The organism is Youngiibacter fragilis 232.1 (genome assembly GCF_000495435.3).
Taxonomy (GTDB): Bacteria; Bacillota; Clostridia; order Clostridiales; family Clostridiaceae; genus Youngiibacter; species Youngiibacter fragilis.
On record NZ_AXUN02000181.1, the window covers coordinates 57672 to 115342 of the forward strand.

At 42.2% G+C, this 57671-nt stretch carries 60 protein-coding genes and 1 pseudogene (2 of these 61 cut by a window edge); 58 read left to right on the forward strand and 3 right to left on the reverse strand.

Going from position 1 to position 57671, the window contains the following annotated elements; genetic code table 11:
* From brxC to T472_RS11290, 8 genes are all read left to right on the forward strand, one after another.
* A protein-coding gene (gene brxC, locus T472_RS11260; protein ID WP_023388008.1) for a BREX system P-loop protein BrxC crosses the window boundary here: on the forward strand, positions 1-720 show its 3' portion. It extends 2781 nt beyond the left edge of the window; 720 of the gene's 3501 nt are visible here — the last part of the coding sequence; the start codon falls outside the window, past its left edge; it ends in the stop codon at positions 718-720.
* A gap of 14 nt (positions 721-734) precedes the next feature.
* The gene (pglX, locus tag T472_RS11265; protein WP_023388009.1) at positions 735-4103 is read left to right on the forward strand and encodes a BREX-1 system adenine-specific DNA-methyltransferase PglX; all 3369 of its coding nucleotides are present in this window, start codon (positions 735-737) and stop codon (positions 4101-4103) included.
* A 9-nt stretch (positions 4104-4112) separates the two neighbouring features.
* Positions 4113-6704 carry a BREX-1 system phosphatase PglZ type A gene (pglZ, locus tag T472_RS11270; RefSeq protein WP_023388010.1) on the forward strand — a complete coding sequence of 864 codons (2592 nt, stop codon included), beginning with the start codon at positions 4113-4115 and terminating at the stop codon, positions 6702-6704.
* Positions 6705-6722: 18 nt separating this feature from the next.
* On the forward strand, positions 6723-8798 hold the full coding sequence (brxL, locus tag T472_RS11275; RefSeq protein ID WP_023388011.1) for a protease Lon-related BREX system protein BrxL: 2076 nt from the start codon (positions 6723-6725) through the stop codon (positions 8796-8798).
* Positions 8799-8810: 12 nt separating this feature from the next.
* Positions 8811-9632, forward strand: a complete 822-nt coding sequence (locus T472_RS11280) for an SMODS domain-containing nucleotidyltransferase (RefSeq protein WP_023388012.1) — start codon at positions 8811-8813, stop codon at positions 9630-9632.
* A 25-nt stretch (positions 9633-9657) separates the two neighbouring features.
* The gene (locus T472_RS20335) at positions 9658-10128 is read left to right on the forward strand and encodes an SMODS domain-containing nucleotidyltransferase (protein WP_242864798.1); all 471 of its coding nucleotides are present in this window, start codon (positions 9658-9660) and stop codon (positions 10126-10128) included.
* Positions 10129-10373: 245 nt separating this feature from the next.
* Entirely contained in the window at positions 10374-10532 is a 159-nt protein-coding gene (locus T472_RS20340) for a hypothetical protein (protein ID WP_242864799.1), read from the forward strand.
* The gene (locus T472_RS11290) at positions 10510-11070 is read left to right on the forward strand and encodes an SLATT domain-containing protein (RefSeq protein WP_023388013.1); all 561 of its coding nucleotides are present in this window, start codon (positions 10510-10512) and stop codon (positions 11068-11070) included. The genes T472_RS20340 and T472_RS11290 overlap by 23 nt, the downstream gene beginning before the upstream one ends.
* A gap of 657 nt (positions 11071-11727) precedes the next feature.
* On the opposite strand, the gene mcrC is transcribed toward T472_RS11290, so the two are convergent.
* A complete protein-coding gene (mcrC, locus tag T472_RS11295) occupies positions 11728-12768 on the reverse strand; it encodes a 5-methylcytosine-specific restriction endonuclease system specificity protein McrC (RefSeq protein ID WP_023388014.1) in 1041 nt (346 codons plus the stop codon).
* Entirely contained in the window at positions 12765-15359 is a 2595-nt protein-coding gene (locus T472_RS11300) for a DUF8426 domain-containing protein (RefSeq protein ID WP_341372051.1), read from the reverse strand. Before T472_RS11300 ends, mcrC begins: the two co-directional genes overlap by 4 nt.
* Before the next feature lie 491 nt (positions 15360-15850).
* On the opposite strand from T472_RS11300, the gene T472_RS11305 reads away from it, so the two are divergent.
* The 50 genes and pseudogenes from T472_RS11305 to T472_RS11545 all read left to right on the forward strand — a co-directional run bounded on the left by T472_RS11305 (position 15851) and on the right by T472_RS11545 (position 57055).
* Positions 15851-16078, forward strand: coding sequence for a helix-turn-helix transcriptional regulator (locus T472_RS11305; RefSeq protein WP_023388016.1), 228 nt, complete (start codon positions 15851-15853; stop codon positions 16076-16078).
* 60 nt (positions 16079-16138) lie between these two features.
* The gene (locus T472_RS11310) at positions 16139-16321 is read left to right on the forward strand and encodes a hypothetical protein (protein ID WP_023388017.1); all 183 of its coding nucleotides are present in this window, start codon (positions 16139-16141) and stop codon (positions 16319-16321) included.
* Positions 16322-16374: 53 nt separating this feature from the next.
* Positions 16375-17658, forward strand: a complete 1284-nt coding sequence (locus T472_RS11315; protein ID WP_023388018.1) for a DEAD/DEAH box helicase — start codon at positions 16375-16377, stop codon at positions 17656-17658.
* Between the two features lie 27 nt (positions 17659-17685).
* A complete protein-coding gene (locus T472_RS11320; protein ID WP_439334307.1) occupies positions 17686-18081 on the forward strand; it encodes a gp33 family protein in 396 nt (131 codons plus the stop codon).
* A gap of 167 nt (positions 18082-18248) precedes the next feature.
* Complete coding sequence (locus T472_RS11325) at positions 18249-19010, forward strand: hypothetical protein (protein WP_023383293.1); 762 nt, start codon at positions 18249-18251, stop codon at positions 19008-19010.
* A gap of 53 nt (positions 19011-19063) precedes the next feature.
* Positions 19064-20986, forward strand: coding sequence for a bifunctional 3'-5' exonuclease/DNA polymerase (locus T472_RS11330; protein WP_023383294.1), 1923 nt, complete (start codon positions 19064-19066; stop codon positions 20984-20986).
* Positions 20983-21168 carry a hypothetical protein gene (locus T472_RS11335; protein ID WP_023383295.1) on the forward strand — a complete coding sequence of 62 codons (186 nt, stop codon included), beginning with the start codon at positions 20983-20985 and terminating at the stop codon, positions 21166-21168. The genes T472_RS11330 and T472_RS11335 overlap by 4 nt, the downstream gene beginning before the upstream one ends.
* A complete protein-coding gene (locus T472_RS11340) occupies positions 21156-21587 on the forward strand; it encodes a DUF7768 domain-containing protein (RefSeq protein WP_023383296.1) in 432 nt (143 codons plus the stop codon). The genes T472_RS11335 and T472_RS11340 overlap by 13 nt, the downstream gene beginning before the upstream one ends.
* Positions 21571-24156, forward strand: a complete 2586-nt coding sequence (locus tag T472_RS11345) for a phage NrS-1 polymerase family protein (protein ID WP_023383297.1) — start codon at positions 21571-21573, stop codon at positions 24154-24156. Before T472_RS11340 ends, T472_RS11345 begins: the two co-directional genes overlap by 17 nt.
* Positions 24157-24320: 164 nt before the next feature.
* Entirely contained in the window at positions 24321-24617 is a 297-nt protein-coding gene (locus T472_RS11350; RefSeq protein ID WP_023383298.1) for a VRR-NUC domain-containing protein, read from the forward strand.
* Entirely contained in the window at positions 24608-25123 is a 516-nt protein-coding gene (locus tag T472_RS11355; RefSeq protein ID WP_023383299.1) for a hypothetical protein, read from the forward strand. The genes T472_RS11350 and T472_RS11355 overlap by 10 nt, the downstream gene beginning before the upstream one ends.
* Positions 25124-25543: 420 nt before the next feature.
* Positions 25544-25897: an HNH endonuclease signature motif containing protein gene (locus tag T472_RS11365; RefSeq protein ID WP_023383301.1), complete on the forward strand. Its 354-nt coding sequence runs from the start codon at positions 25544-25546 to the stop codon at positions 25895-25897.
* A 268-nt stretch (positions 25898-26165) separates the two neighbouring features.
* Positions 26166-26603 (forward strand): RNA polymerase sigma factor sigma-70 region 4 domain-containing protein, encoded by a 438-nt coding sequence (locus T472_RS11370; RefSeq protein WP_023383302.1) that lies wholly within the window; start codon positions 26166-26168, stop codon positions 26601-26603.
* Complete coding sequence (locus T472_RS11375; RefSeq protein WP_023383303.1) at positions 26593-27843, forward strand: site-specific DNA-methyltransferase; 1251 nt, start codon at positions 26593-26595, stop codon at positions 27841-27843. Before T472_RS11370 ends, T472_RS11375 begins: the two co-directional genes overlap by 11 nt.
* A 75-nt stretch (positions 27844-27918) precedes the next feature.
* A complete protein-coding gene (locus tag T472_RS11380) occupies positions 27919-28683 on the forward strand; it encodes a hypothetical protein (RefSeq protein WP_023383304.1) in 765 nt (254 codons plus the stop codon).
* 54 nt (positions 28684-28737) lie between these two features.
* On the forward strand, positions 28738-29217 hold the full coding sequence (locus T472_RS11385) for a phage terminase small subunit P27 family (RefSeq protein ID WP_023383305.1): 480 nt from the start codon (positions 28738-28740) through the stop codon (positions 29215-29217).
* Positions 29218-29222: 5 nt separating this feature from the next.
* Positions 29223-29723, forward strand: coding sequence for an HNH endonuclease (locus T472_RS11390; RefSeq protein WP_242864801.1), 501 nt, complete (start codon positions 29223-29225; stop codon positions 29721-29723).
* A 55-nt stretch (positions 29724-29778) separates the two neighbouring features.
* On the forward strand, positions 29779-31317 hold the full coding sequence (locus tag T472_RS11395; RefSeq protein WP_439334306.1) for a terminase large subunit: 1539 nt from the start codon (positions 29779-29781) through the stop codon (positions 31315-31317).
* An 83-nt stretch (positions 31318-31400) separates the two neighbouring features.
* Positions 31401-31757, forward strand: coding sequence for a hypothetical protein (locus tag T472_RS11400; RefSeq protein ID WP_023386691.1), 357 nt, complete (start codon positions 31401-31403; stop codon positions 31755-31757).
* Positions 31754-31978, forward strand: a complete 225-nt coding sequence (locus tag T472_RS11405) for a hypothetical protein (protein ID WP_023386693.1) — start codon at positions 31754-31756, stop codon at positions 31976-31978. The genes T472_RS11400 and T472_RS11405 overlap by 4 nt, the downstream gene beginning before the upstream one ends.
* Entirely contained in the window at positions 31971-32462 is a 492-nt protein-coding gene (locus T472_RS20345; protein ID WP_023386696.1) for a DUF5049 domain-containing protein, read from the forward strand. The genes T472_RS11405 and T472_RS20345 overlap by 8 nt, the downstream gene beginning before the upstream one ends.
* 68 nt (positions 32463-32530) lie before the next feature.
* Positions 32531-33808: a phage portal protein gene (locus tag T472_RS11415; RefSeq protein ID WP_023386698.1), complete on the forward strand. Its 1278-nt coding sequence runs from the start codon at positions 32531-32533 to the stop codon at positions 33806-33808.
* A 613-nt stretch (positions 33809-34421) separates the two neighbouring features.
* Positions 34422-36233, forward strand: coding sequence for a reverse transcriptase domain-containing protein (locus tag T472_RS11420; protein ID WP_023386701.1), 1812 nt, complete (start codon positions 34422-34424; stop codon positions 36231-36233).
* Between the two features lie 120 nt (positions 36234-36353).
* A pseudogene (locus T472_RS11425) lies at positions 36354-36950 on the forward strand (head maturation protease, ClpP-related); the annotation flags it as partial.
* 10 nt (positions 36951-36960) lie between these two features.
* Positions 36961-38154, forward strand: a complete 1194-nt coding sequence (locus T472_RS11430) for a phage major capsid protein (protein WP_023386706.1) — start codon at positions 36961-36963, stop codon at positions 38152-38154.
* 10 nt (positions 38155-38164) lie between these two features.
* Positions 38165-38386 carry a hypothetical protein gene (locus T472_RS11435; protein WP_023386709.1) on the forward strand — a complete coding sequence of 74 codons (222 nt, stop codon included), beginning with the start codon at positions 38165-38167 and terminating at the stop codon, positions 38384-38386.
* 326 nt (positions 38387-38712) lie between these two features.
* Complete coding sequence (locus T472_RS11440) at positions 38713-38988, forward strand: head-tail connector protein (protein ID WP_023386715.1); 276 nt, start codon at positions 38713-38715, stop codon at positions 38986-38988.
* Positions 38989-38990: 2 nt separating this feature from the next.
* A complete protein-coding gene (locus tag T472_RS11445) occupies positions 38991-39317 on the forward strand; it encodes a phage head closure protein (protein WP_023386718.1) in 327 nt (108 codons plus the stop codon).
* Positions 39310-39708, forward strand: coding sequence for an HK97-gp10 family putative phage morphogenesis protein (locus T472_RS11450; protein WP_023386721.1), 399 nt, complete (start codon positions 39310-39312; stop codon positions 39706-39708). Before T472_RS11445 ends, T472_RS11450 begins: the two co-directional genes overlap by 8 nt.
* The gene (locus tag T472_RS11455) at positions 39701-40030 is read left to right on the forward strand and encodes a hypothetical protein (protein WP_023386723.1); all 330 of its coding nucleotides are present in this window, start codon (positions 39701-39703) and stop codon (positions 40028-40030) included. The genes T472_RS11450 and T472_RS11455 overlap by 8 nt, the downstream gene beginning before the upstream one ends.
* 1 nt (position 40031) lies before the next feature.
* Positions 40032-40604 carry a major tail protein gene (locus T472_RS11460; RefSeq protein ID WP_023386726.1) on the forward strand — a complete coding sequence of 191 codons (573 nt, stop codon included), beginning with the start codon at positions 40032-40034 and terminating at the stop codon, positions 40602-40604.
* A gap of 186 nt (positions 40605-40790) precedes the next feature.
* Positions 40791-42866 (forward strand): DUF262 domain-containing protein, encoded by a 2076-nt coding sequence (locus tag T472_RS11465; protein WP_023386728.1) that lies wholly within the window; start codon positions 40791-40793, stop codon positions 42864-42866.
* Between the two features lie 83 nt (positions 42867-42949).
* The gene (locus tag T472_RS11470) at positions 42950-43294 is read left to right on the forward strand and encodes a hypothetical protein (protein ID WP_023386730.1); all 345 of its coding nucleotides are present in this window, start codon (positions 42950-42952) and stop codon (positions 43292-43294) included.
* 184 nt (positions 43295-43478) lie between these two features.
* Positions 43479-45416, forward strand: a complete 1938-nt coding sequence (locus T472_RS11475; protein WP_023386735.1) for a phage tail tape measure protein — start codon at positions 43479-43481, stop codon at positions 45414-45416.
* Positions 45416-46099 carry a distal tail protein Dit gene (locus T472_RS11480; RefSeq protein WP_023386739.1) on the forward strand — a complete coding sequence of 228 codons (684 nt, stop codon included), beginning with the start codon at positions 45416-45418 and terminating at the stop codon, positions 46097-46099. Before T472_RS11475 ends, T472_RS11480 begins: the two co-directional genes overlap by 1 nt.
* Positions 46100-46110: 11 nt before the next feature.
* The gene (locus tag T472_RS11485; protein ID WP_023386741.1) at positions 46111-47859 is read left to right on the forward strand and encodes a phage tail spike protein; all 1749 of its coding nucleotides are present in this window, start codon (positions 46111-46113) and stop codon (positions 47857-47859) included.
* 11 nt (positions 47860-47870) lie between these two features.
* On the forward strand, positions 47871-49799 hold the full coding sequence (locus T472_RS11490) for a DUF859 family phage minor structural protein (RefSeq protein ID WP_023386743.1): 1929 nt from the start codon (positions 47871-47873) through the stop codon (positions 49797-49799).
* 11 nt (positions 49800-49810) lie between these two features.
* The gene (locus T472_RS11495; RefSeq protein ID WP_023386745.1) at positions 49811-50182 is read left to right on the forward strand and encodes a DNRLRE domain-containing protein; all 372 of its coding nucleotides are present in this window, start codon (positions 49811-49813) and stop codon (positions 50180-50182) included.
* A 60-nt stretch (positions 50183-50242) separates the two neighbouring features.
* Positions 50243-50455: a hypothetical protein gene (locus T472_RS20115; protein WP_023386748.1), complete on the forward strand. Its 213-nt coding sequence runs from the start codon at positions 50243-50245 to the stop codon at positions 50453-50455.
* 10 nt (positions 50456-50465) lie between these two features.
* Positions 50466-51083, forward strand: coding sequence for a carbohydrate-binding protein (locus T472_RS11505; RefSeq protein WP_023386750.1), 618 nt, complete (start codon positions 50466-50468; stop codon positions 51081-51083).
* Between the two features lie 72 nt (positions 51084-51155).
* Complete coding sequence (locus T472_RS11510; RefSeq protein ID WP_023386752.1) at positions 51156-51416, forward strand: hypothetical protein; 261 nt, start codon at positions 51156-51158, stop codon at positions 51414-51416.
* Positions 51417-51436: 20 nt separating this feature from the next.
* Positions 51437-51658, forward strand: coding sequence for a YdbC family protein (locus T472_RS11515; protein WP_023386755.1), 222 nt, complete (start codon positions 51437-51439; stop codon positions 51656-51658).
* 57 nt (positions 51659-51715) lie between these two features.
* Positions 51716-51922, forward strand: coding sequence for a hypothetical protein (locus T472_RS11520; RefSeq protein ID WP_023386757.1), 207 nt, complete (start codon positions 51716-51718; stop codon positions 51920-51922).
* A 41-nt stretch (positions 51923-51963) separates the two neighbouring features.
* A complete protein-coding gene (locus T472_RS19775; protein ID WP_023386759.1) occupies positions 51964-52137 on the forward strand; it encodes a hypothetical protein in 174 nt (57 codons plus the stop codon).
* A gap of 63 nt (positions 52138-52200) precedes the next feature.
* Positions 52201-52614, forward strand: coding sequence for a phage holin family protein (locus tag T472_RS11525; RefSeq protein WP_023386762.1), 414 nt, complete (start codon positions 52201-52203; stop codon positions 52612-52614).
* Positions 52604-53305: an N-acetylmuramoyl-L-alanine amidase family protein gene (locus T472_RS11530; RefSeq protein ID WP_023386764.1), complete on the forward strand. Its 702-nt coding sequence runs from the start codon at positions 52604-52606 to the stop codon at positions 53303-53305. The genes T472_RS11525 and T472_RS11530 overlap by 11 nt, the downstream gene beginning before the upstream one ends.
* 20 nt (positions 53306-53325) lie before the next feature.
* A complete protein-coding gene (locus T472_RS19920) occupies positions 53326-53481 on the forward strand; it encodes an SHOCT domain-containing protein (protein ID WP_023386767.1) in 156 nt (51 codons plus the stop codon).
* Positions 53482-53545: 64 nt separating this feature from the next.
* The gene (locus tag T472_RS11535; RefSeq protein WP_023386769.1) at positions 53546-54769 is read left to right on the forward strand and encodes a recombinase family protein; all 1224 of its coding nucleotides are present in this window, start codon (positions 53546-53548) and stop codon (positions 54767-54769) included.
* On the forward strand, positions 54766-56340 hold the full coding sequence (locus tag T472_RS11540; protein ID WP_023386771.1) for a recombinase family protein: 1575 nt from the start codon (positions 54766-54768) through the stop codon (positions 56338-56340). Before T472_RS11535 ends, T472_RS11540 begins: the two co-directional genes overlap by 4 nt.
* A gap of 226 nt (positions 56341-56566) precedes the next feature.
* On the forward strand, positions 56567-57055 hold the full coding sequence (locus T472_RS11545; protein WP_023386774.1) for a nuclear transport factor 2 family protein: 489 nt from the start codon (positions 56567-56569) through the stop codon (positions 57053-57055).
* 195 nt (positions 57056-57250) lie between these two features.
* Here T472_RS11545 and T472_RS11550 read toward each other — a convergent pair whose 3' ends face one another.
* Positions 57251-57671: the 3' portion of a LacI family DNA-binding transcriptional regulator gene (locus tag T472_RS11550; protein ID WP_023386776.1), read on the reverse strand. 623 nt of this gene lie beyond the right edge of the window; only the last 421 of its 1044 coding nucleotides appear in the window; its start codon lies off the right edge, out of view; the stop codon is at positions 57251-57253.

Sequence of the window (57671 nt, forward strand, 5' to 3'; positions counted from 1 at the left end):
ATTTCGGAGATTCTATCTCAAAAGAATGACAACGTGGCGTTAATAAAACGCTTGCTAGCCAAACAAGATGACTTGAAAGATGCTACTGAAGATATGGAAGAAATCGAAACCTTCTTTAAGTCTCAAAGAGGCATATTTGATTCTGCAAGAAAACTGCAAAACGATCTTCAGCACGAGCGTGATTACTTCGTCACTGACCCCACCACAAATGTCAATATCAGTGAGCTTTCTTCAATTCTCGTTATGGTAAAACCCTACGGTAGAATTAAAGATCTCTCTGATCTCATTCAGAATATCAAGAAAGCCTATGGCGTTCTGTTAAAGCAGAAGAAAGATGAAGTTCTTGGTATCGTTCAACAATGTATGAGTGACGTCCACACCCTTGCAGGCGTTGGCAGCAAGGCAACCGATGAGGTTAAGAAGTCAGATGATCGATTTACAGAATTCAAAAAGAAAATCGCGGATGCAAAAAGTTTGACTATGCTCGACGCGATGATCACTCAATTACTCAACTATAAGGACCAAGTCTGTAAGCGGATAGAAACCATTTTACATGATGTTCCGGTTACCCCTGGCGTTAAGATCGCCCAGGTGCGACGCTACGATGTTTTTCCTGTGAAGCGTCTTACCTCCCGGGAGGATGTGGATGCTTATCTTGAAAGTATTAGAAAAAAGCTCTATGACACCTTGGAGGCTAACGACGGAATTCAGATTAACTAAGTGAGGGTATCGATATGAATAAAAATGCCATTCAAAAATATGCAGTCTGGGCTCGAAATGAGCTCATCGAACAGGTGAAGCAGCGCGCCTATCAATACGGAATCAGCGCCAAGGGCTACGGCGACGAGAATGCCGCAGTTATCGCCGGGCGCGTGTTGTCCGCAGACGAGAAGCGGCAACGTGCAGCTTTTGTCAGCGAAATAAAGAGAAACGGCTTTGAACAGGCAGTTGAGGATGTGGCTTACACTTGGTTCAACCGTTTTGTTGCTCTCCGCTTTATGGAGGTCAACGATTATTTGCAAACCCATGTTCGCGTGTTTTCGGACGCGAGTGGCGGTTTCAACCCTGAAATTCTCAAAGATGTTCTGCACCTCGAACTGGAAGGTTTGGACAAATCGAAAGTTTCCAAAATGCTGAACGCTAACCAAACTGAAGAACTCTACCGTTATCTACTGCTCACCCAGTGCAACGCGCTGAACGCCGCCCTGCCAGAGATGTTCGAGAAACTAGGAACCTATACCGAGATGCTATTGCCGAACAATATCCTCAAACAGGATAGTGTACTCGCACGCCTTGTGAAGGACATTGATGAGGACGACTGGAAAGATGCAGTACAGATTATTGGGTGGATGTACCAGTATTACAACACCGAGCCGAAACAGGCTGTGTTCGATGGTTTGAAGAAAAACGTGAAAATCACAAAGGAAAAAATTCCTGCTGCAACTCAGCTTTTTACACCGGACTGGATTGTACGTTACATGGTGGAAAACTCCCTCGGCCGGCTATGGCTTGAATCGCATCCGAATCCTACGCTGAAAGCGAATTGGAAATACTACCTCGACGAAGCGGAGCAAACGCCGGAAGTTGCTGAAAAACTCCGCGTTATGAAGGCGCAGTCGCCTGTGAAGTCACCGGAAGACATCCGCCTGATCGATCCTTGCATGGGCAGCGGCCATATATTAGTTTACTCCTTTGACGTGCTTATGCAGATTTATGAGAGCGAGGGCTACAATCCCCGCGATGCCGCAAGGTTGATACTCGAAAAGAACATCTACGGTCTGGACATAGACTGCAGAGCATATCAGCTTGCCTATTTTTCGTTGATGATGAAAGCACGGCAGTACAACCGTCGTATTTTCACCGATGGAGTGAAGCCGCAGGTTTATCACCCCGCAGGATTCCCAGACGGTGAGGAGTATGGCTCGCTCTTGAAAGTGGACGAACTCGAACCGATGCCTGTTGAAAATACAGGACAGTTAAGTATTGATGACACTACTTATGACTTGCAACTGAACGCTTGGAACTTCAAGCGCCTGTTGGCGCTGAAGTACGATGTCGTCGTTACCAACCCGCCTTATATGGGCGGTTCGGGCATGGGATCCAAACTGTCGGACTTCGTTAAGAAAAACTACCCCGACAGCAAGAGCGATACCTTCTCTGCATTTATTGAACGTGCTGACCAATTTCTTACTCCCCGTGGTTTTCAGTCAATGATTACAATGGAGAGTTGGATGTTTTTGTCAAGCTTTGAGAAATTACGAGACAAGATATTTGACTCCAAAACGATAATCAACCTTGTGCATATGCCTTATCTTGGTAAGGGAGGTACGAGTTTGGGTATTAACTTCGGAACAGCTGCTTTTATCTTATACAAAAAGCGAGTACCGGGTTATGTGTCCCAGTATGACTACATTCGCTATTACGAAACTACTGATGAGGGTATACCATTTGTTTTCCCTACCATTAACGAGCGTTATAAAACGGCGAAGTCAGATGACTTTGAACTAATTCCAGGAAAGCCAGTTGCATACTGGCTCAGTTCGCCACTATTTGAATCTTTTAAGTTGAACAACATAGGCGATTTTTTGACCACTCGTGAAGGAATGGCTACCGCAGACAATGATAGGTTTTTAAGATATTGGCACGAGGTTGTCACCGGTAGCATTTCGTTTTCAACTGGCAACGCTGATGAAGGAGCCAAAGAGAAAAGGAAATGGTTTCCATATAACAAAGGCGGAATTTTTCGCCGTTGGTATGGCAACAACGAGTACATCGTGAACTGGCAAAACTCAGGGCTTGAAATCAGGAACAATATTGACACTAAGACGGGGAGAATTCGTTCCCATAACTATAATGGTGCCTTTGCTTTTCGCAAAGGAATAACATGGTCAGCTCTTACAACTGGAGATATTTCAATAAGGTACTGCCCCGGTGGATATCTCTTCGATTCAAAAGGTGCAATGGGGTTTGCAATAGAACAGAAATCTCTGTTCTATTGCCTAGGCTTACTTAATTCGGCTGTAGCAAAAGAGTATTTATCATTCTTCTCGCCAACTATGGACTTTAAAGTAGGAGATGTGATTCAAATCCCTTTAGATAAATCACTAAAACATAGCGATGAGATATGCCATATTGTAAGCAATAACATAGAAATATCCCGCTCTGATTGGGATTCTTTTGAGGTGTCGTGGGACTTCAAACGCCACCCAATTCTCTGCGGCGAGCGGACAGTTGCGGCGGCGTTTGCCAAGTGGGAGCGCGAGACGAAAGAGCGGTTTGAAACTCTCAAAGCCAACGAGGAAGAACTCAACCGTATATTTATCGATATCTACGGCTTGCAGGACGAACTCACGCCGGAGGTGGAGGACAAGGACGTTACCGTGCGCCAAGCTGACTTGGGGCGCGAGATTCGCAGTCTGATTAGCTATGCTGTGGGTTGTATGTTCGGGCGGTACTCGCTGGATGACGAGGGGCTTGCCTATGCAGGCGGCGACTGGGATGCTGGGAAATACCGCTCATTTACCCCCGACAAGAATAATATCCTACCCATCTGCGACGACGAATATTTCGACGACGACATTTTGGGGCGGTTTGTAGATTTCGTGCGCGTGGTATATAGTGCGGAAACCTTGGAGGAAAATCTGAAGTTCATCGCCGACGCTCTCTGCGGTAAGGGTACGCCGCGTGAGGCTATTCGAAACTACTTCCTAAATGACTTCTACGCTGACCATTGCAAGATGTATCAGAAACGTCCGATTTACTGGCTGTTTGACAGTGGTAAAAAGAACGGGTTCAAGTCTCTCGTTTATTTGCACCGCTATTCGCGTGACCTGCTCGCAAAGCTGAGGACGGATTACGTCCACGAACAGCAGGAGCGTTATCGTACACAGCTTTCGCATATCGCTGCCGCCCTGAACACAGCTACGGGTTCAGAACGCGCACGGCTATTAAAACAACAGGATAAACTGTCAGAACAACTGAAAGAAATCACTGCCTTTGAAGAGAAGGTACATCACCTCGCCGATCAAAACATCGAGATTGACCTCGACGACGGTGTTAAGAAGAACTATGAGATTTTCACAGATGTTCTGGCGAAGATATAGGAGGACACTATGCTGTCAGAAACGATAAAACTAAGGCTCGCGGAACGGTTCGCCGCGCCGCTGACTGAATTTCATAAACGCCGAATCGTCTTCTGGCACGACGAGGACGGCGAATTTTCAGATGGAGTTGACGAACTCGATCTGTCCGGAGTGAGAGTCGTTAAACTTACCGGGTCAAACAACTTCGCCGTTAAAAAACTACTATCGGCCGATGATTTGACGGGCGACTACCTTATCTACGACCCGCTGTCCTACGAGAAAGACCAGCACGATGACTGGCTGCTGGACATCAAGCTTTATTGCGAGGATTTTCGCGCTGACCTTGTGTCGCTCCAAATGGAGGAGTTACTCGTCGAGCCGTCATCGGCAATGCGCAAGACCATGAAACTGTACTCCAAATTCCTCGACAACAAAGACCGCAAGGCAAAGCTGAAAAGAATCGGGCATACTTACCAGACACCACTGCAGCTGCACATTGACATTATGTCGGTGCTGTGCGGAATAAATGGTGGTTCGGCACAGGATGTTATCATCGCTGTTCTGTCGGCAGGCTTGGAAAAAGAAAGTAATGATGCACTAATTAATATTGAGAAGTTTGGCAACATCGAAGCATTCTGGCAGTTAGTTCACAAGCACACAGGCTATCAGAATAGCGATGACCGGCCGCTTTCCGAACTTGCAGCACATATCCTTATTACCGCTCTGTCGCAGACAATGCCAACTTCTGCCCTGCGAGGCTTGGAGCGGTTTGCGTCCGATTCTAACAAGGCATACTGCTATCAGCTTGTTCATGAATGGCAACGCGGCGACGGCAGTGGTGACTTGGAAGAGATTTGTCATTATGTAGAGCGTGAATTGCGCCTTGGCGACCGCTTTGACAAGACGGAAATAAGTATTCTTCTAAAGAGCGATACGTTCCCAGCTATCAACGAAAGCATACTCAAGCGTTATTTTAAAGAGATTTCTGAGAACGTCATAAAAGTTGAGGACATCATTGGTGCTGTAGAAAACCGACGCACCGCTGCTTGGTATGCCCTGACCGAGGATTACCTCGAAAGTTTGTATTACATCGCAAAAATGCAAGAGTTTTACCTCCTACATATCGATGGCTTCCACATCGTTGAGCCTGTGAAAGTCTGGAAACTATATACAACCGATGCCTATGAGATGGACAGCCATTATAGGCATTTCCACTTCTGCTTCGGCAATACCCTGAAAAGTCCGAATGCTCTCTTGGAAGATGCTTTGAAGAAGTGTTCCGATGTAGTCGAGGGTTTATACCGTGAGTGGTTCCTGAAGCAACTCACTTTTACTTGGACAAAAGCCATAGAGAGCGATTTGGAGTCGCTTGGCTATGTTTCTGAGATAAATGAACAGCGAAGATTCTATAACCGATATGTTTCACCGAACGTAAGTAAGGGAAACCGTGTGTTCGTAGTAATTTCGGATGCTCTGCGCTACGAGGTTGCCGCCGAACTATCCGAAACCCTGAGCCATGCAACCAAGGGTACGGCGTCACTTGAAGCGGTGCAAGCTGTGTTCCCAAGCATCACGAAATTTGGGATGGCAGCTCTACTGCCAGGTAAAGAGGTATCGGCAAACAAAAAGATCGACGTATTTATAGATGGCAATCCTACCGTCAGCACTGCTCAGCGCGGCACTATACTGAATGCCGCTAACCCTGAGAGCGTAGCGGTTACCTATAAAGATCTGCTTCAAATGAAAAAACAAGAACGGCGTGACTTGGTTGCAGGCAAGGAGATTATATATATCTACCACAATACGATTGACGCTATTGGTGATAAAGCTGCCACCGAAACGAAAGTGTTCGAGGCTTGCAACGATGCAATTGACGAATTGACCGCCATCGTCAAAATTATCGTAAACGATCTGAGTGGAGTGAATATCTTTATCACCGCTGACCACGGCTTCCTATACACCTACAAGCCCCTTGAAGAAAGCCAGAAAATCAGCAAGCAGACCTTTAACGGCGATATATTGGAGCTCGGTAGACGTTATGCTCTCGTGTCACCTGATACGAATGCTGACTATCTATTGCCTATCAAAACAGAACGGACTATCGGCGGCGAGCCAATGAAAGGTTATGCTTCACAGAATACAGTCCGTATCAAAGTACAGGGCGGCGGCGAGAACTATGTCCATGGTGGCATTAGTATGCAGGAGATGGTTGTTCCGGTCATCGTCTATAAGGGTATGCGAACAGGCTACAAGAAGTATGTCGAGGTACAGAATCCGGGACTTTCACTCATCTCTGAAAGCCGTAAGGTGTCAAACCTGATGTTTTCACTCGACTTCCTGCAAAAGCAGCCGGTTGGTGATAAGGTTCAGCCGTGCAATTACACCCTGTATTTTACCGACGAGGTTGGCGCACCTGTTAGCGACTTCCAGATAGTTATTGCTGATAGAATAAGCAATAACGCCTCTGACCGAGTATTCCGCGTAAGATTTACGCTGAAGCAGGCGCAGTACAACAAAAATAAATTATACCGCCTTGTTATTGCAAACGATACTGACGCACCAGAAGAGGTGGAGTTCCGCATTGACATTGCGTTTGCCGATGATTTCGGCTTTGATCTGTAAAACAAGGAGGATTCTGCAATGGATTTAGAATCAACTGGGTATACGCCGGAAACAGAAGATGCAAACGAGGCCATCGATCGAAAACTGCGTGAACATTTTGACGGAAAGATTGTCCGCAAAGACCTGACCAAAGCTATCAAAGAGGGCGCAAATGTGCCTGTCTATGTCTTGGAGTTTTTGCTTGGACAGTATTGCTCTTCCGACGACCCTCAAATTATCGAAAGCGGCGTCGCAAACGTTAAACGAATTCTTTCAGAGAATTTCGTGCGACCTGACGAAGCACAAAAGGTTCTTTCCGGCTTACGTGAACGCGGCAGCTACACAGTCATTGACCGCATAACGGTCAGCTTGAATATTAAACTCGACCGCTATGAAGCTGATTTTTCAAACCTTGGCGTTCGGAACATTCCTATATCTTCAGACTATGTATCAAAGTACGACCGCCTACTCTGCGGTGGTATTTGGTGTATTATCGGACTTGAATACGAGTATATAGAGGAAGATAAAAAATCCACACCAATTCGCATTGTGAAGTTGACGCCGATTCAGATGCCGCACATCGACATGGATGAAATTAAGAACGGTCGTCGTGCCTTTACAAAGGACGAATGGATTACAGTCTTGCTTCGTTCAACAGGGATGGAAGCAGACCGCTTCACCAATCGCGAGAAGTGGCTGCAACTCGCCCGTATGCTCCCACTGATTGAAAACAACTTTAACTTATGCGAACTTGGACCCCGCAGCACCGGCAAGTCACACCTTTATAAGGAGATCTCACCGAACTCCATACTTGTGTCTGGTGGGCAGACTACGGTTGCTAACCTCTTCTATAATATGGCGAGCAAGCAAGTCGGGCTTGTCGGCCTTTGGGATTGTGTGGCTTTCGACGAAGTGGCAGGCATAACTTTTAAGGATAAAGATGGCGTTCAGATCATGAAGGACTATATGGCTTCCGGATCTTTTGCCAGAGGTAAAGAGGAAAAGGCAGCATCCGCTTCAATGGCATTTGTGGGTAATATCAATCAGAGTGTAGATGTGCTGCTCAAAACCTCACATCTGTTTGATCCATTCCCAGAAGCGATGGCTTATGACACGGCATTCCTCGATCGTATGCACTGCTATGTGCCAGGTTGGGAGATCCCGAAATATCGCCCTGAATCATTCACCAACGACTATGGTTTCATTACTGATTACCTCGCGGAGTTTATGCGGCAGATGCGAAAAGAGCCTTTCGGTGACGTGTGCGACAAGTACTTCCGCTTTGGAAGCAACCTGAACCAACGAGATGTTATTGCTGTCCGCAAGATGGTGTCAGGCTTCACTAAGCTGCTTTATCCCAACGGCGAGTTTACAAAAGATGATGTGAAGGAAATACTGACATTTGCACTCGAAATGCGCCGCCGTGTTAAGGAACAGCTAAAGAAAATCGGCGGGATGGAGTTCTATGATGTGAACTTCTCTTACATTGACAATGAAACCTTTGAGGAACATTATGTCTCAGTGCCGGAGCAAGGTGGCGGCAAAATAATACCTGAAGGGCTGACGAACCCTGGCAATATCTATACCATCTCTCAGGGCAAGACCGGAATGATAGGCGTCTATCGTCTCGAAACGCAGATGATTCCCGGCAACGGCAAATTTGAGCGTACAGGGCTTGGATCTGATCGTGATGCAAAAGAAGCTACAAACACAGCGTTCAACTATTTGAAGGCGAGCGGTAACCAGATTAGTGGTCAAATCAGCACAACGACGAAAGATTACATTATCAACTACCAAGATCTGAACGGCATTGGAATGACGAAATACCTTACATTGCCGTCTGTTATTGCGCTTGCCTCCTGCGCTTTAAACAAACCGACGCTATCAAGCCTCGCGGTTCTGGGCGAAATCAGCATCAGCGGAACAATCCTCAAAGTCGATGAGCTGGCGAGTGTCTTACAAGTCTGCCTTGATGCCGGTGCGAAGAAGGTGCTGATACCTATAACGTCTGCTGCTGAACTTGGAACGGTTCCATCAGACCTCATCGGCGCGTTTAGTTTGATATTTTATAGTACACCGCAGGAAGCTGTGTTTAAAGCTTTGGGTGTGGAATAAGGGAGGGCAAGCATGAGTTATTCTGTTACTAAGCACGGAGAGGTCATATCACGAGAAATAATTAGCACAGTGAAAACACGCTACGAAACTGTGACACGTTCCATCAATAGAGAATTCTGGAACTTACAGAGTGATACAAGTCACAGTATGCTTGTCGGTTCATTTGGTAGAGGAACAGCAATAGACACGAGTGATATTGATGTTCTAGTCGAACTGCCGAAAAGCGAATATGACCGCTATGACATCGTGAAAGGCAACGGTCAATCACGCCTATTACAGGCTGTCCGTAGTGCTATACAAACCGCTTACCCCAGAAGTGACGTCAGAGCAGATGGTCAAGTAGTTAAAATTAATTTCAGTGACGGCGTTAGATTTGAGGTCTTGCCTGCTTTTCAAAGTGTGAGCTATTGGGGACAAAGTGATCCTACATACACTTATCCCGACACGAATATGGGCGGCAACTGGAAATCAACAAATCCGAAAGCAGAACAAAATGCAATGATAATAAAGAATAACAGCAGTAACGGTTTGCTCTTTGATACCTGCAAACATTTTCGCAGGGTGAGAGATAATCATTTTAGCAGCTACCATCTCTCTGGAATCGTGATTGACAGCTTTGTTTACGCTGCGATGGGAAATTGGCAATGGACACGGGAAGGTGGCTCGTCATCAGCCGCTCAAGGTGACTACGAAAGGGTGCTTTCCGACTATTTGAATCAAAATTCGTCGTACTGGCTACCATTAATGATTTCAGCACCGGGAAGCAATCAGACCGTTGATACTGCTTCAAGTATAGAATGTCTTAAAAAAGTGGTTAGCTACATAGCTGATTGATTTAAAAGAGAAGCGAGGGAGAAAAATGTCTGTAGGAGATTGGTTTAGTGCATTCTGTGACAATATCCGTATTAGCAGTGATGATGTGTCTACAATCAGAGCTCGTTATTACCAAATCACTAAGCGAATAAACCTTGATTATTATGGCACGTCCTCTGATACGGCTCATAGCTTGTACATCGGTTCTTATGGACGTCACACAGAAATTTATACAAGCGATATTGACATGCTCATGCAGCTGCCATATGCTACATACGAAAAATTCAATAAGTACTCCGGTAATGGACAGTCTGCGTTACTTCAAGAAGTGAAGAAAGTGCTGGCTAAGACCTATAGCGTTACGAATTTAAAAGGCGACGGCCAGATTATCAGTCTTCCGTTTCAAGATGGAATAAACATTGAAGTGTTGCCGACCTTCATAAATAAAGACGGCAGCTACACCTATCCGAACTCCAATAACGGTGGTAGTTGGAAAACAACAGATCCGAAAGCTTAAATTAACGCGATCAAAGAAATGAACGATAAGTGCAATGGGAATCTTAAACACTATGCAGGATGATGCGGGTTTGGAAAAATAAATGCAGTGTTGATATAAGCGGGATACTGATAGACATTCTTGCTCACCGATTTATTTCGTCTTGAAAAGAACGGGACAAGTCACTTATTTATTATGACTGGATGAGTCGTGACTTTTTTAAATATCTGAGTGAACAAGACACACAGCAAACGACATGGCAAGCGATGGGAAGCAATCGATATATTTTTCACAGCGGGTCTTTTGTGTATAAGGCTAAAATTGCATACAATACTGCTGTAGCGGCAATTGAAGAAGAATCCGACTTTCCGACAACAGCAAAATCAAAATGGAGGGAAATTTATGGAAACAAGTTCCCCACATAAAGAGGCTCTAGGGACGCAAATTCGAGAGGCTTACGGGCGTATAGTCTACACTTACACGACGCATTTAAAGAAGATGAACCGGTTGGATAAAAACAATCGGTATATCAAGTATGCCCAGATTTTGCTGTCGGCAATATCGACTGGCGGCTTTTTGGGGTCATTGATTACTAATCAGTTAGTTATGACATGCATAGGTGGCATTTTTTCAACAGTCTTGCTATTTCTGAATCTTTATTTCAAGGACTTTAATCTCATTGAAGAGTCGAAACAACATAGAATTGCTTCGGACAATTTATGGTTAATCCGGGAACAGTACATCTCTTTGCTTACTGACTTTGATGTTCTTTCCGAGGATGACATAATCGCAAAACGGGATGAACTGCAAAAACTCACTTTCGAGGTGTATAATAAATCGCCTAAAACCGACGCGAAGAGTTATTCTGACGCACAGAAAGCCCTTAAAACTGAAGAGGAGCAGTTCTTTACCCCGGAGGAGATTGATAAAATGCTTCCAGCACATCTTCGAATGGGGAAATGAATGCAAGCGATGAAACACAAGATATCTGCATGCCTTCATAATTAGACGTTTATGGGCTTTAGGGAATGTTAATGATTTACATTATAAGACACCAAAACGCGAAAAATATAAAACGACCACTTATCCAATTAGTATTGATATATCCCCTCGAACGGAAATATCCCTAAAAACTCGTTCGACGTATTCCCTTGAACGAGGAAAATCAAAAAGGGTGTATCGGCGTATTTACCCCTACGAAAAAATGCAAAAACACACTCCAGACATCAATACGAGCGGTTTGAGCCATGTTGAGACAGTAGTTGTAAGAGGCGCGAAATTTTTGCGTAGACTAGCTATGCTTGTCTAACCGTAAATTGATGGATATACTAGCAGAGAGAAAGGATATTCCTATATGCTAATTATCTAAAATGGAGCTAATAAGAGTGCTGTAGCAATAGTGGATCTATGTTCCTACTAATTTTGCTACAGCAAGAAGACCTCCGCAAAAGTATAATTAAAGAAGTTTGAAAAAAGGGTTTCCGTGGATCAGCATCGTTTTGATGCGGATGATGGATGCCCCTTTTTGTGTTATCGGGAGTATGAGGTTAGTTAAGAAACTAATTGCCCTGCAAAATTGTAAGTCAATAAATAATTATAAAGTGTGAAGAATTAAAAAGGTTAGGAGCCAGCTCCAAAATACGCTAATGCTATAGCGTCAAGCTGTGCAGCAATTTGCTCAAAATTACAATCCAAATCCAGAGTCCGGACGCTTATTATATTGCCACTCATGCGATATGTGTTATTTGGTAGTGTGGCTTCATCGGTCTTAGCATATAAAAGCATACCAGATACCTCGTGTGGCTGGTTACTGAGCTGACTTTCTTTATTCTTTACATAAGTAAATATCTGATACAGATTTCCTGAATGAAGTGTTTGCACATCATACTGAGTCTGCATCGTATAGGAGTAATATTTTGCATCGATTATCAGTGTCTTCTCATCTTTCGAAAGCATGATATCTGTCTTCATAACCGGAAGCATATCATTCATATCATCATCTAACTGCCATGGAATCTGAGATGCATTTGCCATTATTTTTGGATGTTCTCTCCTGAAATATTCCAGAATGAATTTCTCGTATAATCGGTTCATGTGCTGTTCATCAATGAAATCCATCAACTTACTATTACCAGCGGAATTAGTCTGAAGTAAGCCCTTCACAACCAGGTAACAAATTGAAATAAGCATTTGGTAAGTCTGATTGCTCCGATTGTACTGAAATCCCCAATTTATATTATGAACATCTAGCGTTTCAACCTCATCGAAGAAGACAAGTAGTTTACGCATTTCCTTTTTTCGTGCTTTGGAAATATCCGAATGCAGTAGAAGTTCAACAGTTGTCTTGATAACGCGATTCATATAATAATTCACTGAAAAATCGTCATACACACAAACCATCTGCTTTTTCAATATAGTCCGAGCTTTTATTGATTCTGATATATCAATCTTTCCTCGAAGTGCAGACAATGCGTCCGTTTCAGGTATGTATTCTCGTATTAACCCTCTCTTGAGTTGAACTGAAATACCTTTTGAAAGAATGGCTGCGCATAACTCTGCAACATTGCTAAAATGTTCTGTGGATATATTTTTATAACCCTGCTCATTCAGCACTTTGAATGCATATGATAGCATATGGTAAACATTCTGTATAGGTATCACTTAATTGCGCTCATTAAATTATTAGCCCAGTCTTTAATCTTCAGAGGCTCGTCAAACCAGTACTCCTTTAATAGCGGGATGAGCTCATACTCAACGATATTTGTGAGCACAGAATGTGTAATTTCGTTGAGCTCACAGAAGTAGCTGTGACCTATGCAGAAGCTCTCACCAAGGGATTCATCTGCGGCAATGACTCCATTCAGATTTTCAACACAGTTGATAAGGTTGTCGAATTTAACACTCGACAGTCTCATACGGTATGCTCTGAAACGATCCGATTCAAATCCAGGTCGCATTTCATAGAAAGCAAAACGTCTGCGTAGTGCATAATCAAGCATAGCTAAACTTCTATCCGCTGTGTTCATCATACCAATAATATAAACATTTTTAGGAACTGAGAACTTCTCATCGGAATAAAGGAGTTGCAACGCATTTCCGCGTTTGTCATTCTCGATAAGCATAAAAAGCTCACCAAAGATTTTGCTCAAGTTTCCTCTGTTAATCTCATCAATGATAAAAAAATATTCATGCTCAAGGTCATCAGCGGCCTTTTTGCAAAAGTTATAGAAGGAGCCCTTCTTTATTTCAAATCCTTGACCGGAAGAGGAAGGACGAAAACCTTCGATAAAATCTTCATAACTATAACTTTGGTGAAACTGGATCATCATTAAACGTTCCTGATCTTTGGCACCCATCATGGAATAGGCCAAACGCTTGGCGGCATATGTTTTACCGACACCAGGAGCACCCTGAAGTATAACGTTTTTCTTTGTTCGAATTAGACCGACAAGAGTAGTATAGCTATCCTTATCCATGTACACTTCTTCAAGAAACTTATCCGAGTCATAAAGCGGATAAGAAACCTCAGATATCTTGTCGTCATCTGTATCTTCATCCTTTTCAAATAAAGCGCATAATTTCTCAACATAATCTGTATAGGAAGTAATATCCGTTAAAGCTTTCATTACTGACTGACCTGGATGTTCCTTTGGCTGTTCTAAGCAATTATCAGTCCAATCCATCCTTCGTAGATTAGGATAGTCGGAATCTATGGATGTATCAAAGAAGTAATCCGATTTAACTACACCTCGACCAATAAGCTGATACATGCCCTTCTTAACAAAAACAATATCGCCTGGCTTCATTTCATGTACGAATTGCCAAGTTGCATGAGTTGCATTTTTGTACGAGTGAGATGGGTCACGTTTCTCTTTCAAGGCAACCTTCATATCGTCTTTATTGGCGTATTGTGTCAAATCCCCAATTTCATGCCAGCCAAGTCCTATCACGCTTTGCCGATAGAAATCATCCCACTTATATGCGCCATTGCCAGGTGAGTAAATCCAGTAATGAACAGTATCCACATCTTCGTCTGCGAGACCTGCCCCTTTATCGTCACGAGTAGTCTTCACACCTTTCTTGAATATTTCTGAGGCTAGACTTTCTGTCATATCAACTTTCCGACCATCGTCAGTCAATGTCCATTTTCCATAGGTTGAATTATCTATATAACCTCCATATACAAGATAATTTCGAGCAAACGCTACTTCGTTTTCAAACCTATTAACGTTACTTTTGCCTCTGGTTTCGCTTATTTCTTCTTCTGTAAGTTTTTCATTCTCGATGATTTTCTTTCTGGTATCTTGAGGTGATGCTGAGCCATCAAGATCACGTAATGCTTGAATAAGTGGTTTAAACCATTTTAAAAACGCTGCGTTCGAAACCTTAGTTTTTTCGGATTTCTTTTCCTGATTCACTACCTCAGAATATTGCCATGCTTCAAAAGATAGTTCTTTAAAGTCCTTCAATCTACTCTCACTGCTGCTAAGGTAGCTTCGGAGCTTTTCGATAATGTCAAAATACTTCTTGGACAGAATCTTGGCTTCAATGGCAGGCAGAGATGAAACGACAGTCGAAGGAATTTTTCCTGATTCATAAATATACCATGTGTTACGTTGGTCAAGATTGAGAAAAGAATTAGGAGCTATCCAATAAAGACCCATCGTGATTTTGCTGTTGCCATTGCCTTTTTTATTGATGGCAAGGTCAAAGTACTTTGAGAGAACCTCCCGGGCTTCTGCTGAAGGATTATCAGCATACTTTAAAGCTGATTCAAACAGTTCCCATAGTTCGTCAATATCGCGCTCTGCTCTCTCTCCTACAAAGCTGTAGAATGTGGCATTTTGGTTGTTTAGCACAGGAATACTATCAAAGGACGTGGGAACTGCAGCCTGAACTTCGAATATCTCTGCTAATGCAGAGATGATTTTCACTCGGTTTGTTTCCTTCATAGAGCTCTTATTGAATAGCCCAAATACAGTGAATGGATCTATGTCAACAATCTGGTTATCTTTTTCCAGAGTTGGTAGACTAATGCTGGTATCGCTGTACATACGCTTTACCTTTTCAATGAGCTCCTGGCGATTGCTCTTGTATGCTAAGAGCAGATGAGAGAACGCCTCGTAAAATTTAACCCAATCATATTGATTTGTATTCATCATAGTTTCCTCCGGATATTTTAATCGCAATTGTTGATAAATTGCCTTAATGATCACCTCTCCACAGGTGGTGAATGCTAAAAGTTTAGTCATATAACTTATTGTATAGAAGGACTTTCTCATTACAGTGAGGTTTGCGTCCGATATACAATGATTCATATTTTCATGACAGAGAGTGTTTCAATCAGGTGATACTGGGATTCCCATCAACACTTATCGTTATGGATTGTTATTGAGCATTTTTATGCTATTACCATTGTATATCATTTAGAACTAAATAATAACCCATAGAACTCATCATCAGAGTGATGTTACCTATGAGTAGTGAGTAAATCTTACAGAAAGTGTTTATTTACACCTTCTCTCAATCGGTGGAAGTAATAATTCAATAATCATTTTCTGCAGATTTTGTGAAATTAGCAATTATTATGTAAACCTTGAAGGTGAAAGTGTGAACTATAGTTCACACTATTTTTTGTGCAAAAATATGAGAATTACAAATCGATAGATAGCTGTTTACAGGTGTAAATTCCCGGCATATAATAAAAATGAACATACGTTCGAATGAAGAAAGGGGTGAGAAAATGAAAAATATAGTTCTCGTCTGTCATCGCAAGCGGCGAGGGATAAGTCAAAAAGCTTTAGCTAAAGACTTAGATATAACGAGGGAATACATGAATTTACTTGAAAACAGTAAGAAACAACCAAGTAGCCATCTAGCTCGTCGAATTGCGAAATACTTTGGGACAACCGCTAAGGCCGTTTTTCCAACATACTCGCCTGAAGAAGAAGAGTCTCAAAATTCATCCTAAAGCTTCACAATAAAACATAGCAAAGCAAGTATCCAAGAAATTGGATACCAAGAGGGTTCAATGAAAAAGTTAAAAATTAACTACAAGACTCAAGTCCAATACAGCCAAGATCAAAAGATGACGACACCCTCTATGGTGGAGCCGGAGCAGCCAATGCCACTAAAAGTAAAACCATATTCTCATCAGATTATAGGCTACAACTTAGCCTGCAGAATTCTCGGGATATTTGAGGGAGGTGGTTAAGATCTCAAAAGAAGAAGCCAAATCAAAAGGCGTAGCCCTTTTGATGGAATGAAATGGGCTGCGGCAAGACAATCACAACAATCGCAGTTTTAGGCAGAGCATACCTGAACAATAAAATAAAACGAGCTCTCATCATCGCTCCGAAATCCATCGTTGGAGTGTGGAAGGAGGAGTTTGAAAAATTCTCAAATTTTCCGTACATTCTACGAATCCTGACTGGAAGCAGCCTTCAGAAGGTGCAGCAACTAAAGACGATCAATAGCCAAGGCCTGCAGATCGCAGTAGTCAATTACGACAGCGTCTCACTGATTGAGGACGAACTTCTCAAGTGGTCACCGGACTTCATTGTTGCAGACGAGTCAACCAGGATTAAGAATCCTGGTGCCAAGACCAGCAAGGCAGTCCATAGGATTGCTAGGAAATGCAGATACAGGATGATTCTCACAGGGTCACCAGTAACTCAGAATCCACTGGACCTATACTCACAGTACAAGATGCTGGATGAAAGCATCTTCGGAAGCTCCTTCTACGCTTTCAAGAACCGGTATGCGGTCCTTGGAAAATTCCATCAGCCAGTAGCTTATAAGAACATACCAGAACTCATAGAGAAGGCACATTCAATAGCTTACAGAGTAACAAAAGCAGACGCTCTGGACCTTCCAGAGACAATAGATGAAATATACCCTGTGATTCTCGAGCCAAAAGCTCAGAAGCACTACAGGAAGTTCGTGAGGGACTCATACCTGGAACTATCCAAGGGTGAGGTAACAGCCACAAACATCCTGACAAGGATCCTGAGGCTTCAACAGATGACCGGAGGGTTCATCAGAGCAGACGATGAAACAGAGCGATACGAGCAGGTATCAAGCGCCAAGCTTGAAGCTCTGGAGGATATCCTGGACTCCGTCCTTGAATCAGGCGAGAAGCTGGTAGTAATGGCCAGGTTCATCCCAGAGATAGAACAGATCAAGAAGCTCTTTGAAAACAGAATGGTCGGGCACGCTACTATCCACGGAAGTACAAGAGATAGGGCAGAAGAGATCCGGCGCTTCCAAGAGGACCCTGAGTGTAGAGTCTTTTTGGGACAGATACAAACGACGTCAATGGGGATAACTCTGACTGCAGCAAGCACCTGCGTCTTCTACAGTCTATCCTACAACTACGCAGACTACATTCAGGCAAAGGCTAGGATCCATAGGATCGGCCAAAAGAACAAATGCGTGTACATTCACTTAGTCGCTAAAGGAACTATCGACGAGACCGTACTCACTGCCCTCCAGAAGAAGGAGGATATCGCACATTCAATCGTGGACAACTGGAAGAACATAATCACATAAGGGGAGTGGAGGAACATAGAAAATGAGATATTCAAACTAGCAGACAAACTAAAGGAACTCAGAAGTGTTAAGAAGCAAGTGGAGGAAGAGCTGAAATTCCTAAACAAGACCATCGATGAAACAGACCAAAGACTAACCGAACTAATGATTAACAATGAGACACAGAGCTTCAATCGCAGTGGCACACTGTTTTACCTAAACACTAAGATCTACGCATCCGCTGCAGGAGAGAAGAAAGAGGAGCTTTTTGAAGCCCTCAAGGAACAAGGGTATGGATCCCTTGTGGTTGAGACTGTCAACGCAAACAGTCTGTCTGCCTTCGTCAAAGAGCAGATATTAGAAAATGAGGATTTATTACCCAATTGGCTCGAAGGTAAAGTAAACGTATTCGAGAGGACCACAGTTGGGGTCAGGAAGGCGTAAAGCACCTGATGCAAAGAAACAAAGAAGCAAAGAAACAAAGAAGCAAAGAAACAAAGAAACAAAGAAACGAAGAAACGAAGAAACGAAGAAGCTAAGAAGCTAAGAAACAAAGAGACGAAGAAAATAAGTGCTTAGAAGCATTAGATATAACGAGGAGGACATAAGTAATGAAAGAGAAAGACAATGAAATGATGGTGCCTGCATCAAGCGAGGGATTCCTTAAATTGGTAGATGTAGACCTGGCAGATAATCTAAGTGAGGAGCTTGCGGGGATGGATCTTAGCTTCGAGAGAGTGAAGATTCCAACAGGAGGCTCAACAGTGTTTGAGATACCTGGTGATGATTCGAATGATACTGTAACGGTGAGGTCATTCAAGGCAGTTATACTATACCACCATCCTGTTCAGGCATTCTATAAGAGCAAGTATTCAGGAGGAAATCTTCCACCAGATTGTGGCAGCTTTGATGGAATAACAGGCCAAGGAGAACCAGGGGGAGCATGTTCATCTTGCCAGTACAATAAATTTGGAAGCGGCGAGAATGGCAGCAAAGCATGCAAAGAAAGGCGAAGGATATACCTTCTCACTGAAGGGAGCATACTTCCTGTGATCATAACGTTGCCAACAGGATCCATAAAGGAGTTCAACAGGTACGTCCTTAAGCTCTTTGGAAAGGGACAGAAAACAGGAATGGTTGTTACTAAGTTCACTCTGAGAAAAGCCACTAACAGCGGAGGAATAGCTTATTCACAGGCACAGTTTTCCGTTGATAGGATGCTTACAGCAGAGGAGCTCAAAGTAGTGGCTAAGGTATCTGAAGATGTCCGATATCTTAGCGGAAAGATCAGCTACGAAGTTGATGGAGTCGATGAGAATGAGAATCCATTCGTAGACGTCGAGACCGGAGAGATCCTGGATAAATTCAGATAAGAAGAATTGTAATGGAGCAGGTTAACTGCCTGCTCCTCCTATAAGGAGATCATATGACAGACTATAAGTGTGTAAGGACACTGGATGAAATTAAGGACTACATAGGCGACAATAAGGTATTCTCCTTCGACATTGAAACTTCAGCTGATGATGAGTATAGAGGTGAAGAGCTTTCAGCTCTTGATCCACACAAATCAAGCATCACAGGAGTGTCATTCAGTGTCAGCGAAGGAACCGGAGTTTATGTACCTCTTCGCCACGGTAGAGGAAACAACGTAACAAATATGCAGGATGTTGAATCCTATATTGCAAAATTGCTGACAGACAGAAACAGGGTAAAAGTTGCGCATAATTTAGCCTTCGAAACAATGTTCTATTACAACCAAGGTACAGTGATCCAGGAGCCTTGCTACGATACCATAGCAGCGAGTCAGCTGACGCTTAAGACGGAAACAGAGTTCAGAGAACTTAAGGAGAGCGGCCTTAAGAAGCTGGTGCCAGAGTTTTTCGGTATTGAGATGCCAAGCTTCGCTGAAGTGACAGCAGGTAGGCACTTTGATGAACTGGATCCAGATGACGATGAAACCATCAGATACGCTTGTTCAGACTCAGACTACACTTTAAGGCTCTACAATATATTCAATGAGTGGTTCGATAAGTACATGCCAAGTCATAAATACATAGTCGAAAAGATTGAGTCACCAACAGCAATATTTGTAGGACTCATGAAGCACAATGGGATACTTGTGGACATTGATCTTATGCTCGAGAAGAAGGCAGAAGCTGAGGAAAAACTAATACAGCTAAGGCAAGACATCTCGGATATGATCGGAGAGGTTAACCTGGGGCTTAATGCAGGTACCAAGGAGTTCAAGGATTTTCTGTACAAGGAGCTGGAGCTCCCAGTATTAAAGACCACAGAGAAGTTTAACGAGGCGGCAGATGATGAAGCTCTAATGCTCCTAGCTGATTGGTCCAAAGACAACAGACCTGAGCTAGTACCCCTTTTTGATAAGGTACTGGAATTTAGAAAATGGGGAAAGCTTAAAGCAACGTACATAGATGGATATCTAACCCAAGTTAATTACGCCACAGGCAGGATCCATCCTAATTTCTTCCAGCTTGGCACTGAGACTGGGCGATTCGCCAGCAGGAAGCCGAACCTACAGAACATACCGAGAAAGGGCAATGATCCGATTGGAGTGCGTAACTTCTTTAAGGCAGCTGAACATCACAAGTTCCTGGACCTTGATTTCTCACAGATTGAACTAAGGGTCGGAGCTTACTACTGCCGGGATGCAAAGATGCTCGAAACCTACAGAAACGGTGGAGACATTCACGCACAGACAACCTCAGTGATCTACAACATACCATTTGAGGAGGCTGTTGACACTGGACATAAGGACTACAAGGAAAGACGAAGCATAGCTAAAAATTCCAATTTCGGAGTGTTTTATGGCCTTTACCCAAAAGGTCTGCAGCGTAACCTGCAGTTCAAGGCCGGTCTCATAAAGACCGAAGAAGAATGTGCCAAGATAATTAACAACCTAAAGTCAGGCTATCCAGGATTAACCAGGTGGCAGAACGATACTAAAAGAATGGCTAAGCACAAAAGATACAGCGAGACAGCTCTTGGTCGCAGAAGGTGCCTTAAAGGCATCCTGAGCATAGAGTGGGGTGTAAGGTCCTACTGGGAGAGGTGCGCCTTAAACACGCCAATACAGGGCACAGCGGCGGATATTCTTAAACTCGCGATGGCAAGGTTCGTTGCCGGTTTAGGCGATAGGCAGTACATCAGGCCGCTTCTGACAATACATGATGAGTTAGTGTTTGAGGTGCCAGAGGATAAGGTGAAGGAAGCGTATACCTTCATAAATGGCTGCATGGAAGCAGCGCCATTCGAGGGATTCGATGTACCAATAATCGCAGAAGGAGCCACAGGAGAAAGGTTTGGAAGTATGGAGGAGCTAGAATGATTGAACGGAAGAAATTCATAAAAGACTTGGAGAGCTACAAGTGTAGTATTCCAAAGCAAACATACAAAACAATAAGAGGCCAAGCACTTGCAGGAGACCTGGATGGTGCCTTGAGAGGCTTAAGGAAGGTCCTGGAGCGAGAAAGAATAATGAACATGGAGTTGATAAAATGGAACGCGTAAATCTATACAATACAGAACACTACATAGATCCAACAGTTTATGCTGCCATGATTAAGATAGAGAAGGAAAGAAGGTTCAAACCAGTAGTCTACATCTGCTCACCCTTTGCTGGTGACACAGCTACCAATGTTGAAAGGGCTAGAAGGTACAGCAGGTTTGCTGTGACTAAAGGAGTAATTCCCATAGCGCCTCATCTTCTATTCCCTCAGTTTATGGACGATGATCAACCGGAAGAAAGAGAAGATGCCCTGTTCATGGGAATAGTTCTCCTGTCAAAGTGCAGAGAACTCTGGGTATTTGGAAACAAACGCTCACCGGGTATGGTTAAGGAGATTGAGAGAGCAGAACAAAAGAACATGAAGATAAGATACTTCAATGATCTGTGTGAGGAGGTAGGTGCTTATGATAAGAGAATATGATAACTTTCCTCAAGAGCTAAAGAACCAGCAGGCTTGGGTCTGCTACAACATAGAATCAGTACCAGGAAGAGAGAAACCTACAAAAGTGCCATATAACCCTCTCAGTGGTAAGAAGGCCAGCAGCAAGGCTCCAATTACCTGGACAACCTTTGCTAAGGCTCTAGAGGCTATGAAGAAGTTTAAGTACAGTGGCATTGGTTATGTGTTCTCAAAGAATGGGTATGTAGGCATAGATATCGACAATTGTAGAATCAAAGAAACTGGGGAGCTTTCAGACATAGGGAAGAGGTGTCTGGAGCTCCTCCCTACGTACTGCGAAATCAGTCCATCAGGTACTGGGTTGCACTTCATAGCAAAAGGAGTACTGCCACCCAAAGGACGTAAAAATAGTGAGACTGGTGTGGAGATGTATGAGGAAGCTCGCTTCTTCACTGTAACTGGAGAATCTATAACTGGTAAGAATGATCCGGTGTCAGAGTGCCAAGGTGGAATAGAAGAAGTACATAAATTCTTCATTGCTAAGGAGAAGAAAGCTAAGGCTCCTCGAAAAGTTGCAGTAAAGACTGTGCTGACTGACGACGAGGTTATTCAGAGAGCTCAAGCATCATCAAACGGAGAAGATTTCAAGCTCCTCTATGAAGGTAAATGGCAGGATAAGTATTCATCGCAGAGTGAAGCTGACCTTGCCTTCGCAATGAAGCTTGCTTTCTGGACCGGACGAGATAAGGAACAGATGGACAGGATCTTCAAGTCAAGCGGCCTTAATCGAGAGAAATGGGAAACTAAACACTATGTGGATGGAAGAACATATGGTGAGGAAGTATTAGAAAAAGCTTGTGACAGCACAGAAGAGGTCTACGAAGCATTGGACAGCCGAGGGAGGATCATAGAGAGAGGAAATACATACGTCAAGATAAGACCTGATGGAAACTCCTTCATCATCTCAAACTTCGTAATACGGCCACTGGAGTTGATACAGGATAGCGATGAAGCACAACTACGATGCATCATCCAGAATGATATTGGTCAAGAGTACAAAAGAACCTTCATGACGGTTGAGATGTCCAACCTGCAAAGCTTCAAGAGGTGTCTTAATCAGAATACAATATCATTATCCTATACTGGCACTGAAGGCGACCTGGAACTAATTAAGGCACATGTATCAAAGCAAAAGTATCCAATTAAACAAGGTGTCAGAGGTATCGGGATATTCAAGGTAAGCGATAGATGGGCATTCGTTGACAGGAATAGAGCCATCGACAGCGAGGGAAATGATGTTGGAGAAATAGTACCTATGGCAAAGAGCTGTGAGATTGAGAGTGATATTCTGGAAAGTGAAGTTATCACGAAGGAGGAGCTGGAGCAGATAGCAAAGCCTCTACTAGAGTATAACGAACACGCTAAGACAGTCACAGTTCTATGCTTCGCTGCAGCATGTTTTGTAAAGGAAAAGCTCAGACAGTCAGGAATTAAGTTTCCACATCTCATCATGACAGGTGAAGCTGGTAGTGGTAAGAGTAACACTATGGAAAAAGTACTCTATCCCATATTCTCATCAAAGAGCATCACAGGAGCCGGCAAGATGACAGGATTTACACTGCTTAAGACAGCGGCCAGCAGCAACACGATACCATTCCTAATGGATGAATATAAGCCATCAACTCTTGAGAAAACAAGAGTTGACGCACTCATGAATTTCTTGAGAGATGCATATGATGGACATGCTGGCCAGAGAGGAAGACCAGACATGAGCGTAATACTATACAAGCTCAATGCTCCTGTAGTAATGGCAGGAGAGGAAAGTCCAATGGAAACAGCGATCAAGGAAAGATCAATGGAGCTCCTGTTCTCAAAGTCAGACTTGAAAAGTACAGACAGATTGAGAGCATTTAATAAATTAGTAATGAGTGAAAACTTGCTTAAAAAGCTCGGAAAGACATTGCTCCTAGAATCATTAAAGCTTGATCAGAAAGAGCTTAAGGAACATCATCAGAAGGTGTTCACAAGTCTCGAAGATAGGCTTCCATCAAGAATTAGGAATAACACTGCAGTCCTCATGTGTGGGGAGCTCCTCCTGGAGAAATTGGCTGAGAGATTTGGAATGAGCCTGCAGGAACTCTTCAACAAGGAGCCGGAAGTATTTCAAGGCAATCTTGTGTATTCAGTGAAGGAGTACTTACTCGATGGAAATGATCACAACAAGAGTGTGGTAGACAAGACCTTCGAGATTTTCGACAGGATGGAGCTTACTCCAGATGTGCACTATACATTCATAAAGAACTACGAGAGGATTGGGTTCGACTTGAAGCTGACATATGACCTTTTTACTAAATATGTTAGAGATCATGCTGTCGCAGGAGAGGTACTTCCTTACACTCAGTTTATTCGCCAGATCAAACGCAAAGACTATTTCCATTCGTATGGAGCAGTCAGATTTGGGACTGAAATCAAGCGGGGATACATCTTCGATTTGGAGAAAATGGCTACAAGCTGTGATATTGACAAATTTGTTGTAAAGGCTGAAATGCTTAGAACACCAAAGAAATACAAAGATTTGAACTTAAATTAATAACTAAAAAACCAGTAACTTGTAACTTGTAGTAAGTAAAAATCTATAGCTACACGAAAAAGATAATTTCACGAATGTAAAAATGATTTTATAAATTTTAAAATATAAGTACCCTATATCAGAATTTGATTACAGAAGTTACTAGTTACGAGATAGAGAGGAAAATGGCAGAGAAGGAGATTGTGAATAAGATTCTAAAATATCTGAAGGACATTCCGATGTGCTTCTGTTGGAAAGAACATGGCGGCATGTATGGAACTACAGGAATCCCTGACATCATCTGTTGCTTCAGAGGTCACTTTGTGGCCTTTGAAGTTAAAACTGAGAAGGGAAGATTAACCAAACTACAGTCGGTTGCACTTGAGAAGATAAATGCAGCTGGCGGCAAAGCTTACAAAGTGACAAGTTTGGATGAAGTGAGAGCAATCTTGAAGAACTTGGAGGAATGCGAATGGATATAAGAGAATATTTTGAACAAGCGAACTTGCTTAATAGAAAAATCAAAATGATGTTGAATCAGGTTGAAACATTGGATAGTCAAGCAAAGAAAGTCACATCAAGCTTTCAAATGGACAAAGTCTCATCGTCTAAACAGAAGAGCTCAATGGAAAGTGTGATTGTTAGAAAGCTAGAACTAGAAAAGGAGATCAATTCCCAAATAGACGAACTGTATGCACTAAAGCTCAATATGGCCCTTGTGATCTCAAGGATTTACGATGAAAGATATCGTAGACTACTCGAGCTCCGCTACATTGAAGGAGAGGAATGGAACCAGATCGCCATTACATTAGGGTACAATATGCGGTGGGTCCAGAAATTACATAAGCGATCGATAGAAGAAGCTGCAAATGTATATGATGGCGAAGTAAAAAATACAAACGATAAAATTGGCCGCCTCGAGGCCGCCAAGAAGCCGCCTATAGGCCGCTATGAAATTCCAAAATCATATGATACAGTGAAGATGTAGAAGTCTACACGAAAGAATCTTGGTTGTTCGAGGTTCGTTTTAAGTTCATAACTAAGGGTACGCGATTGCGTACTCTTTTTTATTGGGGGTAAAATGGGATATCGAGAGGCTGTTGAAGATCAAATAAAAATCAAAAGGATTAGTCCTCATGAACAGATGTATTTACCACTGTGTGCTGTGTGTGGTGCTGAGGTCACTTCGTTATCATACAATCGAACATTTCTGTACTTATGCATTGAACATAAAAAGCTAAGATATCAGCTAAAGAAGCAAATGAAAATTGGCCGCCTATAGGACGCTAAGAAGCCGCCTATAGGACGCTATGAAAATCAAAAATTATGTGCGACAATAGAAATGTAGAAGTATATATAAAAGCCTTGAGAGCAATCTCAGGGCTTTAACTTTAGGTAGGAGAGCTGTATGCCAAGGAAACCAATGAAGCCCTGTAAGCATCCAGGTTGTGCTCTGCTTACCTCAGGAAGATTCTGTGAGGTACATGCCAAGCAGCATGCAGCAACAGTGCTAAGCTCCACAGAGAAAGGCTATGATGGCAGATGGCGCAAGGCTAAGAAGAAGTTCCTTGAGTCTCACCCACTGTGTGTCAGGTGCATGAAGGTTGGTGAACTGACCAAAGCAAATGTGGTTGATCACATCATACCTCATCGTGGTGATATGAATCTGTTCTGGGATGAAAGTAACTGGCAACCACTATGCACAAGGTGTCACAACAGAAAAACTAGAGTGGAAGATATGCAGATTTTATACAAATACTGAAATCGTTACATGAGGGGTAGGGGACTGAAAATCCTTGGGGATCTAAGGGTTTCGGACGCGCGTTCCCAACGCGTGAATTTTCGCGAAATTTCATAAGGGGGGTATCGCGAAATGGTGCCGGAAAGCATCTCAAGCATTGGGGTACAAGCTATTTGAGATTTGGGCTTTTGCGTAATAGTTCAAGATAAAAACCATATTTTTGAACGCTAAGGTGAGCTCAGAAGTGAGTCAACCGAGGCGTTCTTTTGTTTCCGGAGGTTTACAGAAGATGACTAATGAAGAACGACAAAAGATAACTGAACTAAGGGTAAATGGTTTCGGATACAAGGCAATTGCAGCAGCAATGGGTATGAACAGAAACAATGTCCGAAGCTTCTGCCAGAGGCATGGCATTGGCGGCAATTCGGTTGTTGTAGCATTGAACCTTGAGGAACAGAAGAGTTCAGCCCTGATCTGTAGACACTGCAATAAAAAGCTTACTCAGTCATCAACTGGGAGAAAGCGTAAGTTCTGCTCGGAAGTGTGTCGTCGGAACTGGTGGCAGCTTCACCCTGAGAACCGGAAACCTAATGAGACAGCATTCAAGAAAATAACCTGCAGTAACTGTGGAACTGAATTTGAGAGCTATGGAAGCTCTGACAGAAAGTACTGCAGCCATAACTGTTATATCAAATATAGATTTTGGAGAGATGAGAATGGAATTTAAGAAACTAAGAATAGATGATCTGATACCGGCCAGCTACAATCCAAGGAAGAAGTTGAAGCCTGGTGACAGTGAGTTTGAGAAAATCAAGAACAGCATAAAGGAGTTCGGTTATGTTGACCCTGTGATAGTCAATAAAGACAGGACAGTCATTGGTGGGCATCAAAGAATAACAGTCCTTAAGACTCTTGGAGTCGAGGAGATTGACTGTGTGGTCATCGATATAGACAAAACAAAGGAGAAGGCACTTAATGTGGCTCTGAATAAGGTATCAGGCTTCTGGGATGAGAGTCTGTTAGCAGATCTTCTCAAGGACCTTGAAGGACTCGATTATGATCTTAAGTTCACGGGATTCGATCCACCAGAAATTGATGAGCTGTTCACGAAGCTCCATGACAAAGATGTCAAAGAAGACGATGGATTTGACCTGTCAAAGGCCCTCGAGGAAGCGAGCTTCGTTAATCGTGGTGATGTGTGGACTGTTGGAAGACATAGGCTAGTTTGTGGTGATGCAACAAAGGCTGAAGATGTTCAGAAGCTTGCCAATGGGAAGAAAGTAAATCTAGTAGTTACAGACTTGCCTTATGGAGTCTCCTATGTCGGTGGCTCAGGGCTTTCAATCAAGAATGATGATTTAAAGGGTGAAGAGTTCTATAAGTTCATCTTGGATTCATTCAACAACATGGCAGCGAACATGGCTCCTGGAGCTTCGATTTATGTATTCCATGCAGACACCGAGGGTCTCAATTTCAGGAAAGCATTTGTTGATGCAGGCTTTCATCTCAGTGGAGTTTGCATCTGGAAAAAGAACTCTCTGGTCCTAGGGCGAAGTCCATACAACTGGATCCACGAACCAATACTTTATGGTTGGCTGAAAACTGGGAACCACAAATGGTACACAGGTAGATCCGAGACAACTGTATGGAATTTCGATAAACCCAAGAAGAATGAGAGTCATCCAACGGAGAAGCCAATTGGACTCTTAGCCTATCCCATAAAGAATTCATCACAGGTCAATGGCATTGTACTAGATACGTTCTTGGGATCAGGATCAACCATGATTGCCTGTGAGCAGACTGATAGAATTTGCTTTGGAATGGATCTTGATGAAAAATACGTAAGCGTGGCATTGCGAAGGTACGCAAATTTTGTAGGCTCTGATAAAGATATTTATGTCGAGAGAGATGGCGTGAAGATACCATATGCTGACCTTGTTAAAGAAGTAAAGTCTAAGGAGTCATAATCAAAATAATAGCTTGCTATAACCTGTGTTTAGAGTGATATATACACTACCAAGAAAACACAGGAGGTATTGAGAATGGACAAGAAGGAAGTCATTAAGGCTGTTGAGGAGAAGCTAGGAGCTAAAGCAAAGTACAAAGGAGCCCCAACCTTCAGCTACGAAATTACAGACGGAAAGACAACATACACTATCACAAGAATCGGGGAGGTTCTTGATTCGAATGGGGTGGAGAGATTCGTTGAGGACATACTGAACAGTGGTTCTACTGAGGATGAGATAACATTCACAGAGCGAGAGCTTATGGGTGAGAGCCCATCAACTCAGAAGGGAGCAATTGTGATTAGTCTCCAAGGCCACACAGGAGCAACGATTAGGAATCTTATCAACATGCTCGCCAGCAAACAGAAGCTTCTGGCACTTGCCTTGGGCGTTGACTGGCAGCCTGTTGGGACCGGTGTTGCCGAAGAACTGGCAGAGGCCAAGGTAACGGACCTCAAGGAGCTTGAAGCGAACCTGGAGCCTTTAAGGCCCAGTCTGAAGGCGTTTCAGATCAATCTAAGTGGGCCGGTTCCCATTGCGGAATTTTGCGCGGATAGCATCAGCGAGGATAAGGTCAAAGCACTGAGAGAAGTCCTGAAGGCTGCAGCAAATCAAGCCAGGCAACTGAAGTATGCTTCATCCAAAGTTTCACAAGAGGACAATCCCAAGTACGCATTGAGAGTCTGGTTAATCAGGTTAGGACTCAACGGTTCGGAGCACAAGGGAACTAGAGCAGCCCTTCTTAAAGGACTTGGTGGAAACTCGGCCTTTAGAGGAGTTGAACCAAAGATTGAGAAATAGAAGAACACTTGATAGAGCCTTCGGGCTCTTTTCTTATGGGAGGAGGTGATGACCATGGCAACAAGAGGACGAAAACCAAAGCCAACAGCTATAAAGGTCCTGGAAGGAAATCCAGGAAAGCGAGCACTAAACGAATTTGAACCGAAGCCAGATAAGAAGATGCCCAAGTGTCCATTGTGGCTTGATGCTGAAGCCAAGAAGGAATGGCGAAGGACAGGAAAGCTTCTTGAGACCATGGGAGTACTCTCTGAAGTGGATATGGCAGCCTTCGCTGGATACTGTCAGGCATATGCCAGGTGGAAGGAAGCAGAGGAGTTCATAACCAAGCATGGAACTATAGTAAAGACTCCTTCAGGGTATTGGCAGCAGGTACCTCAGGTTTCCATCGCTCAGACTTACCTGAAGATAATGAATAGGTTTTGTGAACAGTTCGGTCTGACTCCTTCAGCGAGGAGTAGAATCGTCACTGACAAGCCGTTGGAAAGTGACGATCCAATGGAGCTCCTTCTTCTCAAGGGAGGTGCTGGAGATTGACATATGTGATCATTGAAAGAGAGTCCTATATTACAGGCTACACCAGAAATGGTGTGGCTTTTACTTTTGATAAGGTTGATTACGATAAGGTACGAAAGCATAGCTGGCACCTGTCGAAGAAGGGGTATATTTCAACAAAGAGAAAAGGGAAGGTAGTGCCTATCCATAAAGTGATCCTTAAATATCCATCCTGGATGGAAGTGGACCATATCTCAAGAGACAGGCTGGACAACAGAATATCCAACCTAAGAGTGTGTAACCACCAGGAGAACTGCTTCAACCAAAGCCTCAAGAGGACAAATACCTCGGGCTACATAGGGGTAAGCAAGGCAAAGCGCAAGAATGCTTTCGAAGCTTACATACATTTCTGTGGAAGGAAGTACCACATAGGGACCTTCGAGGATTCTAAGCTGGCAGCAAAGGTTAGGGACAATGCAGCTTCAATGTTATTTGGTGAGTTTGCTTCTCTCAATTTTCCAAAAGAATGCGGTGAGATAACTGGCTAGTAAGAAAAGCGATCTGTTTGTCCCAACAAAGTTTATGCTGCCAACATCAACCTACATGCCAGAAAGAGCTGACCATACTGTAAGGTTTATTGAGAACCTGAGACACACTAAGGGTGAATGGTATAATCAGCCATTCAAGCTCCTCCCATGGCAGGAGACAATCATCAGAAACATATTTGGAATCATAAAGCCAAATGGATTCCGGCAAATAACAACTGCCTATGTTGAGATTGCCAAGAAGCAGGGAAAGACAGAACTTGGAGCTGCACTTGCTCTCTACATGCTTACTGCTGATGGTGAGCGAGGAGCTGAGATCTATAGCTGCGCTGCAGACAGAGCCCAGGCCAGCTTAATATACAACGTGGCGGTGGACATGATCTCATTAAGTCCAGCTCTAAAGAAAAGGCTAAAGGTTGTAGCATCACAGAAAAGAATAGTGTATCCAGCCATGAACTCATTCTATCAGGTGCTTTCAAGCGAAGCTTATTCAAAGCATGGTATCTCACCAACAGCGGTGCTCTTTGATGAGACTCATGTTGCTAATAGGGAGATGATGAATGTCATGCTGCATGGAGCATCTGATGCGAGAAGACAACCGGTGAACTTCCTAATCACAACAGCAGGAAATGACTTCAATAGCATAGGCTACGAGCTCCATCAGAAGGCAATGGATATCATGGAGGGGAGAAAGGTTGATCCAACATTCTATCCAACCATCTATGCTGCAGATGAAAATGACGACTGGACAAATCCTGAAGTCTGGAAGAAAGCTAATCCCAGCCTTGGAATAACAGTTCAGGAAGATAAGATCAAGATTGCCTGTGAAAATGCCAGGCAGAATGCAGCGGAGGAAAATTTGTTCAAGCAACTAAGGCTATGCATTTGGGTTAAGCAATCAGTCAGATGGATGCAGATGCACCATTGGGATGAATGCGACTTTGCAGTAAATCCAGATGAGTTAATTGGGCGAGAGTGCTTCGCTGGTCTAGACCTTTCAAGTTCAATAGACATAACAGCATTTGTTCTTGTGTTCCCACCAAGGACCGAGGATGAGAGATATGTAATACTCCCATATTTTTGGATCCCTGAGGATAATCTTCAGAACAGAGTAAGAAGGGACCATGTTCCCTATGATACCTGGGAGAAGCAGGGCTTTATTAAAACAACTGACGGGAATGTGGTCCATTATGGTTACATAGAAAACTTCATTGAGGAACTTGGTACAACGTACAACATAAAAGAGATTGCCTTTGATAGATGGGGAGCGGTGCAGATGGTCCAGAACCTTGAAGGAATGGGCTTCACTGTTGTTCCCTTCGGTCAAGGCTACAAGGACATGTCTCCACCAACAAAGGAGCTAATGAAGCTGACGCTTGAAAAGAAGATAGCCCACGGTGGGAATCCAGTACTTAGATGGATGATGGACAACATTTACGTCAAGACAGATCCAGCCGGAAACATAAAGCCGGACAAGGAGAAAAGTACAGAGAAGATTGACGGAGCAGTTGCCTTGATCATGGCTTTGGACAGAGCCATCAGGAATGAGATAAAGGGCAGCGTATATGATGACCGCGGGATACTGGTCCTAAACTAATACACAAATATCAAGATTAGCTTGCTATATATATCTTTTAGAGTGATATATGTAATAACAAGATAACCAAGGAGGGTTTGTGTATGAAAAAAGGTGATTTTCTAATCACTAAGAATGGAAAGACAGTCTGCAAAATCATAGGTAAATGGGGCAGCGACTTCATACTCGAGAACATCAACGAAGTGGATGTAGATGTGATGCTGTATGGAGATGCAGAGCTTCAGAGACTAATCGAAGAAGGTACATTCAGAAAGTTCAACCCAACAGGAATCAAGGTACAGGATAGCAAAGCAGTTGAACTCTTTAATGGACTTATAGATATGGTTGAAGGAGACCTGGAGACAATTGGTAAGAAGGTCAACATCACTGCTCAGAAGTATGCAAGCAACATCCTTGAGGAACTAAGGAGTGCCTTGGAAGAGTTGGAGGAAGAAAGATGAGCGACAGGTTTTTCACTCAGACACGATGCGACAGGTGCCATAAGGAACTTAAGGATGGAAGGACAATGTCAATGTTCAACACAGACTGCATTTGCATGGAGTGCATGGTAAAGGAGACAAAAGACAAAGACTACAAGAAGGCGGTGGAGGCAGATAATGCTGAGATCAGGAAAGGCAACTTCAACTACGAAGGGATCCGAGGAGGTAAGCGCAATGGCTAAGGCTGTTTTCTTAAGGAAGCCAGTTGATGTGACAGAACTGAAGTCGAGGGCTACAAAGCCTTCTGAAGGCACACAGTTTGTCATCGAAGAGATTGTGGAACTTACTCAAGTTGAATACGACAACTTTGCAGGTACCCTCTTGGACGATTATCCCTTCATCGAGCAAAACCTACATGCAATGTATGTGGACACCAATGGCGTCTATCACTGTATTTATGTAAAGGCCGAGGGAGCTAAGGAAGGTGTGCTTTGTGAATCTGAAGGGCATTCTTATTGCCGGTACGGATGTTACTATGCAGAACCTGGACTTTTAACGGACAAGCTTAAGGAGCAAATTTTAGACATCCGAGATTCAGGTAAGTATTCGATGTTTGATATTTATGGTGTCCAACGAGAAGCATACAATAATGACTATTTCGAATTAGTATTGTTCATTGACGAGCACAAGAAAGAATACCTGGAATTCATACTTTATGGAGAATAGAATTATCAGCCAAGCACTTCGAAAGAGGTGCTTTTATTTTGCACAGAATTAGTTGGAGGAGGTATAAAATGCAGATACCTATACTTGGAAGGCTATTCAGGTCAAGAGATAATCCGATCTCAAATACATATTTTGGAAGCAACTACAGCTTCTTCTTTGGAAGTACAAGCAGCGGTAAAACAGTGAACGAGAGGACTGCAATGCAGACCACTGCAGTATACGCATGTGTAAGGATCCTAGCAGAAACAATTGCTAGCTTACCTCTTCATGTATATGAGCATACATCAAATGGTAAAGAGAAAGCATTGGATCACAGGCTTTACCGGATCCTCCATGATGAACCAAATCCTGAGATGACTTCATTCGTGTTTAGAGAAACACTTATGAGTCATCTTTTGCTTTGGGGAAATGCATATGCACAGATCATTAGAGACGGCAGAGGGAATGTGCTGTCTCTATATCCACTGCTCCCAGATCGAATTGTTGTAGATAGGAACTCCAATGGAGATCTGATCTACGAATACAGGAATGAATCTGGTTCAATCAAGCTAAGACGAGAGGACGTGCTTCACATTCCAGGGCTTGGCTTTGATGGCCTTGTTGGTTACTCACCAATCGCTATGGCAAAGAACGCTGTGGGTATGGCAATAGCGACAGAAGAGTATGGTGCTACCTTCTTTGCTAATGGAGCTAATCCAGGTGGAGTACTTGAGCATCCAGGCGTAGTGAAGGATCCAAAGAGAGTAAGGGACAGCTGGAACGCAGTGTATCAGGGCAGCAGCAATGCGCACAGAGTTGCCGTCCTCGAGGAAGGAATGAAGTTTCAGAGCATTGGGATACCCCCTGAGCAGGCACAGTTCCTGGAGACAAGAAAATTTCAGACCGAGGAGATATGCAGAATCTTCCGGGTGCCACCACACCTAGTGGCGTCACTTGATAGAGCTACATTCTCAAATATCGAACACCAATCAATTAGCTTCATAGACAATACAATAATCCCCTGGGTATCAAGGCTTGAGCAGTCAATGCAGAAGGCCTTGTTTTCATATGATGACAAAAAGAAGTACTTCGTTAAGTTCAATTTGAACGGAAGGTTAAGAGGTGATGCGGCATCAAGAGCAAGCTTCTACCAGACCATGAGACAGAACGGAATCATGTCAGCTAATGACATAAGGGAGCTTGAGGAGATGAACCTGATACCGGAGGAGCTCGGAGGGAACAAGTACATGGTAAATGCTGCAATGATGGACATGGCAAGTGTGCCAAAACTGATGGAACCTGATCTCGAAGGAGGTGAGAAAGAAAATGAAACTAAAAAAGTTTTGGAACTGGGTGGAAAGCGATGAAGGACGCACCTTATACCTTGATGGCGCAATAGCAAATGAGACTTGGTACGGAGATGTGCGCTCGGATAGGGCATAAATAAAAGTGTAATTGGTAACACACAGAGTAGGTAACTCTGTAAGCAAATGGGCTAACCGAAAGGCGAAAGCTGACACGGGAACATAGCATGCCCATAAAGCGGTAAGTTTCTCATAGGCAACAGAGAACGACTGAACTGCAATGCTAAGTAGATATGAGGATAAAACTGTACTTGTTGAATGTGAGTTTCAAGTCCCAGTTTACCAAGGGCTAAGGAAATTTTGTCTGATACCTTAGATACGAATGTAGTTTATTATCGTCACCGATAAATTTTTTACCTCCATATTCGTATGACGTGCAAGAGAACTTGTGCAAACGAAACGAAAGCATATCCGACAATCTACAACCAGTTATTTATGCTAACCGAGGATACCCTAAAAACCAATGCTTGAAAAAGCTATAGCTTTTCTGAAGTTTGAATATGGTTCATGGGTACGGAGCCTTCATAGTAGTTCGAGGTGGATAATGCCCACTACATGGCGAAGGAAGGCAGTTGTTACGGTCAAAAAAAGATGAAAGTTAGGGAGGAAAACCTCAATGGCAGAGATGCTACCAACAACAGAAATTTTGACAAGAATAAGTAAAAACTCATTGAAAAATCCAAATGAAACATTCACACGAGTGTTTAGGTATATGTTACGTCCAGATATATGGTTTTTGGCTTATAAAAATTTGTATGCGAATAATGGGGCGTCAACAAAGGGAATAAATAATGATACCGCCGATGGATTTAGTGAAAAGACAATCTCAAATATCATTAAATCATTGGAAAACGGCGAATTTTGTCCAACCCCTGTAAGACGAACCTATATAGCAAAAAAAAGTTCAGATAAAAAGCGACCTCTTGGTATTCCAACCTTCACGGACAAGCTCGTTCAGGAAGTATTGCGTATGGTTTTAGAGGCAATTTATGAGCCTGTTTTTATGGACTGTTCACACGGTTTCAGGCCCAACAGAAGTTGTAATACTGCTCTTAAAAGTCTGCGTCTGAAATTCACAGGGGCAAAGTGGTTTGTCGAAGGTGATATAAGAGGTTGTTTTGATAACATCGACCATTCGGTGTTAATAAGATTATTGAACCAGAAAATAAAAGATGAGAGATTGATACAGCTTATTTATAAATTTCTTAAAGCGGGATATATGGAAGATTGGACATATCACAGGACTTACAGCGGCACGCCGCAGGGTGGTATTTTTTCCCCTGTCCTTGCAAATATTTACTTACACGAATTAGATAAGTTTATCGTAAATCTCAAAAATGAATTTGATAAGCCAAGTGCGGAGTTGTACACGGTAGAATACCGTAAAGCACAGTGGCAAACGGTAAAAGCCAGAAAAGCCATTAAGAACTGCGACCCTAATAACAAGATACAAAAAAAACAATTCATTAAAGAAATGAAATCGGTTCGTAGTGTTCAGCTGAAAACGCCATGCAAATCCCAAACGGACAAAAAAATACAATATATTCGTTATGCGGACGACTTTATTATTGCAGTAAACGGTAGTCGTGAGGATTGTGTTGAAATAAAGAACAAACTATCACTATTCATAAGTAGCGCGTTAAAAATGCAGCTCAGTGAAGAAAAGACATTGATTACCCACAGCAGCAATTACGCAAGATTTTTGGGATATGACGTATGTATAAGAAGAAATGCAAAAGTCAAACCCAAAAAAGGCGGAATCACTGTGAGAACGTTAAATAATAAGGTTGAATTACTAATACCGATAAAAGATAAATTGAACAAGTTCTTGTTTAACAAAGGGATAGTTTATCAAAAGAAGGACGGAACATTATTTTCGACACATCGTACAAGTTTGATACGCTTATCAGACCTGGAAATTGTATCAACTTACAATTCTGAGTTGAGGGGTATTTGCAATTATTATTCACTGGCAAGTAACTACTGTCAATTACGGTATTTTGCATACCTCATGGAGTACAGTTGCTTAAAAACATTAGCAGCAAAACACAATTCGTATATTTCCAAGATAATAAATAAATTTCAAAACGGAAAAGGCGAATGGGGTATACCCTACGAAACAAAGCAGGGACCAAAACGATGTTATTTTGCAAAATATTCCGACTGTAAAAGCGGTAAAGACTATACGGATAAAATTACAAAAGCGGCAATTATATATGGATTTTCAAGAAATACTCTTGAAGAACGTATAAAAGCTAAAGTTTGCGAATTGTGCGGTAAAACAAATGCGGACCATTATGAAATTCATCATATTCATAAAGTCAAAGACCTGAAAGGTAAAGCTGACTGGGAACGTGCTATGATATCAAAACGTCGCAAAACAATGGTACTTTGCCGTAATTGCCATCATAAAATTCACAATCAATGAGAAAAAACTATTTTGTAACAATGGAGAGCCGGATACCTTGAGAGGGGTAAGTCCGGTTCGGTGAGGGGTCTGTGTAGACCTACTATGGCAACATAGCAAGGCGACACTTTCCTACTCTACGAGGTCACACCAAAGATGTTCAAGTCTGAACTGATGAATGGAGGTGGTGACATAACAATATGGATCAACTCTCCAGGTGGCGATGTCATAGCTGCCAGCCAGATATACAACATGCTGAAGGAGTATCCAGGTAATGTGACCGTGAAAATAGATGGCCTTGCAGCAAGCGCAGCCTCGGTCATAGCAATGGCCGGAGCAAAGGTAATGATGTCCCCGGTCTCGATGCTAATGGTGCATAATCCCATGACCATGGCTTTTGGAGATGCTGTTGAAATGGAAAAAGCTATCGCAATGCTCGGTGAGGTTAAGGAAAGCATCATAAATGCTTACGAGCTAAAGACGGGCCTATCAAGGACAAAGCTATCTCACTTCATGGATACTGAGAGCTGGTTCAATGCAAAGAAGGCTGTGGAGCTAGGCTTTGCAGATGAGGTCATGTTTGAGAAGGGTAAGGAAGAGTCACATTCCATAGAAGGTGCAGTATTCAGCAAGATGACTGTACTAAACTCCCTGAAGGAGAAGTTTCCTGAGAAAGAAAAAGAAAAGAAAACTGCAATTGGCGAACTTGATAAGAGACTAAGTCTCTTGAAATATTAGGAGGAAATGAATGAATAAGATATTGGAACTAAGAGAGAAAAGAGCAAAAGCGTGGGATACAGCTAAGTCATTCCTCGATTCAAAGAGAGGCAACGATGGACTAATCTCAGCTGAAGACACTGCAACCTACGATAAGATGGAAGCTGATGTTGTTAACCTTGGAAAGGAGATTGATAGACTTGAAAGGCAGCAGGCACTTGACCTTGAACTTTCTAAGGCGGTCAATACCCCCATAACCATGATGCCAAATGGTGGAATGGAGATGAAGACCGGTAGAGCAACTGATGAGTACAAGGCTGCTTTCTGGAAGGCACTGAGGAGTAAGAATAACTTCGATATCCAGAATGCGCTGCAGATAGGAACTGACAGCGAAGGTGGTTACCTTGCACCTGACGAATTTGAAAAGGTCCTAATCCAGGCGCTGGAGGAGGAGAACCTGTTCAGGAGCCTTGCAAAGATAATAAACACATCTTCAGGTGATAAGAAAATACCGATTGTCGCTTCAAAGGGGACAGCGTCATGGGTTGAAGAAGAAGCGCCAATTCCTGAATCCGATGATTCATTCGGACTTGTATCAATCGGAGCATACAAACTGTCTACGATGATCAAGGTTTCCGAGGAACTGCTTAATGACAGTGTATTCAACCTTGAGGCATACATAGCGAAGGAATTCGCCAGGAGGATAGGAGCAAAGGAAGAGGAGGCCTTTTTCATAGGTGATGGTACAGGAAAGCCAACAGGAATATTCAATGCAACTGGTGGAGCAACACTCGGTGTAACTACTGCAGCAGCTACGGCAATTACTGCGGACGAGATAATAGACTTGATGTATAGTCTTAAATCGCCTTACAGAAAAAATGCGGTTTTTGTCACCAATGATGCGACTGTTAAGGTCATAAGAAAATTGAAAGATGGAAACGGGCAGTATATCTGGCAGCCATCACTAGCTGCTGGAACACCTGATACAATCCTAAATAGGCCAGTTAAGACTTCAGCCTATGTACCGACCATAGCATCAACAGCTAAGACCATAGCCTTTGGTGATTTCGGCTACTACTGGGTTGCAGACAGGCAGGGTAGGTCCTTCCAGAGACTGAACGAGCTATATGCTGCTACCGGTCAGGTTGGATTCAAGGCAACTCAGAGGGTGGATGGAAAGCTCATACTTCCAGAGGCCATAAAGGTCCTCCAGCAGAAAGCGTAGGTGAAGGAATATGAGTAACGTTAAGAACTATACTGAACAGGGTGGAGAAAAGACAGTGATAGGAGGAGAGCTTGAAATCGTAACTGGTGGAAAGCTCTCTTTCTCTGGAAGTGAAATGAAGCCTGCAGCTATGCAGGCTGACAGTGTAGCTTCTACTGTGGCTGGAGTGGTCGTAGATCTGAATGCTCTAATATCAAAACTTAAGGCTGCAGGTATAATGCTTTCTGAATGATTATAAAATGGGGGATTTAAGGTCTCGAGAATTATATTTCGTTAACAGATAGACAATCCTGTTATTCTCAATATGCTTTATGATATTATTAGTTTTGGAATGAATTGTGCATAAATATTAATAGGGAGTGATGATGATTGGTTGGAAAGGATAAGACCAGAATATTGCTGACTTTGCCACTAGACTTAAAAGAAGAACTAAAGAAAGAAGCTGATGGGGAAAACCGAAGCTTGAATAACTATATTTTGACATTGTTGCTAAAGAACAAAAAATGATGCTTAGGAGACCGATAAGGTCTCTTTTTATATGCATGAAAGGTGGTGAGTGTGTTGGTTACGCTCGAAGAAGCAAAGCAGTTTTTGAAAATAGATGGAGATGAGGACAATGCACTCATCTACTCTTTCATTAGTTCAAGTGAAGAAATATGTGAGAACATTCTAAGGTTTCCGTTGTCAGAGTTAACTGTTGTTCCTGAGTCCATAAGGCAGGCAGCTCTTTATTGCATAGCTAATCTACATGAGAAGAGAGAAGACCTGAATATGAAGGAAGTCATCAATGTGATGATTGGTCTACTAAGCCCATACAGGAAAGATGGGTGGTAATCATGACTATTGGTGAAATGAGACATAGGATAACAATTCAGAGAGTCATAATATCAACGAATGAGAATGGGTACGAGGTGGAAACTCCTGAAGTAATAAAGGAAGTGTGGGCAAAGGTATCGAACCTTCATGGGAAGGAATACTTTGAAGCTAAGGCAGTTCAAGCTGAGAATACAGTGAAGTTCACCATAAGGTATATAAGTGGTTTCGATCAGTCAATGCAGATCCTTTTTCAAGGCAAGACCTACAACATAACGGCCATCGATAACATCAAGTATCGGAATGAGTATATCGAGATTCAGGCAAAGGAGGTAGACTCCAATGGCTAAGATCTCACTTGAAGGGATGCAGGAACTTATTGATAAGGTTAATAAGCTGGGAGATAAAGGAGAAACAATTAAGAAAAGTGCCTTAAGTAAAGCTGGTGACCTGGTTAAGGAAAGTATGGAAGAAAAAGCTCCTAGGTCCAGAGATACGAAGAAGCACATGGCAGATAATATTAAGGTATCTAAGAAAGAGAAGGTAGATGGGATAGATTTTGTGAACATTGGCCCAACCAAGGATGATGCATCAGAATTCTATTACTCGAAATTCACTGAATATGGCACATCAAAGATACCGGCTCAGCATTGGGCTGAGAAGTCACTTAAGGAAAATCAAAGAGACATCAATAATGTGATAAGAGAGGAACTTGAAAGGGGGCTGGAGGAGTTTGAATAAGAAGATACTAGAAGCTTTGACACCTCTTGGAGTCCCTGTGAAATTCCAGAAGCATTTCGGTGCTGCTACTCAATACATAACATTCCATGAATACTTCCAAACCGGTGAAGCCTACGAAGACGATGAGGAAAGCCTTACTGGAAGATATTTGCAGGTTGATATATGGTCAAAGACTGACTATGAGGTCCTTGTGATTCAAGTAAAGTTACAGATGAAGAATGCTGGTTTTACTCGAATAGACGAAGCAGATCTCTATGAACCAGATACCGGGATTTACCATAAAGCACTAAGGTACTACTACCTAGAAGAAAGAGAGGGATAATATGCCTAGACAAATAGGACTTAAAGATATTCACATAGCTACTGTAACAAAGGACGACGGCACTGGCGCAACATATGGAGTTCCAGAGAAGCTTGAGAGAGCGGTTAGTGCCAAAATATCACCAAAAGTAAACTCGGAAAACATCTACTCTGATGATATTGTGGAGGACGTTATTTCAGCATTTGACAGTGTGGAAGTTGAGATAGAGCTCAACCAGCTTTCACTGACAAGCAGAGCCACACTTCAGGGAGCAAAGGTTGTTAAGGGAGTTCTCATTGAGAGTAAAGATGATCTACCACCAACTATTGCCATGGGATTCAAATCAAAGAAAGCAAATGGGAAGTACAGGTTCGTGTGGCTCCTCAAAGGCAAGTTCGAACTGACATCAGATGAATTTGACACTGAAGCAGGAAAGCCTGCACCAAAGAGCTCCAAGTTAAAGGGTACTTTCTTTGCGAGAGACTTCGACGGAAACTACAGGTTCATTACGGATGAGGATGAAGTTGGTGCGGATCCAACAATAATCTCAGGATGGTTTGCTGCAGTTCCTGCAGAGCCTACTGAAACCCCGTAATTTCAGAAAATTATGTGGCTCGAAGCTATGCTATCTTTTGTTATCATACTAATCATGTTAATTTATGACTATAATAGAAATATATGAACTCAAGAATTAGTAATATACGACGATGTTTTAATTCATAGTATAGCCTTGATTTGAGTTGATTAATGTTGTGCTAAGATAGCAAGGGGGCTACGTTAATTGCAAACACTAGAGTCATTAAAGAGTATATTTAAAGACAGGGTATTTAAAATTCCAGATTACCAGCGAGGATATGCCTGGCAAGAGAGACAATTAAAGGATTTCTGGGAAGATATTGTAAACCTTCCGGATGACAGATTTCACTATACTGGGTTATTGTCACTGAAACAAGTTGCAAAAAAAGACTATGAATCAAAGAATTGGACATCTGAAAGATGGCTAATCCAAGATAGAGCGTTTAGGCCATTCCATATTGTAGATGGACAGCAGCGACTCACTACATTTGTTATCTTTATTAACGAAATACTTAACTTAATAAAGTCGTTACCGGAAAATGCAGATAAGACAGATGAAAATATCTTTATTGGGACATTTTCACTGAAGCAAATAAAAGAAAAGTACCTAGTGGTTCAGATGCCTCCAAAGTATATTTTGAATACTTACAAGTTTGGCTATGAAGAGGACAATCCTAGTTTTAAATATCTTAGGCATAGGATTTTGGGGGAGCCTGATGGAGGCAGCATCACAGAAACTTTCTATACATTAAATCTAGAAAATGCAAAGCGGTTTTTTAAAGATAATCTGGCAAATTATTGTAAAACATATGGGATTTCAGAGCTTGAACTGCTTTTTAAAAAAGTAACTCAAAATCTAATGTTTAATATGCATGAAATTGGTGACGATTTTGACGTTTTCGTTGCATTCGAAACAATGAATAATCGTGGTAAAAAACTCTCAAATCTTGAGCTTCTCAAGAATAGATTGATATATCTGACCACACTTTACGAGCCGTATGAAATTACGGATGATGAAAGGGCGGTTCTACGAGACGATATTAATAATGCATGGAAGGATGTTTATTATCAGCTGGGAAGAAATAAGCAAAAACCCCTTTCTGACGATGATTTCCTAACTGCACATTGGATTATGTATTTTCAGTATACAAGGCAAAAGGGAGATGACTATATTAAATATCTTCTTGAAGAAAAGTTCTCTCCACAAAATATTTTCAATAAGACTGAAGTTAAGTTGGATTCAATTACAACAATAACAGAAGTAAGAGATCAAGTTGGTGAGGAAGAAATAGAAGAAAATGGTATTGATGATAAGCCGATTTTGCAGTCGAAACTTTCCCCGAAAGAAATCTCGGATTATGTGAAGAGCCTTCAGTCAGCAGCAGTACACTGGTATAATTCATTTAATCCACTAAATAATTCAGAACTCACTGCAACTGAACAACTTTGGCTTGATAGACTTAACAGAATTGGAATTGCCTATTTTAGGCCCCTTGTTGTTGCATCATATCTCAGATCGGATATCAATTCTCGAAGCAGGGTGAAGCTATTCAAGGAGATTGAGAGATTCATATTCATAGCTTTTAGGTTAGGCCGAGCATTTTCTTCTTATAGAAATAGTGAATACTATAGGCTTACTAAACTACTTCGTAGTGGAAATGTAACCATTGACTACATATGCAATACTCTACGTAGTCGTGTTGAAGACTGGATGAGTCCGGCAACTGCATTTGATACACAATCGTTCAAGACCTATATTGCTAGAAACTATAAGAACGGCGGTGGTGGTTTTTATTGGTGGAATGGGCTGCATTACTTTCTTTATGAGTATGAGCAAGAAAAGGTTAGGCAAAACGGCAATCCCAAAATTGACTGGACCTTATTTGTGAAAAGTGAGAAAGACAAAGTATCAATTGAACATGTATATCCGCAAACTGCTGATAATCCATATTGGAATAAAGCATTTAAAAAATATAATGCACAGCAAAAGGTTTATCTGACTGGTTCATTGGGGAATCTATTGCCATTGTCGAGCAGTAAGAACTCTAGTCTTCAAAATGATAGTTTTCCTGACAAGAAGTCACCAAAGGGAAAATCACACAAAGGCTATACAGATGGCTCTCATAGTGAAATTGAAGTAGCTGCTTATAAGGATTGGGATGCTAATGCCGTTTTAGAGCGTGGGTTGCTCTTGCTTGATTTTATGGAAAAAAGATGGGATATTAAATTCACTTCTAATGAGGACAAGAAAGATGTGTTGTTCCTTAACTTCATAAAATAAAAAAATACATACGATATAAATAATGAAAGGATTTGCGATAAGTAAGTCCTTTTTTCTTTGGAAAATCAGAAGGAGGATACGAATTGAAAGGCAAGGAGTTGAAGGACAAGGGTATCAAGTTTACCCTTGGAGAAAAGGAATATGAGCTTAAATTTAATCTGAACACATTCTGCGAGCTGGAGGACATATATGGAGACTTGAACAAGGCCTTCGATGATCTACAGAGAATGCGAATCAAGGCTGTTAGAGCTTTGGTGTATTCAGCAGTCAAGGTCGAGGATGAAAGCGTAACACTGAAGGATGTGGGATCTATGCTTGGCCTTGATGATCTTGAAAGGCTTGGCACGGTAATCAATGAAGCGTTAAGTATAGCAATGCCTGAGGTTGATGAAACCTCGGGGGAAGCGAAAGCCACTCAGGTTCCATAGAATGGGATTGGGAGTGGCTTTACTATTTGGGGACTGTAATCCTCAAGATGACTGAGGAGCAGTTCTGGAAAAGTACCCCACGAAAGCTACATGGACTGTTCAGAATCTACAATGCAGTTAATGGTATTGAAGACAATGAAGTTGATACAATCGACAATATTCCATTGTAAGGGAGGTGGTAAATTTGGCTGGAGGAAGTAGTACAGTAGTAGCGAGAATTGGTCTTGATGATACAGGGTTCCAGGAAGGAGTCAATAAAATCCAGAGAAGTCTGAAGCTTGTGCAGAGCGAATTTACCGCAGCCAGTGCAAAGCTTGGTGACTTCGGGAAATCAGCTGAAGGATTGAAGCTAAAGGCTGATAGTCTGAACCAGCAGATTGAGATACAGAGGGGAAAAGTCGAAGCTCTCTCCAAGAGTTACCAGGAAAGTGTGGAAAAGAAAGGTGAAGACTCTAAGGCTTCTGAAAACCTTAAGATAAAGCTGAACTATGCCAATGCTGAGCTCAGCAAAATGCAGCAGGAACTGAAAGATACATCTGATGAGCTAAAGAAGAAAACCTCTGTCTGGAATACATTGTCTGAAGCTTTGGATAAGGCTGGAGACAAGATGAAGGCAGTAGGAGAAAAGATGCAGTCTGTTGGAAAGAACCTATCAACAGCTGTGTCGCTTCCAATCCTGGGCATTGGAACCGCAGCCACAAAGATGGCTATGGATGCAATAGAATCGGAGAACCTGTTTGAAGTCTCTATGGGTGGCCTTGCAAGTGAAGCAAGAGGTTGGTCTGAAGAGATGTCTAAGGCACTTGGCCTTAATGCATACAATGTTAGGAGCAATGTTGCTACCTACAACGCCATGCTGACTTCCATGGGACTTGCATCAGATGAGTCACTTGGTATGTCAGAAGGTCTTACTAAACTAGCCTATGATATGGCGTCATTTTATAACCTTAGTCCAGATGAAGCCTTCAATAAGCTAAGAGCTGGTATTTCGGGTGAAGCTGAGCCGCTTAAGGCGCTTGGAATACTCGTTAATGACAACACAATTAAGACCTATGCATACACTCATGGAATAGCAAAGCAGGGTGAAGAGCTTACCGAAGCTCAGAAGGTTCAAGCCAGGTATGGTGTGATTCTCGATTCAACCAAGAATGCCCAGGGTGACCTGGCTAGAACCATGGACAGTCCAACTAATAAAATAAGAGCAATGAAGGAACAGGCTGAGCTAATAGGTATTCAGTTCGGACAGATCCTTATACCCATACTTGAAAGCCTGATCGGAGTAGTAAAACCGCTGATGGACAGCTTTCAGGGTTTATCTAAGGAGCAGCAGGAGATGATTGTTAAGGTTGCCCTTGTTGCTGCCGCTGTGGGGCCGGTTATCCTTGTCATAGGTAAGGTCGTATCAATCGTTGGTGCGGCTGTGTCGGCCTTCAGTGCTGCTTCAGGGGCAATATCTGCAGCTGGTGGAGTCATAGCAATTATCACTGGGCCAATAGGAATAGCTGTTGCAGCAATCGGAGGACTTATCGCAGTGGGTGTGCTTCTCTACAAGAACTGGGACACTGTTAAGGCCACTGGAATCAGTGTCTGGAATGGAGTAACTAGCACAGTATCAAGTTCCATAAACAAGGCTAGAGATGCAGTGAAATCAGCCATTGACTCTATAGTAGGCTTTTTCAAAAACTTGAAATTGCCTGAGTTCAAGCTGCCTCAGGTCAAGCTCCCGCACTTTGAGATAGAAGGAAAGTTCAGCCTTTCACCACCACAAGTTCCATCCTTTGGTATCAAGTGGTATAGAGAAGGCGGACTTATGCTGGATCCAACAATATTCGGATTTGATGGCAGTTCATTCCTGGCAGGAGGTGAGTCAGGTACTGGTGGTGAAGCGATTCTGCCGCTTAATCGCCTTGTGCCGATAATGGCTGATGCAATGAGGTCCTTAAGTGTGGGTCGGGGTGACGAGTTCAAGGAGATGATCTATCTACTCAGGCAAATAGCAGCAAAGAAAGTTGATGTGTACCTTGATGGCAGGAAGCTTACAAGTGGCCTCTATGATTACTTTGATGAACTAATGACAAGAAGCCTTGCTGATGAAAGATTATCGAGGGGAGGGGCATACTGATGGGGGCATACTTTGTATTTAAGGGAATTGATTCAAGAGACTACTCCATTGTTGTGAACACTCTACCTCCAATTCAGTCAGCAAAGGAAGATGGTGAATTTCTAAAAGTTCCTGGAAGTGATGGGTATTTGTTCCAACCCTTCGGGAGCCTTTCACCAATGGAGAAAGAGCTTGAAATAACACTTAAGGACGTAGTCCAGCTTACCACAATAAAGTCGTGGCTACGAGGAAGTGGGGACTTGGTACTATCAAGTGAGCCTGATGTTTTCTACAAGGCAAGGCTAACTGGACCAATTGACTTCAAGAGACTCCTATACCTAAGAACAGCAAAGATAAAGTTCGTATGCCAGCCATACGGTTATCTGGAGAGTGGATTAATACTCCAGACGCTAACTGTACCAGGAGGTCTGGTGAATCCTGGAACTGCAACATCAAAGCCGATAATCACTATATTTGGAACCGGAAGCATTACCCTGACTGTGAATTCTTCAAATGTGATTTTATCAAATGTTTCTGATTACGTGACTCTGAACAGCGAAATTGAAGAAGCCTACAAGGATCTTCTTGGAAAGAATAACGATATGCAGGGAGAGTTTCCGGTGTTTGTCTTAGGCAATAACTCAATATCTTGGACCGGAACGGTAACCAAGCTTGAGATAGTGCCCAACTGGCGCAATCTGTAGGGGGTGGAGGTTTGATCAGGCTATTTGAAAAAAACGCAACAACCTTCACATCCAATGGAATAAATGTGCTTAATAACCTTATTAAGGCTATCTCTAAGGAAATTCTCAATGGTCTATACAGTGCAGAATTTGAAGCGATTTACGATACTACTGGAAAATGGAAAGAGATCATAGAAGGAAGGATTATTCACGCTGATGGCCAGCCATTCAGGATATATAAGACCCGGAAAGGGATGACAAGCCTTTATGTATATACGAGGCATGTTTTTTGGGACCTTGTCTACAATGAAGTAAGGGATATCAGACCCACAAACAAAGGAGCTCAGGCTGCCCTGGAAGATGTTCTTGGGGCAGCTAATTATTTGCATCCATTTACAGCTTTCTCAGATATTTCAACACCAGCAACTCAGTATTTCATAAATAGAAATGTAACAGACTGCATTATGGGTAACGACAGTATTATTTCCAAATGGAATGGAGAACTGAAGCTAGACGGTTGGCTCATCTCGATACTGAGTCAAAGAGGCTTGGACAGTGGAGTGACCATCTCATACAGGAAGAATATTCTAGATGTGGAAGTAACGGAAGACTACGATGCACTAGTAACCAGGATACGCCCTAAAGGTAAAGATGGACTGGAACTTCCAGAAGTTTATGTTGATAGTCCATATGTTAGCTCCTACGTTTTTCCAAGGATCAAGGAAGTGGAGTTCGATATCGGTATAGACGAGGAAACAACTGAAGAAGAGGCAATTACACAGCTTAGGGCGGCGGCTGCTTCCTACTTCATTGATTCTAAGTGCGACCTTCCAGTCACTAATATCAAAGTTGATATGTTAAACCTGGAGAATACTGAAGAATACAGGAATTTCAAGTACTTGGTTAAGGTGGAGCTTGGGGACACAGTAACTTGCAGGCATCTCGACTTAGGTATTGACCACAAATCAAGAATTATAAGCATTGAGAAGGATCTGCTTCTTGGCAGAACTTCAAAGGTTGAGATCGGGGATTTCAAGGAAAGGATGTCAGGTAGTATTACAAAGATTTCTGACACACAAAAAGTGTTAGCCCAGACAGTAGAGAGAAATAATTCTGATTTAAGTGCTGCAATCCTAAATGCAACTACACTTCTGACGAATGCACTTGGAGGTTACGTACTAAAGCGTAATGGTGAAATCCTAATAATGGATACTGATGATCCAGCAACAGCTCAGAAGATATGGCGATGGAATATAAATGGTCTTGGTTACAGTTCATCAGGAATCAACGGTAACTTTCCGATAGCAATAACCAACGATGGAAGGATCAATGCTTCCTTCGTAACAACTGGCGAGCTAAGTGCAAATATAGTAAAGACGGGAATCCTTCAATCAGCGAATGGATCCAGTTGGATAAACCTTGCTGATGGTACTTTCAGCCTAGGAGCTGGAAGGGTAACAAACAATGATATAAGGTATACTGGCACTTCAATTGAGCAAGCATTAAATGGTAAGGCTGATATGAGCACTGTCGAAGATATCAATCAGTACTACAAATTCGATGATGTGATAGGACTAACCATAGGGGACAACAACAGCAACCTTAAGATAAACATCACCAATCAGCAGATGAACTTCAAAGATGGAGAAGCTACAGTTGCATACATCAATGGACAGATTATGTATATCAAGTCAGTGCAAGTGCTGGATTCAATGGTTGTTGGAAACCATAAGGTAGAAAAATATGATGCAAATATTACTCTGGTTAGGTGGATTGGATAGGAGGTGAGGATATGCCAGACATAAGATTAACAGGAACTCTAAGCAGTCCTTATGTGAACCACACATACCATCTTTACCTGGATCTCACCATAAACTCACAGAGCATCCAGAACAATACCTCAAACATTACTTTAAGGCAGTGGGCTTACTCATCCTCTGATACCTACCAGGCATATTCATCAAGTACTACCGGCAACAGCTGCTGGATCAAGATAAATGGATCCAATGTGTTCTATGATACTAGGTCTATGGACTTCAGAAACCAGCAGGTTGTGGAGCTTGGAACATACACTGCAGACATATCTCATAACTCAGATGGAACGCTGACAATCGCGGTTTCATCAGGTTTTGACATAAACGGACCTAGCTCACTTTATGATGGAGCGGTGTCTAGCTACAATTGGTCATTGACCACAATACCTAGAGCAAGCTTAATAACTTCATTCCCAGAATTCACAATTGGATCCGGAGTGACAGTCACAGCTCCAAGGTATTCAACAAGTTTCACTAATACCTTCCAGATAAACATCGGAGGTACAGTAATTGAGACAACCGGCGACTTGGCTCAGGATAGCTACACTTTCTCTGCAGCACAGCTAGATGAGATATATGCAACGATACCTTCAGCAGTTTCCACTACAGCTACTGCTTATGTGACCACAAAGCTTAACGGATCCCAGATTGGAAGCACTCAGAGCGCTTCTGCTACAGCTAATGTAGGATCAGACATTAGTCCAACACTCTCGAGCGTCACAGCTGTTGAGACAGTAACTGCAGTTTCAAACCTGGCACTTGGCACAAATAATTTTGCTCAAACTTTGAGCAGGATCCAGTTCACCATTAACGGAGCTGCAGGGGTGAAGTCCAGCTCCATCTCATCATATAAGGTTGTTTTCAACTCAGTAACATACACAAACACATCAAGTGTTGTCGGTACCACTGGAGCAATAACCTCGACTGGAGCAATAGTTGCAACAGCAACAGTAACTGACAGCCGTGGGAGAATAAGCACTTCAAAGACTGTTACATGTACGCTATTAACGTATAACGCTCCTGAAATTTCTGCTTTTTCTGCGTTTAGAAGCGACAGTGGAGGCAATGCTTCGCCTCTTGGAACTTACGCTAAATACACTGCAGCTGCAACAATAAGCAGTCTTAACAGCAAGAACCAGATAACATATTCAATAAAATCAAAACTAAGGACCAGCGGCACATGGACTACCACCCATGTCAGCACAAGTCTTGCAGTTGGTACTACTTCATTAAGTGTTACTCCGGTATATGGAACCTATACGGCGACCACCAGCTATGATCTCCTTTTAACAGTTAGTGATAAATTCAACTCAGTGACTGCAGGTTATGTGCTCTCAAGCGGCGAAGTTGCAATGTCCTGGAGCAAGACTGGAATAGGAGTTGGTAAGGTCTGGGAGCAGGGTGCATTAGATATCGGAGGAGATGCTTACTACAAGGGAACAATATTAGAGAGTAGTTTCGTATCTGGTGCTTCGACATTAATAGGAAGAACACTCTCGCCACTTGTAACACTGGCATCAGCATCGGCCTGGGGAGACCTTCCTAATGGGTATTGTGGATTCATATCTCATTCATCCGTAGGAGCTCCTCCGGTTTCAAACTATGGCTACTTCATTAAGATTGCCTCAAGAGACATGGCTAGAGGTTGGGGTGGAATCTGGATAGACTACAGTGGAACAGGCAATGCCTTCTTTGGTAGGACTACAGATGGAAATGTGGCTGCATCATGGACAAGGATTTACACCTCAGATGCTGCAGTATCCCATGCTCACGATAATACTTCAATTTCCCTTTCAGACTATGTGAGTGGAACAACACCTAAGGTTGCTGGAATTATCTCAGGAACAGGTGCTCCGCCTACAGCAAGCACAGTGCCAACAGGAACTGTGTATCTGAAGTACGTGTAAGGAGAAGAGTAATGGGAACCGTAACAATAAACGCCAATGTAGACAATAACTGCCTTCAGGATGGACCGAATAGCGTATATCGAACTGCAACGAGCAATACACTTAGGCAGACAAGCACCACAGCGAGAATAATGGCCCTCAATTGGGACCTAAGCTCTATCCCTGCAAACTGCAGGATAAACTCAGCGACTCTGTATCTCAGGGTTTATAGTCTTGAGTCTGGAGCAGCGACAATCTATGCGCAGAGATGGCTTGCAGCATGGGGCGCAACCACAATAACCTGGAACAACATGCCGTCAGCTGCAGGTGATGGGGACAGCTCGGTGAGCACAGGAACCACGCTTAATGTTGATGTGGCAGTACCTGTAACTAATATTGTGTAGGCTTGGTATGAAGGGGGAGCAGGTAAGTATGGAATCAAGGTTCTATCAAGCACCGCAACAATGGCATACTTCAGAACGCAGGAAAGTGCTGCACCGAACAACGCATACAACCCAAGGCTCTATGTTGATTACAGTGAGGTCCCAGCTTTCCAGGTAAATGTAGGTGACGTTTGGAAACAGCCTTCAGCCATGTATATAAACATAAGCGATACTTGGCGGCAGGTGGTCCAAGCCTATATTAATGTTGGAGATGTATGGAGAGAAGTAAAGTAAGGAGGATGAAATGATAAGCCATGTAACAATATACAAATACGACGACAGCTATCAGGTCAGGTATTTCAAGGATACTGTATCCAAGGAGATAGTGATCCAAAAAGCCACTGAAGAGTTAAGACTGATAATTGATAACTTAGTTGAATACCTTGAACAGGACCTTCTACCTGAAGAGAAGATAATAGAACTGACAGCTGAAGTTTTAAGAGTAAACATTGAGAAAGAAGAAGTAGTGAACCTAAATACGAAGTACAAGGAAACGCTCCTGGAGACTGAGCTGACAGTTGAGCAGATGTTTGAGCTCATGGAGATCTATCCTGAATGGGAACCGGGGATTGACTACTCTGCTGGTACTATTTTGAAGTATGAGAGTAATCTTTATGAAGTTATTGCACCAGGTCACACATCACAGGCAGATTGGACTCCTGATGCCACTCCAGCTCTATTTAAGAAGATTGTACCAGAAGGTGTGATCCCAGAATGGATCCAACCAACAGGTAGTCACGATGCCTATAACACAGAAGACAGAGTAACATTCAATGGTTTAGTATATAAGTCCCTCATTGATGGAAATGTATGGAGCCCGGAAGCATATCCGGCAGGATGGCAGCAGGTTAATATAGTTTAGCCCAAAGTCCCTCTTTATTTTATAGAACATATGTTCTATAATGGTTACACAAGGAAAGAGGGAGTGATAAGAATGCAGACCAATCTCTTAGAAGTTGAGACACTAGCATACAGCAAACCAGGAGAACCACCGAGGCCTGTAACATTCAGGTTCATGATAAATGACGAGTACATGAAAGGCTCAATCAAGAAGATCAGAGACAAAAAGACTGAGAAGTTAGCAGGGAACATCATGTACACTTATCTTTGTGATGCTGTGGTGGAGGATAGACCCACAACTGTAAAAATGAAATATGAGCGGGACACCATGAAATGGTACCTGTATAACCTATAAAAAAGTGAAGGAGACCGAATATGGCTGAAATTAAATATGAGGTAACTGCAAAATACGGAGTGCTTTCCACAAGCAAATCAGGCTGGACCAAGGAAGTAAGAAGCATATCCTGGAATGATAAGGAAGCGAAGTTTGATATTCGCGAATGGGCGCCAGGGGATGAAAAGATGGGAAAGGGCATAACGCTGTCAACCGAAGAAATGCGTGAGCTCAAGAAAATACTAAATGGACTCGATTTGTAGTCTGAAACTGTGCCATTTAAGCACCTCCAGCATATATAGATTCTGGAGGTGTTTGCTTTGTATGAATGTTTGATTTGTGGTGGAGAACTTATAGCCTTAGATTATGATCTTGTCTGTGAAAAGAAAAAGCTAATGAGAAAGTACCACATGTTCTGTTTTAACTGTGGCGATGAATCCATTATGGATGTCCCAGATACGCGTGACAGTAAGCTTCAGAAAGAAATTCTTGCGGAAATGAGAAAGGAACCAGATATTTATGTTTAAAAACTAATCTCCTCAGCATAATAAGCTTGGGAGGGGATAGTATGGTAGTTGTAGAATGCGGTTGTGGTAAGAAACAGGTTCTGCACGATTATCGGATTACAATGGATGATTGTGTAACGTTCAGGGAGTACTCTGGCAAATGTAAATGTGGTGAAAAACTAAGTATGGTTGATATTAATCTAAAGGACCTTGAAAAAAGTAGTTACTTGAACTAAACGATAAAAGCGTCTTGGAAAACCAAGGCGTTTTATTATGCACAAAATAAGGAGGAACAGCAAATGAAAGAAGTGTGGAATAGCATACAGTATGCCTTTGCGGCAATAGGAGGGTGGTTGGGATGGTTTATGGGAGGATTTGATGGATTTCTATATGCCTTGGTAGTTGTCGTAACAATTGACTACATTACTGGTGTAATGTGCGCAATCCTTGACCGTAAGATCTCCAGTGATATTGGGGGAAAGGGAATATTCAGAAAGGTAGTCATTTTTACACTCGTAGCACTTGGAAACATAATAGATATCAATATTCTGGGGAAAGTTGGAGTAATTAGGACAGCAGTGATTTTCTTCTACATTTCCAACGAAGGAATAAGCATACTGGAAAATGCTACGAGACTTGGATTGCCTATACCCGAGAAATTAAGATCCGTTCTGCAGCAGCTAAACGAAGGAGGAGACAAAGATGGGAACTAAGAAAATATACCTTTCACCAAGCAACCAGCCTGACAATAAATATGTTGTGGGCAATACAAATGAGAAGATAGAAATGGAAACAGTAGCAGATAAGATCAAGCAAATCCTAGATTCAGAATATGAATGCGAGACTGTGGTGGCTACTACAAGTCTAACAATAAACGCTTCAGGAAGGCCAAAGGAAGCCAAAGACAAGGGCTGCGATGTCTACTTAGCCATTCACTCAAATGCAGGTGGAAAGGGAAAGGCCAGCGGAGCTGTGGCCTTCTATCATCCTAACAGTGATGGAAGCAAGGAACTGGCTAGAAACATTGTCAGAGAGCTTAATGCTATTTGCCCGATACTGTCAAACAGAGACACTGCTGTGAAGAATGGTATGGAGCTCTATGCTGGATATGGCCTTGCTGAGGTAAGGAATCCAAACAAGATAGGGATAACAGCAGTACTCGCAGAGACTGACTTCCACGATAACCCGGCCACAGCAAAATGGATAATAGATAACAAGAGTAAGATAGCGAAGGCTTATGTTGAGGCACTCGTTAATACATTTGGTATACCAAAGAAGGTGCAGATTACTGAAGGCAAGCTTTATCGGGTCCAGGCTGGTGCGTTCAAAGAAAAGAGTAATGCTGAGGAGCTTGTGACTAAGCTTAAGGTTGCAGGATTTGAGAGCTTCATAAAATATGATTAATGGGTAGCAAGGAGAAACATATGACAAAAGAACAGTTTGAACGAGAGAAGGATTACCGAATTTCTAAGGCTGTAGCTAAATCAATCCTTAATCAAAATATCATAAACAATGAAGATTTTCGTAAAATAAACAACCTGCTGATTGCAAGATATAAACCAATGATTGGCAGTTTATAGAGGGATATGTAGTTGCTATGTATCAAGATGAGAGTTAACATTGGTGCTGAAAGGAGGAGATCAGATGGCCCGAATCATAAGAGTAATCAAGGCTTCAGCACCATCAAAACTTGCGAGAAAGAAAGTTGCTGCATATGCGAGAGTGTCATCAGATAAGGACTCAATGCACCAGTCACTATCTACTCAAATAAGCTACTTCAGTGATTTGATTCAAAGGAATCCTGAGTGGGAATTTGTTAGAATATATGCAGATGAAGCTAAGACAGGCACTAAGGAAAGCAGGGAAGAGTTTCAAAACATGCTAAGTGACTGCAGAGAAGGCAAGATTGATCTGATAATCACAAAGTCAGTCTCAAGGTTTGCTAGAAATACACTGACAATGCTTGAGGTTGTAAGAGAACTTAAAGCACTTAACATTGATGTGTACTTTGAAAAAGAAAATATTCATTCGATAAGCGGGGATGGTGAGCTAATGCTAACTATCCTCGCTTCTTTTGCTCAAGCAGAAAGTTTATCTGTAAGTGAGAACTGCAAGTGGCGAGTAAGGAAAAGCTATGCAGAAGGTGAATCCATAAACTTACGATTTATGTACGGCTATGATATTTCAGGAAGGTCCATTTCGATTAATGAATTTGAAGCTCAGATTGTTAGACAGATCTTCAATGACTATATTAGTGGGATTGGTGCAACTAGGATAGCCAATGACCTTAGAACTCGAGATGTTAAGAGGCCTCGTGGCGGTGTTTGGACTTCGGCTAAAGTAATGAAGATCATTAAGAATGAGAAATACGTTGGAGATTCACTCCTTCAAAAAAGATATGTGTCAAACCATTTAGAGAAGAGACTGGTAAACAACAATGGAGCATTACCCCAGTATTATGTAAGGAACTCACATCCTGCCATAATATCCAGAGAAATCTATGATGAAGCGAATAAGATTTTGAAGGAAAAGACAAAGGTAGGTGCTAGCAAAAAAGCAACTCGGAGTCCGTTCAGAGGATTAGTCAAATGCGCAGAATGCGGGAAATACTACAGAAGAAAACATAATCATGGAAGAGTATATCTAGTCTGTGGAAGCGTCATCGACTATGGTAAGGATGCTTGCAGTTCGAAATATGTGAGAGAAAGTAGGTTTATAGAGCTACTGAAAAGCACTCTTGAGATTGACTGCTTGGACAAAGAGTTGATTGAAAAACAGATACAGACAGTACTAATTAATCCAGATGGAGCCTTAACGATTCACTTGGTAAGTGGGAAGAGCATATACTTTGAGGAGGGTTGTGAATGAGCTTAGCAAAAGCAATTACGGTTATTCCAGCAGCAAAGAAATTTAGTGAGATATCTTCAAGCACCTGGACGACTAAGAAGCGAGTCGCAGCCTACGCCAGGGTATCCACAGATAATGAGGAACAATTATCAAGTTTTGAAGCACAAAGGAACTACTACGCGCAATACATAAGATCGAAGTCTGAGTGGTCGTTTGTCGAGGTTTATGCGGATGAAGGTATTTCAGCGACAAGCACGAAAAAGAGAGACGGCTTCAATCGAATGGTCAATGATGCGCTAGATGGGAAGATTGATCTGATAATAACTAAGTCGGTCTCGAGATTTGCAAGGAACACTGTAGACACTTTGACCACGGTTAGAAAACTTAAGGAACAGGGGGTAGAGGTCTATTTCGAGAAGGAGAACATTTACACATTAGATAGCAAGGGAGAGTTGCTCATTACGATAATGTCCAGCCTAGCGCAAGAGGAATCGCGAAGCATCAGTGAAAATGTAACCTGGGGACAGAGAAAGAGATTCGCAGAAGGTAAGGTGAACTTACCTTACGGTCAATTTTTAGGCTATGAAAAGGGTGAGGATAATCTTCCCAGGATTGTTGAGGAAGAAGCTCAAGTGGTCAGAAGGATCTACAGACTTTTTCTTGAAGGCAAGACTCCAAGCGGAATAGCAAAGATACTAACTGATGAAAAGATCCCTTCTCCTGGAGGTAAAGAAAAATGGCCAATAAGCACTGTTAGAAGTATTCTCACAAATGAAAAATATAAGGGGGACGCAATACTTCAAAAAGCCTTCACAGTGAATTTTCTAACCAAGAAAAAGAAGAAGAATGAAGGGGAGATCCCCATGTACTATGTTGAGAACAGCCATCCAAGCATAGTGAGTCCGGATGTGTTTGATCAGGTACAATACGAACTAAAACTTCGAAAGAAACATAACGGGTATAAGACAGGAGTAAGTTGCTTCTCAGGTAGAATAAAATGTGGTCAATGTGGCAGCTATTATGGGAGTAAAGTCTGGCACTCTAACAGTAAGTATAGAAGAGTTATCTGGCAATGCAATCACAAGTATCAAGATGAGGAGAAATGCAGCACCCCACATATTTATGAGGAGAATTTAAAAAAGGCATTTATTGAGGAGCTGAACAGAATACTACTTAATAAGGACAAGGTCATCTCAGATCTAAGATTGATTTCACATGAGATCTTCGATTTAAACAAGCTAATTGAGAAGGAGATGTGCATACAAAATGAAATCATTATCGTTGAGAATCTCATTGAAAAATGTGTAAAAGACAACGCCTTGGTTGCATGTGATCAGGAAGAGTACAAGGCAAAGTACAATGAGTTACTAAAGAGGCATGAATCTGCAAAGGCAGATCTAAACACAATAGGCCAACAGAGGGACGAAGCAAGTACAAAGAGACGTGGCATAGAAGAGTTGATAAGAAGAATCGGGGAGCAGGAAAGCATCATAACATCGTTCGATGAGGAGCTGTGGTTGTCTCTGGTAGACGGTGTAGTGGTTCAACCAACCGGAGAATTTGAGTTTAGTCTTCAGGGTAAAATATTTTGATACTTGGTTAGTTAATCCTTTGTGGTTTGAAATACAGAAGAGATTTGGAAATACAATTGGCTTGAAAAATGAAATTGTAGCCGAAACAAATCGCAGTATTTCATATTGCAGCAAATTGTACTTGAGTTGAAAGTAGAACATGTTTATGATAACATTTACATTAGAAATTGCTATTGGCGCGACAGATGCTGTAGGGTAAATTTTATACCGTTTGGGGAGGAAGAGAATGGCACAGATAATAAAGAATGTAGTTGTCAATCCACCTATTAACAGTACTAATGAAACTGCGCTTAAGAACATTGATACTATCATTGAGTTCTTTTCTTTATATTTAAAGGATAAAGAAAAGTTCTATAGTCTATGGGTAGAAAATGAGCCTGCGGTGATTACACCATTTGTTGCTGACGATGTTGCAGTATGCAGACAAGTAGAATTGGCTGGATGGGATGCAGTGAAAACATTTTGGGATCCTATATTTGATTGGAAAGGGAAATTTGACTGGACTATTGATGAAATAATACCAGGAGAAGATCCCAATGTAATAATTACTAAAGCTCGGAGTGATATTGATGCAGATACAACAGAAACCTTTGGCAATGTTCATTTGAAATACAATGGAAAGTATTTGCAGGTATTCAAATTTGAAAATGGTAAAGTTAAATCCTTCGAAGAATACTACGATACCAATTTCTTGAACAAACAATTTTCGAAATAGCTTAATTGTAAGATTAATGATATTGGGAACAAAAATACTGTCGAGTCAACAGTATACACAGGATAAAAAATAGCTCGAAAAGCTTTCTAAATCGCTTTTCGAGCTATTTTTTGCGTTATGTAGCAACTAAATTTCGCGAAATGGAGAGTTTCACGAAGTTTTGACATAGATAATAATCTTAAACATATAGTAATATTATCGAAATTTTGAATTAGCAAAACGATCAGATTTAAATGGACCAGTAGTATTTCTGATAATAAGATTCGGCTCGATTACAATAATTTCGGATTTTGAAGACGAATCATCAAGCTTCTTCAGCATAAGTCGTGCAGCTTGTTCGCCCATTTCCTGGACATGTTGGCTTACAGTTGTAAGTTCAATATCTTTTAGCGATGCGTAAACAATATCGTCAAAACTTACTATAGATATCATTTCTGGTATATTAACATCATTCTCTTTGCAACACTGCATAAAACCTAAAGCTGTAATATCGTTTGCTAATACAAATGCACTGGGCTGGTTTTTTAGGTCTTTTATAATATCTTTTGCGATATTATAACCTGTTTCCATTTTTAAGTCTCCCATTCTGATATCATTCTCAGAGTGTGGAAGATAA

Coding starts and splice junctions, on each gene's coding strand:
- pglX (WP_023388009.1), top strand. CDS start 735: ATGAATAAAAATGCCATTCAAAAATATGCAGTCTGGGCTCGAAATGAG.
- pglZ (WP_023388010.1), top strand. CDS start 4,113: ATGCTGTCAGAAACGATAAAACTAAGGCTCGCGGAACGGTTCGCCGCG.
- brxL (WP_023388011.1), top strand. CDS start 6,723: ATGGATTTAGAATCAACTGGGTATACGCCGGAAACAGAAGATGCAAAC.
- T472_RS11280 (WP_023388012.1), top strand. CDS start 8,811: ATGAGTTATTCTGTTACTAAGCACGGAGAGGTCATATCACGAGAAATA.
- T472_RS20335 (WP_242864798.1), top strand. CDS start 9,658: ATGTCTGTAGGAGATTGGTTTAGTGCATTCTGTGACAATATCCGTATT.
- T472_RS20340 (WP_242864799.1), top strand. CDS start 10,374: ATGGGAAGCAATCGATATATTTTTCACAGCGGGTCTTTTGTGTATAAG.
- T472_RS11290 (WP_023388013.1), top strand. CDS start 10,510: ATGGAAACAAGTTCCCCACATAAAGAGGCTCTAGGGACGCAAATTCGA.
- T472_RS11300 (WP_341372051.1), bottom strand. CDS start 15,359: ATGACTAAACTTTTAGCATTCACCACCTGTGGAGAGGTGATCATTAAG.
- T472_RS11305 (WP_023388016.1), top strand. CDS start 15,851: ATGAAAAATATAGTTCTCGTCTGTCATCGCAAGCGGCGAGGGATAAGT.
- T472_RS11310 (WP_023388017.1), top strand. CDS start 16,139: ATGAAAAAGTTAAAAATTAACTACAAGACTCAAGTCCAATACAGCCAA.
- T472_RS11315 (WP_023388018.1), top strand. CDS start 16,375: ATGGGCTGCGGCAAGACAATCACAACAATCGCAGTTTTAGGCAGAGCA.
- T472_RS11325 (WP_023383293.1), top strand. CDS start 18,249: ATGAAAGAGAAAGACAATGAAATGATGGTGCCTGCATCAAGCGAGGGA.
- T472_RS11330 (WP_023383294.1), top strand. CDS start 19,064: ATGACAGACTATAAGTGTGTAAGGACACTGGATGAAATTAAGGACTAC.
- T472_RS11335 (WP_023383295.1), top strand. CDS start 20,983: ATGATTGAACGGAAGAAATTCATAAAAGACTTGGAGAGCTACAAGTGT.
- T472_RS11340 (WP_023383296.1), top strand. CDS start 21,156: ATGGAACGCGTAAATCTATACAATACAGAACACTACATAGATCCAACA.
- T472_RS11345 (WP_023383297.1), top strand. CDS start 21,571: ATGATAAGAGAATATGATAACTTTCCTCAAGAGCTAAAGAACCAGCAG.
- T472_RS11350 (WP_023383298.1), top strand. CDS start 24,321: ATGGCAGAGAAGGAGATTGTGAATAAGATTCTAAAATATCTGAAGGAC.
- T472_RS11355 (WP_023383299.1), top strand. CDS start 24,608: ATGGATATAAGAGAATATTTTGAACAAGCGAACTTGCTTAATAGAAAA.
- T472_RS11365 (WP_023383301.1), top strand. CDS start 25,544: ATGCCAAGGAAACCAATGAAGCCCTGTAAGCATCCAGGTTGTGCTCTG.
- T472_RS11370 (WP_023383302.1), top strand. CDS start 26,166: ATGACTAATGAAGAACGACAAAAGATAACTGAACTAAGGGTAAATGGT.
- T472_RS11375 (WP_023383303.1), top strand. CDS start 26,593: ATGGAATTTAAGAAACTAAGAATAGATGATCTGATACCGGCCAGCTAC.
- T472_RS11380 (WP_023383304.1), top strand. CDS start 27,919: ATGGACAAGAAGGAAGTCATTAAGGCTGTTGAGGAGAAGCTAGGAGCT.
- T472_RS11385 (WP_023383305.1), top strand. CDS start 28,738: ATGGCAACAAGAGGACGAAAACCAAAGCCAACAGCTATAAAGGTCCTG.
- T472_RS11395 (WP_439334306.1), top strand. CDS start 29,779: ATGCCAGAAAGAGCTGACCATACTGTAAGGTTTATTGAGAACCTGAGA.
- T472_RS11400 (WP_023386691.1), top strand. CDS start 31,401: ATGAAAAAAGGTGATTTTCTAATCACTAAGAATGGAAAGACAGTCTGC.
- T472_RS11405 (WP_023386693.1), top strand. CDS start 31,754: ATGAGCGACAGGTTTTTCACTCAGACACGATGCGACAGGTGCCATAAG.
- T472_RS20345 (WP_023386696.1), top strand. CDS start 31,971: ATGGCTAAGGCTGTTTTCTTAAGGAAGCCAGTTGATGTGACAGAACTG.
- T472_RS11415 (WP_023386698.1), top strand. CDS start 32,531: ATGCAGATACCTATACTTGGAAGGCTATTCAGGTCAAGAGATAATCCG.
- T472_RS11420 (WP_023386701.1), top strand. CDS start 34,422: ATGGCAGAGATGCTACCAACAACAGAAATTTTGACAAGAATAAGTAAA.
- T472_RS11430 (WP_023386706.1), top strand. CDS start 36,961: ATGAATAAGATATTGGAACTAAGAGAGAAAAGAGCAAAAGCGTGGGAT.
- T472_RS11435 (WP_023386709.1), top strand. CDS start 38,165: ATGAGTAACGTTAAGAACTATACTGAACAGGGTGGAGAAAAGACAGTG.
- T472_RS11445 (WP_023386718.1), top strand. CDS start 38,991: ATGACTATTGGTGAAATGAGACATAGGATAACAATTCAGAGAGTCATA.
- T472_RS11450 (WP_023386721.1), top strand. CDS start 39,310: ATGGCTAAGATCTCACTTGAAGGGATGCAGGAACTTATTGATAAGGTT.
- T472_RS11460 (WP_023386726.1), top strand. CDS start 40,032: ATGCCTAGACAAATAGGACTTAAAGATATTCACATAGCTACTGTAACA.
- T472_RS11480 (WP_023386739.1), top strand. CDS start 45,416: ATGGGGGCATACTTTGTATTTAAGGGAATTGATTCAAGAGACTACTCC.
- T472_RS11490 (WP_023386743.1), top strand. CDS start 47,871: ATGCCAGACATAAGATTAACAGGAACTCTAAGCAGTCCTTATGTGAAC.
- T472_RS11495 (WP_023386745.1), top strand. CDS start 49,811: ATGGGAACCGTAACAATAAACGCCAATGTAGACAATAACTGCCTTCAG.
- T472_RS20115 (WP_023386748.1), top strand. CDS start 50,243: ATGGCATACTTCAGAACGCAGGAAAGTGCTGCACCGAACAACGCATAC.
- T472_RS11505 (WP_023386750.1), top strand. CDS start 50,466: ATGATAAGCCATGTAACAATATACAAATACGACGACAGCTATCAGGTC.
- T472_RS11510 (WP_023386752.1), top strand. CDS start 51,156: ATGCAGACCAATCTCTTAGAAGTTGAGACACTAGCATACAGCAAACCA.
- T472_RS11515 (WP_023386755.1), top strand. CDS start 51,437: ATGGCTGAAATTAAATATGAGGTAACTGCAAAATACGGAGTGCTTTCC.
- T472_RS19775 (WP_023386759.1), top strand. CDS start 51,964: ATGGTAGTTGTAGAATGCGGTTGTGGTAAGAAACAGGTTCTGCACGAT.
- T472_RS11525 (WP_023386762.1), top strand. CDS start 52,201: ATGAAAGAAGTGTGGAATAGCATACAGTATGCCTTTGCGGCAATAGGA.
- T472_RS11530 (WP_023386764.1), top strand. CDS start 52,604: ATGGGAACTAAGAAAATATACCTTTCACCAAGCAACCAGCCTGACAAT.
- T472_RS19920 (WP_023386767.1), top strand. CDS start 53,326: ATGACAAAAGAACAGTTTGAACGAGAGAAGGATTACCGAATTTCTAAG.
- T472_RS11535 (WP_023386769.1), top strand. CDS start 53,546: ATGGCCCGAATCATAAGAGTAATCAAGGCTTCAGCACCATCAAAACTT.
- T472_RS11540 (WP_023386771.1), top strand. CDS start 54,766: ATGAGCTTAGCAAAAGCAATTACGGTTATTCCAGCAGCAAAGAAATTT.
- T472_RS11545 (WP_023386774.1), top strand. CDS start 56,567: ATGGCACAGATAATAAAGAATGTAGTTGTCAATCCACCTATTAACAGT.